The 57,671-nt window shown below is 39.6% G+C and carries 42 protein-coding genes and 1 rRNA gene (1 of these 43 running past the window's edge); 10 read left to right on the forward strand and 33 right to left on the reverse strand.

The features are described 5' to 3' along the window. The first annotated feature begins 1 nt into the window (after position 1). Both rrf and HC176_RS12935 read left to right on the forward strand, forming a co-directional pair. A 5S ribosomal RNA gene (rrf, locus tag HC176_RS12930) occupies positions 2-109 on the forward strand. Positions 110-217: 108 nt separating this feature from the next. After that, entirely contained in the window at positions 218-2,656 is a 2,439-nt protein-coding gene (locus tag HC176_RS12935; protein ID WP_167918949.1) for a helix-turn-helix domain-containing protein, read from the forward strand. Between the two features lie 52 nt (positions 2,657-2,708). Here the strand turns inward: HC176_RS12935 and HC176_RS12940 are convergent, their stop codons facing one another. The 3 genes from HC176_RS12940 to HC176_RS12950 all read right to left on the reverse strand — a co-directional run bounded on the left by HC176_RS12940 (position 2,709) and on the right by HC176_RS12950 (position 18,765). Next, positions 2,709-16,325 (reverse strand): CARDB domain-containing protein, encoded by a 13,617-nt coding sequence (locus HC176_RS12940; RefSeq protein WP_167918951.1) that lies wholly within the window; start codon positions 16,323-16,325, stop codon positions 2,709-2,711. Between the two features lie 78 nt (positions 16,326-16,403). Beyond that, complete coding sequence (locus tag HC176_RS12945; protein WP_167918953.1) at positions 16,404-18,110, reverse strand: hypothetical protein; 1,707 nt, start codon at positions 18,108-18,110, stop codon at positions 16,404-16,406. A gap of 52 nt (positions 18,111-18,162) precedes the next feature. Beyond that, complete coding sequence (locus HC176_RS12950) at positions 18,163-18,765, reverse strand: hypothetical protein (RefSeq protein WP_167918955.1); 603 nt, start codon at positions 18,763-18,765, stop codon at positions 18,163-18,165. Between the two features lie 222 nt (positions 18,766-18,987). On the opposite strand from HC176_RS12950, the gene HC176_RS12955 reads away from it, so the two are divergent. Beyond that, positions 18,988-19,488, forward strand: coding sequence for a DinB family protein (locus tag HC176_RS12955; protein WP_167918957.1), 501 nt, complete (start codon positions 18,988-18,990; stop codon positions 19,486-19,488). Between the two features lie 3 nt (positions 19,489-19,491). Here the strand turns inward: HC176_RS12955 and HC176_RS12960 are convergent, their stop codons facing one another. From HC176_RS12960 to trmD, 10 genes are all read right to left on the reverse strand, one after another. Then, positions 19,492-19,722 (reverse strand): DUF6095 family protein, encoded by a 231-nt coding sequence (locus HC176_RS12960; protein ID WP_167918959.1) that lies wholly within the window; start codon positions 19,720-19,722, stop codon positions 19,492-19,494. Then, a complete protein-coding gene (gene murQ, locus HC176_RS12965) occupies positions 19,712-20,533 on the reverse strand; it encodes an N-acetylmuramic acid 6-phosphate etherase (RefSeq protein ID WP_167918961.1) in 822 nt (273 codons plus the stop codon). The genes HC176_RS12960 and murQ overlap by 11 nt, the downstream gene beginning before the upstream one ends. Before the next feature lie 29 nt (positions 20,534-20,562). Beyond that, positions 20,563-22,023 (reverse strand): TolC family protein, encoded by a 1,461-nt coding sequence (locus HC176_RS12970; RefSeq protein ID WP_167918963.1) that lies wholly within the window; start codon positions 22,021-22,023, stop codon positions 20,563-20,565. Positions 22,024-22,086: 63 nt separating this feature from the next. Beyond that, positions 22,087-23,439 carry an ABC transporter permease gene (locus tag HC176_RS12975; RefSeq protein WP_167918965.1) on the reverse strand — a complete coding sequence of 451 codons (1,353 nt, stop codon included), beginning with the start codon at positions 23,437-23,439 and terminating at the stop codon, positions 22,087-22,089. Between the two features lies 1 nt (position 23,440). After that, the gene (locus HC176_RS12980) at positions 23,441-24,685 is read right to left on the reverse strand and encodes an efflux RND transporter periplasmic adaptor subunit (protein WP_167918967.1); all 1,245 of its coding nucleotides are present in this window, start codon (positions 24,683-24,685) and stop codon (positions 23,441-23,443) included. A gap of 103 nt (positions 24,686-24,788) precedes the next feature. Further along, positions 24,789-25,604: a DUF4249 domain-containing protein gene (locus tag HC176_RS12985; protein WP_167918969.1), complete on the reverse strand. Its 816-nt coding sequence runs from the start codon at positions 25,602-25,604 to the stop codon at positions 24,789-24,791. 4 nt (positions 25,605-25,608) lie between these two features. Continuing rightward, positions 25,609-27,981, reverse strand: a complete 2,373-nt coding sequence (locus HC176_RS12990) for a TonB-dependent receptor (protein WP_167918971.1) — start codon at positions 27,979-27,981, stop codon at positions 25,609-25,611. 122 nt (positions 27,982-28,103) lie between these two features. Then, entirely contained in the window at positions 28,104-30,314 is a 2,211-nt protein-coding gene (locus tag HC176_RS12995) for an NADP-dependent isocitrate dehydrogenase (RefSeq protein ID WP_209309713.1), read from the reverse strand. Between the two features lie 865 nt (positions 30,315-31,179). Next, a complete protein-coding gene (rplS, locus tag HC176_RS13000) occupies positions 31,180-31,530 on the reverse strand; it encodes a 50S ribosomal protein L19 (protein WP_167918972.1) in 351 nt (116 codons plus the stop codon). Positions 31,531-31,822: 292 nt separating this feature from the next. After that, positions 31,823-32,500, reverse strand: a complete 678-nt coding sequence (gene trmD / locus HC176_RS13005; RefSeq protein WP_167918974.1) for a tRNA (guanosine(37)-N1)-methyltransferase TrmD — start codon at positions 32,498-32,500, stop codon at positions 31,823-31,825. Positions 32,501-32,668: 168 nt separating this feature from the next. Here trmD and yaaA point away from each other — a divergent pair, with 168 nt between their 5' ends. Further along, the gene (gene yaaA / locus HC176_RS13010; RefSeq protein ID WP_167918976.1) at positions 32,669-33,427 is read left to right on the forward strand and encodes a peroxide stress protein YaaA; all 759 of its coding nucleotides are present in this window, start codon (positions 32,669-32,671) and stop codon (positions 33,425-33,427) included. 239 nt (positions 33,428-33,666) lie between these two features. Here the strand turns inward: yaaA and HC176_RS13015 are convergent, their stop codons facing one another. Next, positions 33,667-33,801 carry a 30S ribosomal protein THX gene (locus tag HC176_RS13015; protein ID WP_167918978.1) on the reverse strand — a complete coding sequence of 45 codons (135 nt, stop codon included), beginning with the start codon at positions 33,799-33,801 and terminating at the stop codon, positions 33,667-33,669. A 192-nt stretch (positions 33,802-33,993) separates the two neighbouring features. Between HC176_RS13015 and HC176_RS13020 the strand changes: the two genes are divergently transcribed. Continuing rightward, a complete protein-coding gene (locus tag HC176_RS13020) occupies positions 33,994-34,722 on the forward strand; it encodes a uracil-DNA glycosylase family protein (protein WP_245234895.1) in 729 nt (242 codons plus the stop codon). A 293-nt stretch (positions 34,723-35,015) separates the two neighbouring features. Here HC176_RS13020 and HC176_RS13025 read toward each other — a convergent pair whose 3' ends face one another. Then, positions 35,016-38,366 (reverse strand): HNH endonuclease, encoded by a 3,351-nt coding sequence (locus HC176_RS13025; protein WP_167918980.1) that lies wholly within the window; start codon positions 38,364-38,366, stop codon positions 35,016-35,018. A 328-nt stretch (positions 38,367-38,694) separates the two neighbouring features. Here HC176_RS13025 and HC176_RS13030 point away from each other — a divergent pair, with 328 nt between their 5' ends. From HC176_RS13030 to HC176_RS13040, 3 genes are read left to right on the forward strand one after another with little or no spacing between them, the layout of a single operon-like run. Continuing rightward, complete coding sequence (locus HC176_RS13030) at positions 38,695-39,963, forward strand: DEAD/DEAH box helicase (protein WP_167918982.1); 1,269 nt, start codon at positions 38,695-38,697, stop codon at positions 39,961-39,963. A 3-nt stretch (positions 39,964-39,966) separates the two neighbouring features. Next, positions 39,967-40,191, forward strand: a complete 225-nt coding sequence (locus tag HC176_RS13035; RefSeq protein WP_167918984.1) for a DUF6500 family protein — start codon at positions 39,967-39,969, stop codon at positions 40,189-40,191. Further along, complete coding sequence (locus HC176_RS13040) at positions 40,172-40,402, forward strand: VF530 family protein (protein WP_167918986.1); 231 nt, start codon at positions 40,172-40,174, stop codon at positions 40,400-40,402. The genes HC176_RS13035 and HC176_RS13040 overlap by 20 nt, the downstream gene beginning before the upstream one ends. Before the next feature lie 52 nt (positions 40,403-40,454). On the opposite strand, the gene HC176_RS13045 is transcribed toward HC176_RS13040, so the two are convergent. The 11 genes from HC176_RS13045 to HC176_RS13095 all read right to left on the reverse strand — a co-directional run bounded on the left by HC176_RS13045 (position 40,455) and on the right by HC176_RS13095 (position 50,096). Beyond that, positions 40,455-40,664 (reverse strand): EF-hand domain-containing protein, encoded by a 210-nt coding sequence (locus HC176_RS13045; RefSeq protein ID WP_167918988.1) that lies wholly within the window; start codon positions 40,662-40,664, stop codon positions 40,455-40,457. A 162-nt stretch (positions 40,665-40,826) separates the two neighbouring features. Further along, positions 40,827-41,288, reverse strand: coding sequence for a tRNA (cytidine(34)-2'-O)-methyltransferase (locus HC176_RS13050; protein WP_167918990.1), 462 nt, complete (start codon positions 41,286-41,288; stop codon positions 40,827-40,829). Continuing rightward, positions 41,288-42,568: an NAD(P)/FAD-dependent oxidoreductase gene (locus HC176_RS13055; protein WP_167918992.1), complete on the reverse strand. Its 1,281-nt coding sequence runs from the start codon at positions 42,566-42,568 to the stop codon at positions 41,288-41,290. The genes HC176_RS13050 and HC176_RS13055 overlap by 1 nt, the downstream gene beginning before the upstream one ends. A 12-nt stretch (positions 42,569-42,580) precedes the next feature. Continuing rightward, positions 42,581-43,345: a tryptophan synthase subunit alpha gene (gene trpA / locus HC176_RS13060; RefSeq protein ID WP_167918993.1), complete on the reverse strand. Its 765-nt coding sequence runs from the start codon at positions 43,343-43,345 to the stop codon at positions 42,581-42,583. 83 nt (positions 43,346-43,428) lie between these two features. Further along, on the reverse strand, positions 43,429-44,613 hold the full coding sequence (gene trpB, locus HC176_RS13065; RefSeq protein ID WP_167918995.1) for a tryptophan synthase subunit beta: 1,185 nt from the start codon (positions 44,611-44,613) through the stop codon (positions 43,429-43,431). Between the two features lie 71 nt (positions 44,614-44,684). After that, positions 44,685-45,317 (reverse strand): phosphoribosylanthranilate isomerase, encoded by a 633-nt coding sequence (locus HC176_RS13070; RefSeq protein WP_167918997.1) that lies wholly within the window; start codon positions 45,315-45,317, stop codon positions 44,685-44,687. A 117-nt stretch (positions 45,318-45,434) separates the two neighbouring features. Further along, positions 45,435-46,217: an indole-3-glycerol phosphate synthase TrpC gene (gene trpC / locus HC176_RS13075; protein WP_167918999.1), complete on the reverse strand. Its 783-nt coding sequence runs from the start codon at positions 46,215-46,217 to the stop codon at positions 45,435-45,437. A gap of 99 nt (positions 46,218-46,316) precedes the next feature. Then, the gene (trpD, locus tag HC176_RS13080) at positions 46,317-47,309 is read right to left on the reverse strand and encodes an anthranilate phosphoribosyltransferase (protein WP_167919001.1); all 993 of its coding nucleotides are present in this window, start codon (positions 47,307-47,309) and stop codon (positions 46,317-46,319) included. A 64-nt stretch (positions 47,310-47,373) separates the two neighbouring features. Next, complete coding sequence (locus HC176_RS13085) at positions 47,374-47,940, reverse strand: anthranilate synthase component II (protein WP_167919003.1); 567 nt, start codon at positions 47,938-47,940, stop codon at positions 47,374-47,376. Position 47,941: 1 nt separating this feature from the next. Beyond that, positions 47,942-49,348 carry an anthranilate synthase component I family protein gene (locus HC176_RS13090; protein ID WP_167919005.1) on the reverse strand — a complete coding sequence of 469 codons (1,407 nt, stop codon included), beginning with the start codon at positions 49,346-49,348 and terminating at the stop codon, positions 47,942-47,944. Positions 49,349-49,646: 298 nt separating this feature from the next. Further along, positions 49,647-50,096, reverse strand: a complete 450-nt coding sequence (locus tag HC176_RS13095; RefSeq protein WP_167919006.1) for a MarR family winged helix-turn-helix transcriptional regulator — start codon at positions 50,094-50,096, stop codon at positions 49,647-49,649. A 204-nt stretch (positions 50,097-50,300) separates the two neighbouring features. Here HC176_RS13095 and HC176_RS13100 point away from each other — a divergent pair, with 204 nt between their 5' ends. Together HC176_RS13100 and HC176_RS13105 are read left to right on the forward strand one after the other, a co-directional pair. After that, entirely contained in the window at positions 50,301-50,849 is a 549-nt protein-coding gene (locus HC176_RS13100) for a TlpA family protein disulfide reductase (RefSeq protein WP_167919008.1), read from the forward strand. A gap of 11 nt (positions 50,850-50,860) precedes the next feature. Beyond that, the gene (locus HC176_RS13105; RefSeq protein ID WP_167919010.1) at positions 50,861-51,466 is read left to right on the forward strand and encodes a thioredoxin family protein; all 606 of its coding nucleotides are present in this window, start codon (positions 50,861-50,863) and stop codon (positions 51,464-51,466) included. A 417-nt stretch (positions 51,467-51,883) separates the two neighbouring features. On the opposite strand, the gene HC176_RS13110 is transcribed toward HC176_RS13105, so the two are convergent. The 7 genes from HC176_RS13110 to mog form a co-directional block, all read right to left on the reverse strand. Then, positions 51,884-53,341: a potassium/proton antiporter gene (locus HC176_RS13110; protein ID WP_167919012.1), complete on the reverse strand. Its 1,458-nt coding sequence runs from the start codon at positions 53,339-53,341 to the stop codon at positions 51,884-51,886. A 36-nt stretch (positions 53,342-53,377) separates the two neighbouring features. Next, on the reverse strand, positions 53,378-53,893 hold the full coding sequence (locus HC176_RS13115) for a DUF3124 domain-containing protein (RefSeq protein ID WP_167919014.1): 516 nt from the start codon (positions 53,891-53,893) through the stop codon (positions 53,378-53,380). 86 nt (positions 53,894-53,979) lie between these two features. Then, positions 53,980-54,417: a hypothetical protein gene (locus HC176_RS13120; protein ID WP_167919016.1), complete on the reverse strand. Its 438-nt coding sequence runs from the start codon at positions 54,415-54,417 to the stop codon at positions 53,980-53,982. A 54-nt stretch (positions 54,418-54,471) separates the two neighbouring features. Next, the gene (locus HC176_RS13125) at positions 54,472-55,755 is read right to left on the reverse strand and encodes an ABC transporter permease (RefSeq protein WP_167919018.1); all 1,284 of its coding nucleotides are present in this window, start codon (positions 55,753-55,755) and stop codon (positions 54,472-54,474) included. Next, positions 55,752-56,381, reverse strand: coding sequence for an ABC transporter ATP-binding protein (locus tag HC176_RS13130; protein WP_167919020.1), 630 nt, complete (start codon positions 56,379-56,381; stop codon positions 55,752-55,754). Before HC176_RS13130 ends, HC176_RS13125 begins: the two co-directional genes overlap by 4 nt. Then, complete coding sequence (locus HC176_RS13135) at positions 56,365-57,294, reverse strand: GTP-binding protein (protein WP_167919022.1); 930 nt, start codon at positions 57,292-57,294, stop codon at positions 56,365-56,367. Before HC176_RS13135 ends, HC176_RS13130 begins: the two co-directional genes overlap by 17 nt. A 37-nt stretch (positions 57,295-57,331) precedes the next feature. Next, positions 57,332-57,671 carry the 3' portion of a molybdopterin adenylyltransferase gene (gene mog, locus HC176_RS13140; protein WP_167919024.1) on the reverse strand. It continues 191 nt past the right edge of the window, so 340 of the gene's 531 nt are visible here — the last part of the coding sequence; its start codon lies beyond the right edge, outside the window; its stop codon occupies positions 57,332-57,334.

Consider the following 57,671-nt stretch of genomic DNA (forward strand, 5'->3'; position numbering starts at 1 on the left):
TTAAGGTGGTTATAGCGACGGGGCTCACCTCTTACCATTCCGAACAGAGTAGTTAAGCCCGTTAGCGCCGATGGTACTGCATTTGCGGGAGAGTAGGTCGTTGCCTTTTTCAGGACCCTTCACTTATCTAAGTGAAGGGTCTTTTTTTTTTTTTTTTTGTACTGTTTTGGTCTTTACTGCAAAATGGCTATCTTCAAGCTTTATTCTTCAAAAACTAATGTCCGCCAACAGAGAACTAGACTTAGCCTGGAATTTTGTGAATTTTACTAATCGTTCTATGTTTTTAACAGGTAAAGCTGGGACAGGCAAGACAACCTTTTTGCATCGACTAAAAAAAGATAGTTTAAAGCGCTTAGTTGTTGTTGCTCCCACGGGAGTAGCAGCTATAAATGCTAAAGGTGTTACCATTCATTCATTTTTTCAGATGCCTTTCGGGCCGATTCTACCTGATACCGATTTGAATGCGTCCAATGGATTCAATAGAAAATTCAGTAAAACAAAAATCAACATCATTAAATCAATGGATCTGTTGGTTATTGATGAAATAAGTATGGTACGTGCTGATTTGTTGGACGGGATAGATCGAACCTTGCGCCGATTCAGAAACAGAAATAAAGTTTTCGGTGGGGTGCAAGTACTCATGATTGGCGATTTGCAACAACTTTCACCGGTAATTAAGGAACAAGAATGGGAACTGTTGAAACACGTTTATAATAATGGGTTCTTTTTCAGTAGTCATGCTTTCAAGCAATGTAATGCAGTAACCATTGAGTTAAAACATATTTACAGACAGGAAAGCCCGAAGTTTATAGATATACTCAATGAGATAAGAAACAATCAACTTTCAGAGTCGTCGGCATTTGAATTAAACAAACGATTTATTAAAGATTTTGTTCCCAAACCGGATGAGGGTTATATTTCGTTAACCACACATAATAATAAGGCAGAAGCGACGAACAAATCGGAACTGGAAAAGATTCAATCGAAGTCGAAAAAGTATAAGGCTATAATCGATGGAAAGTTTCCGGAGTATTCATATCCAAACCAAGAGGTTTTAGAATTAAAAGTTGGGGCGCAAGTCATGTTTGTTAAAAATGACAGTAGCCAAGATAAGCGTTATTTTAATGGTAAGATAGGCAAGGTTATTCACTTGGATTCAGATGAAGTTGTGGTGCATTGTCCAGATGATGATTTTAATATTATAGTGACGCCTGAAATTTGGGAAAATATAATTTATAATGTTGACCCAGATACAAAGGCCATTTCTGAAGAAAAAATAGGTTCTTTTACCCAAATACCTTTGCGCTTGGCATGGGCTATAACCATTCATAAAAGTCAGGGCTTAACATTCGAGAAAGCAATCATTGACGCCGAAGGCGCCTTTGCACACGGGCAAACTTATGTGGCGTTGAGTAGGTGTAAGTCTTTAGAGGGGGTGGTTCTAAAAAGTAAAATCCATTCCAATCAGATTATAAGCGACGCACATGTTACTGCATTTAATGAAGATGCCGAAAACAATGCACCAGATGAAACTATTTTAGAGAATTCCCGCAAAGAATTTCAATTGGACCTAATTGAAGAACTCTTCGGTTTTTATGAACTAATATATCCTGTAAATCGGATTTTAGACATTTATTATAAGAATCGTACTATTGTTGAGGGACCAGTTGAAAAGGTGTTTCTTAAAATAAAGGACACATTAACGCATTTTTTAAAAATAGGAAATGGGTTTAAAAATCAACTCAAAGAATTATCAAATCAATACAACGAGTTACCAGAACAAAACGAGACCATTCAGGATAGATTTAAGAAAGCCATAACCTATTTTAAAACTGAAACAGAAACCAAAATAGCAGAACCTTCAAAAAGTTTTGGATTCACAACCGACAATCAAGCTGTAGGCAGCGAAATAACTAAACAGCTCGATAATTTTGAAGAGTTGTTGGATATAAAACAGTTGTATTTCAATAAAATTTCAAATGGTTTTAATGCTAATCTGTTTTTGGAATTGAGAGCTAAAGCCGTTTTTAATACCAAACAACAACCTAAAAAGAAAAGAACAAGCGTTGTTGAGGGGACAAGTAACGTTGAACTTTTTGAGAAGTTGCGGTTGCTCAGAAACAATATTGCACAAGAAAAGGGCTTGGTGCATTTTCAAGTGTTTACCCAAAAAGCCTTATACGACATGTGTGAAACTTTGCCAACCGATAAAGGTGAACTAATAAAGATAAATGGCATGGGTAAAACGCGGGTAGAAAAATATGGCTCGGCTATTTTGAAAGTGATTAGGACATATTGCGAGGAGCATGATATTGAAATTTCGGGTAATGCTGAAATTTTTGAAGAACCAAAGAAAACGAAGAAGAAAGTAGACACCAAACAGGAATCCTTACAATTATTTCAATCGGGAAAGTCTATTGAACAAATAGCGGAAGAACGTGAACTTACTCCTAATACAATTTTCGGTCATTTGGCCAGTTTTATTGAATCGGGAGAAGTAAAAATAACCGATTTAATGTCTGCTGAACATTATGACGAACTCAAGACTATAATTCCCAAAAAAAGCTTTGAAGGCCTATCGGATTTGAAACAGCAACTGGATGATAAGTATAGTTATGCCGAATTGCGCTTGGTTGTAAATGAATTAAACAATTAAGTCAAGCTTTAATGAGCCTAACTTAATTGTTTTTCATCTTAAATTATTCCGTTTACCTTAATACGACAAATCTTTTCGTTTCCGTTTTTCCGTTATTGCTTACCTTAACCAGATATACACCGTCTTGATATTTTTCATTCAAATAAATGGTTATTTCAGATTTATTGGTGAAAGATTCTGTGGAAATTTCCCTTCCTAAAGCATCAAAAATAGAAAGAACAGTTTTATGTTCGTCAGCATTAAAGAATTCTATTGTTAATTGTTCTTTTGCTGGGTTGGGGTAGAGCTTAAAGTTAAAGGTTTGCTGTTCATCAATGCCCAATGTGCCACAATCTTCTTCATTAGTATCGGGATTGTTTTCGGGGTCGTTATCATCACAATCGCCCGCTACAGTGGAATAACTATCGTTGGGCATTTGGCAAAGCGTTTTATTGGTCATTACATTATCTACGCCATAGCCATCGCCATCGCCATCAAAATAGTAAACCTGTAATTCGCCCTGAATATCGACCATAAATGTTTCAGAGGAACCGTTTCCTTGGCCATCATTAACTAAAATAGTTACCATTGTGTTTTCTGTTATTACAGTACTGGCAGCTGGTATTTGATTGATATTTACGTTGCCCGTGCAGTTATCGGTAACATCAACAAAAGAAGAATAATCGGGAAGGTAAACAGTACAATTTTCATTCCTATCGAGAAGTTGATTTTCAATAGGGCTAATTAAAGGTGCAACATTGTCTTCTGGGATGATTTTGAACGATATGGAAGATTTGTTGTTTGAATCATCCGTTACCGTTAAAATAACGTTTGTAGTTTGGGTAATCTCTGAACCAATTTCTGGGTACTGTTCAATGTTTAGGTTCCCTGTACAATTATCTGTTATTTCAGCTATACGACTATAATCTCTTACAATGATTTTACAATCTTCATTAAAGTTTTCAACTTGGTTTCCTATGTTGCTGATTTCAGGGGAAACGTTATCAATTATTTCCACATTAATAGTTTTTGAAGCAGTAATTCCGTTAAAATCTGTTACCAAAACATTATAAGTTCCGCTTCCAATATCTGCTAAATCTTTCGGGTCTGTTTCTAAATCGTCCGGAGCAGTTCCATCATTATCCCAATCGTATGTGTAGGGCGGAGTGCCCCCAAGAATGTCGAGTTGGATGTTTCCATCTAAAGATTCAACACAGGTAGCGTTTTCAACTTGTGCCCTAATTACCATACCTTCAATGAAAATGGCGGTTAAATTTTTGTTTGAATCCATAGTTATGTTTTCAGTGTTATTGAAACTTTCCAAATCACCTTCCCAGCGGTCGAAAATCCAACCAGAATCAGCATTAGCAGTTATCGTAATTTCAGTTCCGGATAAATAAACACTGTTTTCGGGGGTAATACTTATATTTCCATTGCCTTGGGTATTTATGGTAAGGTCGTACTCTTTTTGTTCAAAAACTGCAGTAATATTTTTGTCACTGTCCATTATAACGCTTTCTGAAATTGAAGTGCTCGATAAATCGTTTTCCCACCTATCGAATCGCCAGCCGGCACTTGCAACGGCGTTGATTGTTACATTGGCACCGTTTTCAAAATAACTGGTTCGGGGTAAAGTTTCAATAGTACCGTTTCCAGATGAAACCGTGGTTAACTTGAAATATTCGGTTGTAATATCTTCCTCCGAAGGTGTGTTGTAGCAAACGGTATTTGCTTCGGTAATGGCACTTTTGTTATTTACATTATCAATAACAACAGGCGCAATGCAATATGACGAATTTGGTTCGCCTTCAAAGGTGAATATGTCTTCAATTCCCAAAACCTCCGAAATTAAATTGAATTCACCGCCGTTTTCCGAAAGATATACTTCGTAGCCCATAATTCCGCTGCCACCACTATCATCGGAAGCATTTATTCCAAAACTTTGGATGGTTTCAAACTCTAAACTATTATCGGTAATGGCTTCGAGTACAGGCGGAGCGGCATCAATAATGTTCACAGCTTCGTTGGTAGCAATGGGTTCGTTAATATCAAAAAAGATATTTGCAGAGGCTTTTAGCTCATCTCCAGTTTGTGTGGTGCTTTTTGCTTTTATGGAATAGGTTACAAAACCTTCGCCAGCCCCATTATCATCATTAACAGGTAAAAAGCCTTTCAATGCTTCGTACGGAGGAAGCCCTGTTTCGGAATCTATGGATTGGAAACTCCAGAACAATTCAGAATTAACAAGATCCAAACCGACAGAAACATTCACGTCCATACCAATTTCTTCGGAAAGGTTTAACCGTGTACTATAACTTGATAAACCTTCCGGTACATCAAAAACATATTTACCAAATCCAAAACCAAGAAGCCTAAAGCTAGCAGGATTAAAGTTATCATCCAGTTGTTGCCTGATGACCACTCTTTGAGCAGGAGCAGTGGCATTATCGGGATCGTTTTCAAAATTGATGGTATAATTTAATGTTTCTGTATTAGAAACAAACTTCTCGGGGCCAAAACCTTCTGGGCCAATAATTTCGTTGGGGTCGCAGGAGCCCACTACGGGTTTGCAAAGTGTGTTTTGTAAACCACAGAGGGCTATTCCCGTTAACCCCACACGAACACTTCCTGTAGCTATATCAAATGCCCCAGCCCCGATGCAAGCGCCCGTTGATGCATTAGAATAATTGTCATTATTAAGAGATTCAAGAGAAAGCCCGCAGCTTATAGCGCCTGCACCACATGAAATCACTGCAATGGGGCAAGCGAGTCCGCCTGTTAAAGGGCATAACCCTAAACTGTAAAAACAGCTTCCAGCAGATACGCCACACCCAAGAGCCGCAAAAGAGACATTACACCAACTAGGTGTGCCATCACCGCCACCGCCAGTAGCCGAACAGTCACCCTCTGGCCCAGGTGGGCTATCTGGATTATTCGGAGGGTTGTTGGGGTCATCCGGATTATTTGGGTTGTTGGGATTATTCGGATTGTCCGGGTCGTCGTCGTCATCAAAATCAGGGTCTCTTTCTGGTTCTGGTTTTGGGCAAGGCGTTCCTGGGGGAGCGCCTAAAATGCTGCCGCTTGAACAATCAACGGGTTTAGGGTCGCAATTTTCACCAAAAGCACAATCTGGGAATGGATCGGGATATGGATCGTCGTCCTCACAACCTTCATCTATAAGTCCGTTACAGTTATTGTCTATGCCATCATCACAAATTTCCTCACCGGGGTGGATCAGGCTATTATTATCGTTACAGTCGCCGTCACATTCGGTATAGCCGTCTCCATCATTATCTACTTCGTTACAAGCGTCGCAGTCTTCATCAATTTGTCCATCGCAATCGTTATCTTTTCCGTCAAAACATATTTCTTCAATAGAAGGATTAATGGCTCTGTCGGCATCATTGCAATCGCCTTCAAGTTCGGTATAGCCGTCGTTATCGTTATCTATTTCATTTGAAGGAATTACACCATCACAATTGTTATCCTTGCCGTCTTCTATTTCTGGTGCGCCAGGGTAAATGGTACTATCATAATCATTGCAATCGCCTTGGCATTTTGAATATCCGTCGCCATCCAAATCCTGTTCAACCAAGGGAATAATACCATCGCCATCATCATCAAGTCCATTGCATATTTCGTTGCAATTTCCATTTTCTGGGCATGCGCAATCCACGCCATAAGTACAGCCATCAGGACCATCTGGCCCTTTGTTACCAGGGAGTATATTTCCATAGCCAGGTCCGCCAGGCCCACCAATACCTCCTTTTCCGGGGCTTATGTATTGGTTTCCGGGGCCACCACTACCACCGGGAGAGCCATCTTCACCAATACCACCGGGTGCTCCGGGCACGCCGTCTTCTCCCAAACCGGGTTTATAGGCCGTAAAGCAAATGGCTAGTTCGTTATCGTTGATTTTTTCAATTGAGAATGTGCCGTTGTAAGTATAATTATAAGAGGTAAATCCGTCTGTGTTTATTACAAAGTTTGAAGCATTAAACCCAACTATACCTTCTGATGCTTTTAGGATTGTCCAGCATTTATCAACGGCTGGGTACCATCCGGCCAAATAGGTTGGGGAGTTACTATAATCAAGACTTTTAATGTTGATTGTAAATGGGTTTTCGGGCGTAGATTCAATATTGAGCTTCCCTGATAAGCTGATAATATCATGGCCTAAATTGGCGCCTGCTACACCATTATATTTGTTGATTTCCCAATTATAATGACCGCCCGGACTAAAAGTAGCATTTGATGCCCGTAATATATCGGGACCTTGAACACCCGGAGCGTATGTGCTTTGGTTTAATGACACAGCTTCTGGGCAATCATCACATTCCAAATCTACGAGTAAAGTATCGCTGGCTTTCAAGAAGCCATACTCTACATAGTTGTTCAGCATTATTTTTGCAAATTCAGTTCTGTTTTCAACCAAGTTTCTGTTTTCGTTAAATTGGCTGGGGTTTTCTAAGGCGAGTTGCCTGGTGGTTTCTATGTTGTCGAGTGCGTTATAAAGTATTGCTTCTTCATTTCCACCAATAACCCTGGCCCGTAACGGGAAGGTGTTCCCCGAAAAATTAGCGATATAAACGCTTGCGGTCATAACCTCACCGGGTTTGAAATCTCTAGCCGTAAACGGTATAATGTGATAGCCACCATCAGATTGATAATCTGGCATGTCTTCCAGTCTGCCGTAAGGGTCGGTTACTGAATTTTTTTTCAGTTTTCCACTTACATTTATTTCTAAAATCTCAACATTATCGAGCATTGCCAATTCTGCCAATACCGCTGGAACATTAATATTATTGTCGTTTCTAATAATGAATTCGAAAAATGCGCTTCTGCCTCTCCGTAGCACGTCAGGGGAGAGGATGTCATAAATCAAATTAGTGTAATCAGTACTTTGTTCAACCGTTATGGCTTGGTTTAGTATAACTGTGGAATTATCTGGATTTTGAATTTCGAGGTCGTAGGTGTCGAGGGGAACTTCAGATAAATCCCATAAAAGTTCAGCTTCCATGCTACTTTTTAAATCGACGGACAAAGCACTATTTACAACCGAACCATTTTTTATAAGCCTTGCCACCATGCCTGCTCTAAATCCTGCACCGGTAATATCGGTACTTACCTTACCATTACCCACCGTATTCGGTAAAACGGAGAGTAAACTAAAATCCAGTAGATTGGCGTTTATGGTTAGCGTTTGCAGCGCAGATAAATCGGTGCTGATCAATAGATAATATTCTCCCGCTTTGGTATTGGGCACTAAAACACGTTGGTCTGTAGAATTGTTATAAATGCCTTGGAACTCAAAGTTGTTTGGAGTTGGAATGTTTTCGTGCGATACAAAAACATTATTGCTTCCGGTATCTCGGGTTGATTCTACATCAATAATTAAATCTTTACCTGCTTCCACTAAAATTTTATAATACAGCCAGTTTTTATGATCTAGGTTTTTAATGGTAGGAGTACTTAAAGGCAAATCCCTCACATTGAGTGCTATGGTATTCTCAGTGGCCAAACCATTGTTTTCAAAATTGCTTTCGCTTATTGAAGATTGAATATTGGTGCGGCCAATACCATAATAATCGCCGGGGAATAAATCCCTGATATTTCCTGTAAGATCGAAAACTCTAGTTTCGCCGGGATTTAAAGTGATTGAAAAATTGTTCGAGCCAATTAATGAAGCTAAAGCACCGTTGTATTCTGCGTTTTCTGATAAGTAAAAGGCATTGGCCAAGTTGCCTACAGCAGTGTTTTCTCCAATATTGTTCACTGTGATTTGAGAATCGAATGTATCGCCTAAAAAGGCTTGAGAGTCAGTATTTATGGCATCAATTTTTAAATCGGAAGGATCTTGTGCTTCTATTGAAACCAGTTGATAGGTTTCGTTATTGGTTTCGCCATTTTCAAAGCCTTCGTAAATTTTGTTTGTAGAATCGGTCTTTCCAATTAAATAGTAGTTGCCCAAAATGCGGTTAGGAACTTCTAAAGTAATTTCTAAAGTTGAAGATTCGCCAGGCGCCAAAACAATTTCCCTTGGCGGACCGCCCATACGTTCACTTTTGGAAGTTACATTAGGAAGCGAACCCAAATAAAAAGTATCGTGCCAATACTGTTTTGTTACGCCCAAACCTTGATTTTTCACCGTATAGTTTACAGTGAAACTTTGCCCGTTTACTAAGTTTTCGGGAGCACTTATATCGGTTATAACCAAGTCGGCATGTGGCGGTAGCGTAATTTGAATGGGGCTATATAATTGATTGTTTAATTTGTTTTTATCCTCATCGAACCGATTATCAAAGTCTGCCCATAAAATAATGTTAAAGTTGCCTTCAATGCCATCGGGTATTTTGAAGGTTTCGCTATGGGTAATATTTGCCCCACCTAGTAATTTAGATGTTGACCGTTGCCCGAGATAAAAATCGTCTGCACTAAGTTGGGTGTCAAAACTTAAATAAATTCTGGTTACAAAAGATGTATTGACGTTTGATGTTCCAAGGTTTTCAATGGTCCAACCAATAGAGGTGTTATCTCCAGAATTTACCAAACCTTGAGCATCGATATTGGTTAAGGCAATATCAATATCAATAGGGGCTGGTTCAGGCGGGTTAACAATCGTTGGAGAGTTTAATCCAATGGATGCATTATTAATTTTATTATTGAGTTCATCGATTTCAAATACTTTATCGTAAGCATCAACATAAATGAAAAAATAAATGTTGTTGGGAACCGATAAAGGGAGTGTGCAAGTTCTTGTATATTCTAAGGTTTCACCAACGTTTATTGCCCCGAAGATATTTTTGGTATTGAGTTCTTTGACCGTTTTCGGGTTCCACTCGGGACTTTCAGACCAAAACACTCTATCACTTCGAGGATCAGACGCGTTATCACCAATATTTTTAACCCTATATTTTAAATTGAAAGGTAAACTTCGGGTAATGGTTTCAGGGTACGACATGGAAACGGGTATTAAATCGGCTCGATTATCCAAACTCACATTTATAATGCCGCTTCTAATAGTATCATTTTCACTTGTTTGAAATTCAAAAATTTTGTCGTTCACATCAGTTATCACATAAACATAGTGGTCACCTTCTAACTTTTCGGGAAGTTTAAAATCTTTAGTAACGGTATAGTCCATGCCATTTTCAAAATCTCCGGTAATACTCTTTCCGGCAATGGAAACTTCCGCCTTTTGTAGAAAAATATTTTTTCCCAATGAAATGGCTTCATTGGCATTGAAAGACGACTCTTTAGAAATGAATACTTCGTCTGTCCATGAGTTTTTTAATGGCGGATTTATACCTTGGTTTTCAACGGTCCATGACACCGTTAAATCTTGATTTGCCGTAGCCTCGTTGGGGGTGTTTATGGATGTTAAAGCTAAATCGGCCGGAGGTCTCAAAACAATATTTATGGGGTCGCTTCTCAAAATATTGTTCGAGTAAGTGGGCTCGTACATGCCCATAAAATTGCTGATTACGTAAATGTAATATTCACCAAAAATATTATCCGGAATTTCAATTTCTTTGGAATAATTGTAACTGCTGTTTATTTCAACATAATCGTTTATAACGCACATACCCCCTGGGCTGTTGCCCAATGAAACTAAATAGTCTTTTAGCTTTATGGCTGTAGCGAACGAAAACGTAGGGGATTCCGATATATAAATAGCGTCGTTCCAATGGCGTTCAAATACGCACGGGTTGTAATCAGTATTTTGCGGAATGGGTGAAAACGAAATGGCAGATGAGCCACCATAACCGCCCGAGTTTCCTCCCGATTTAGGGGCAAAACCAACATTTAAGGCGATGTAAGGTGGTTTCCACCAAAACCCTCCAATGGCCGTTCGTTCACCAATATTTTCAGCGGAATATTGAATGGTTATCTCATCGCCAGAAAAAGCATCGGTAGGTGCACCTATACTAAGCATACTCAAATCTGGAGCAGGCGGAATAGCTATAAAAAGCTTTTGGTAAAAGAGGTTGTTTTGTTCGTCTATCTCACTTAAATCTGCTCCGTGCGATTTTCTGTCGTTTACGCAAACACCGTTTTCTGTTCGGCAGTATCCATCAACATTATCGGTTATGATAAATAAATAATACGAACCAACATGGTTTAATGGTATGTTTACTTGTTGTGTATTCGTGTACGACTCACCTGGGTTTAGAGAGGAAACGCTTGTAAATTCACCCAACAACGTATCGTCTCCTTGGCGAAGGTCTAAATCTGGGGAAAGGTAAATTCTGTCTTTCCAAATGGTATTCTTGGTGCTGCCATTACCCATGTTGGTGACTTCCCACGATACCGTTATAGAGCCACCACCAACAGCATCTGTGGGCATGGATACGTTAACCAAAGTTAAATCGGGAGTGCCAGAAGGTGTAAAGTTTAAAACAGGGCCAGGAGTTTCGAAGCAAGAATTTTTTGCGACTACCTGCCAAGAATATTCAGTAGCAGGGGTTAAATTTCTAACGGAATATGAAATGGCCTGTAAATTAGAAACTATTGGTGTTTCGCTTTTGGCTTCATTGCTTGGCCATACATAAACGTCGTAATACACGCTATTGGCACTCGGCGACCACGATAAATTTATGGGCTGCACCAAGTTTACCGAACCGTTGCTCGGAATCATGTTTGAAACGGGAGCAGGTGGCGAGGCTGGAATAACATTAATAGTAACGGTATCTGAAAACGTACAGCCATTGTTATAGATACCCTCAACCGTGTACTCCATATTGGTGCTTGGCGCAACGGTAATGCTATTGGAATTCGAACCAGTGGACCACGTTTGCGCATCGGAATTGTTTACCGAAAGTTGAATGGACTCACCAAGGCAAATGGTGGTTACCGTTGAAGTTTCAATGGTTGGTTTTTGAACAATGTTTAGTTCAAACCATTCCGAAACGGCTTCGCAGCCCAAATTGTTTTCTATTTTTGCTTCATAAAATCCGGGCAGGGAGGTGGTAATTTCGGCTGAAACGCCCATATCGTAAAACTCATCTTCGTATATTCTTTTCCACTTAACGGGAATGTTCAGTTGTGTACTGAGTACGGTTTCGGTTTTCTCACAAAGCAGATTTCCAGAATTTGATTGAATAATAGGAGTTTCTCCCGGATTGGAAATAACTAAAGAAATGGTACGTTGAATGGGGCATCCGTTTGGCGATGTACCCTCTTCAATGGTGTAAGTGCCGGCAGTATTGAGTACTTGCCCGGCGACTTCGTAGGTGTCGCCCTCACAGATAGTCACTTCTTTATATGTTTTTTGGGTTTCCAAAACCGTAATGGTTGTAGTGTCAGATTCACCAAAAACAGTATAGGTTAAGGTATATTCGCCCGGGGGCGCACTGGTAGAGAATATATTTCCGTTTACAAAATCGCCCGACCAAGTTCCGCCCGATGGCGTTCCATCAGGTAATGAAAGGTCCGATTCATTTTCACATATATTATCTAATTCGGGAGCTGTTACCGGCTCAGCATCCTCAACAACCGTAAAGCTATCTTCAGCGGTATTGGTACAGTTGTTTTCTTGATATTCGTAGGTTATCGTGTATATGCCAGGTGATAGCATCGACGGGTCTATGGATGTGATTGGTGTTTCGGGTGCGGTATTGAAATAATAAATTCCACCGGAAGGTTGCCCCATATCCAGTTGAACTACGGCATCGGTAGTGTTTATATTTTCAAAAGGTAAATTAAGCGATACTGTTGGGAGCGGGGTAACGGTAACAGTTACTTCCTTAGTATTGGTACAACCATCGGTGTTGGATATATCTACAGAATAGATTGTGGTTTCGGAGGGGGTAACCGATATTTCTGAAGTAGTTTCTCCTGTGCTCCAAAGATATGTGTTTCCTCCCGAAGCCGTTAGCATAGTTGTTTCTTCAGCACAAATGGTAACATCTGCTGATATTGAAGTAATTGGTTGCGAAAAATGGGTTATGCTTTTTGAATTGTCATCGTTTGTATTATCAATATCGTTGGGAATTATGGTATAGGTGTTTATGTTATAGGTTTCTTCAGAAGAAAAATCGACTGTTTGCGTAAACGTATAAGTAGTGCTATTGCCCGATAAAAGGTTCAGGTTATTTACCGTTTCAATTATTGTAGTACCACCATTGATGCTGTAAGCCACGTCGAGACTGGTTATGGTTGGGTCTCCATAATTGGTGATTTCAACTGTAATGCTTTCATTTGAATTTAAATCGCAACCCGAATCCGGTGAGGTGATTGCCGAAACCCCAACATCGTAGTTAAAAATAGTATTTTGAAATGAAGTATAAGCAGGAAGCAAGTATAATTCGCCGTTTTCGTTAACGGCGTATTCAAAGAATGAAAAATAATAAATGGTTGAAGGGTCTAAGCCCGATAGGCTGAAACTATTCCCAAAGTCGTTGAAAACAACAAAATTGCCATTGCCTAAATCGTCTCCGTTTCCAAACGTTGAACTGGCATTGTATGTGGTAAAATCGGCTGGGGCTGCGTTAACGGCACTGCCCTCTCGTGCTATTACAAGCCTACGTGTTCCATCTCCTGGGGAAAAACTTACATCAAATGAGCTTAAATCTATATTTGTGAACTGGGCATTTGAAACTTGTACGGTTGGTCGCTCGCCAAAGGTTTCTAGGGCAAATTTATACCCAGGTCTTAGGTATGATTTAGCATTGCTTCCATTAAATTCGAACAAAGCAAAGTGATAGTTTTGGGATGATTGTAAATTGGTAATATTTACATTAGTTCCCGTACCTGCATACAGAACGTAATTGCCAGAACTACCAATTTCATAAGTACCATTGTAGAATCCTCCTGGGTTTGCATTGTAATTGGTAAAATCTTCAGGTTCTACGGAAACAGGCCCGTCTTGTCGGCCAATTAAAAGTCTGTTGGCTCCATCACCTTTGGTCCAAGAAATGTTGATGCTTGAAGTGCTTCTACTACTAATAAAAGCGTTGCTGGATTGAACCGTTGGGGTGCCAAGCGTTGCCTGGCTCGCCTCATAAGGCGGGTTTCCATTGGTGTCGTTACCAGTGAGGTAGAAGGTCTCGGTGCCGTTTCCGTTGTACTCGAACACTTTGAAGTGGTAGGTGGTCTCCGGTTGAAGCCCATATACCCAGTTGCCGCCGTTGGTGCCGCTGTGCATAACGAACTCGCCAGGTGCGATTTCGTCTCCGCTGCCAAAGGTTGTGCTTGCCGCGTATGAGGTGCCATCAACGGGCACGGCCGTTACGGGGCTTCCGGCCTTTGCGATGACGATTCTTTTTTCACCGTTTCCGAACCATGATGATGAAATATTCCTGTAGAACCTATCGCCATCCACGTTGCTGAAGTTCATGTTTGTGGTGTTCAGCGTGGGGTGTGCGGTGGTAGCTTGGCTGGCCGTAGCACCCGGAGTGGATATGGTTGACGTGGAGTTGAGGTACAATCTGGAATTACCGCCATTGTACTCGAACAGGGCAAAATGGTAGGTGGTGTTCGGCTTTAGGTTATATACGAAATCGCTGGTGCCGTTGCCCTCGTAGAGGGCGAAGTTTCCCGTTCCAATTTCAGTGGAAGCCGTCCCAAAGCTGCTGCTGCTCGCATAGTTTATTGGAGCTTGGGGCTCGGCATCAACGGGGCTGCCTTCGCGCCCCACTAAAATGCGCCCCTGTCCGTCACCGGGTGTCCAGCTAACGGTCATGCTGCTACCGATGACGTTGCTGAACTGGATATTACTGGCCTGAACGGTGGGTGCGCTCAGGGTAGATTGGTTGGCCTCGAACGGTGGATTTCCTTCGGTGTCGTTTTCGGTAAGGTAGAACGTCTCGCTGCCCTCGCCGTTAAATTCAAACACCTTGAAATAATAGGTGGTATTTGGCTGAAGGCCGTACACCCAATCTCCGCCACCCGTGCCGCTGTACATCACGAACTCGCCCGGCGCTATTTCCTGTCCGTTGCCAAAGGTGGAACTGGCGCTGTATGAGGTGCCATCAACGGGCACGGCCGTTACGGGGCTTCCGGCCTTGGCGATGACGATTCTTTTTTCACCGTTTCCGAACCAGTTAGAGGAAATGTTTCGGTAGAACCTGTCGCCATCCACGTTGCTGAAGTTCATGTTTGTGGTGTTCAGCGTGGGGTGTGCGGTGGTAGCTTGGCTGGCCGTAGCACCCGGAGTGGATATGGTTGACGTGGAGTTGAGGTACAATCTGGAATTACCGCCATTGTACTCGAACAGGGCAAAATGGTAGGTGGTGTTCGGCTTTAGGTTATATACGAAATCGCTGGTGCCGTTGCCCTCGTAGAGGGCGAAGTTTCCCGTTCCAATTTCAGTGGAAGCCGTCCCAAAGCTGCTGCTGCTCGCATAGTTTATTGGAGCTTGGGGCTCGGCATCAACGGGGCTGCCTTCGCGCCCCACCAAAATGCGCCCCTGTCCGTCACCGGGTGTCCAGCTAACGGTCATGCTGCTACCGATGACGTTGCTGAACTGGATATTACTGGCCTGAACGGTGGGTGCGCTCAGGGTAGATTGGTTGGCCTCGAACGGTGGATTTCCTTCGGTGTCGTTTTCGGTAAGGTAGAACGTCTCGCTGCCCTCGCCGTTAAATTCAAACACCTTGAAATAATAGGTGGTATTTGGCTGAAGGCCGTACACCCAATCTCCGCCACCTGTGCCGCTGTACATCACGAACTCGCCCGGCGCTATTTCCTGTCCGTTGCCAAAGGTGGAACTGGCGCTGTATGAGGTGCCATCAACGGGCACGGCCGTTACGGGGCTTCCGGCCTTGGCGATGACGATTCTTTTTTCACCGTTTCCGAACCAGTTAGAGGAAATGTTTCGGTAGAACCTATCGCCATCCACGTTGCTGAAGTTCATGTTTGTGGTGTTCAGCGTGGGGTGTGCGGTGGTAGCTTGGCTGGCCGTAGCACCCGGAGTGGATATGGTTGAAGTGGAGTTGAGGTAAACCCTTCCGGAGCTTCCGTTGTATTCAAATAGTGCAAAATGGTAGGTGGTGTTCGGCTTTAGGTTATAGACAAAATCGCTGGTGCCGTTGCCCTCGTATATCGCAAAGTTCCCCGTTCCAATTTCTGTTGAAGCTGTCCCGAAACTGCTGCTGCTCGCATAGTTTATTGGAGCTTGGGGCTCGGCATCAACCGGGCTGCCTTCGCGGCCTACCAAAATGCGCCCTTGTCCGTCTCCGGGCGTCCAGCTAACGGTCATGCTGCTACCGATAACGTTGCTGAACTGGATGTTACTGGCCTGAACCGTGGGATATGTTAAAGTGGAGTGATTAGCCTCTAAAAAACTAGAAGTTAAGTATTCCGTTGAAAAATCTTGTCCGTTGTATTCAAAAACTCTAAAATAGTAAGTCGTGCTGTGGGTTAAGCCTTCAATATAAAGAAATGATGAACCCGTACCATCGTAAACTACAAATTCACCGTTAGCAATTTCATTTCCTAAGCCAAAAGCTCCAGCATTATAATCGGCACCATTTGTTGGAATTGCGGTAACAGGCGATTGAGCTTTTGCAATTATAATGCGTTTAGCGCCATCACCTGGTGTAAAACTTACCCGAATTCTGTTGCCATCGGTTTCAACAACAGAGAAGTTTGTTGCAGCCATTGTTGGTGCTTGAGCCGTTCCGTAAAAGGGTAGCAACAATAAAAAAAGAAACGTATAAAATATTTTGTGGTGGTTGATTACTTTCATGACGATGCATAGCTTTATAATTTGATTATCATATCATGGTAGAAAAGGGAAAATTATTTTATTTGTAGTAGGTTTAGGTTAATTACCCAACATACCGGCCCCCGAAAACAAATCCATGGTTTGGTATTGGTTGGGTTTTATTGAGGTGGCTGTTTTGTTCAATGATTTTGCAATGATGTTGACGTTGTTTTTAGACTTCTTTTTATCAATCATATCCATTTCCATTATCAGACCGTTTGAAAATTGTTTAACAATTCTGGGGTCTATATCTGGAAAATCCATCTTTTTTTGATTGCCAAAATTTAAAAAGTTTGAGAGTGTAATGGGGGCCTCGGTGGTATGGTATATTTTCATGATGTACCTGTCGTCTTCAAATTGTAGCCCTTTGCAGGTGTATCCAATAATGGTTTTAGAAGGCAAATCAGAAATTTTGTAATTGTCTATTTTTTCGGAACTATTACCGGGGTCTGGAACAGGAAACATTTGCAGGAATTTTGAACCTTGGGCATCCATAAACATAACCATAGTATTTAGGTTCGAATCGAACACCATGGTGGTATTGCCTGCATTTTTGTTTTCACGACTGCTTATGTTTGTGCCTTGGTAGGCAGCTCCCTTTTTTATTAAAAAGGTCATATCCATAGTTTCTTTTTTCTTAGTGTTTAAAACCATTTCGGTTTGCAGTTGCCAATCGAAGTCGTAAGAATCGGGTAAATCACTTGCTTTAACTTTATGGTTTTTTAAGGCTGTTCTAACAGATTTAACTTGACCTTTAGAATTACTGGTATCATAATCATCTTCATCTATATCATCTTTGGGTTGATTTCCTCCTTTTACAATATTATTCATAACGCCCTCCATTAAGCCTTGGCCTTGTGCTCTAACTTCTCTGGCTTGGGGCAATTGTACCGTTACAGGTTGGTAGTTATAAACCAAAAGGCTTTCGCCCGGAGGTGCCATATTCATATCGAAAGCACTGGCAGATTGCCCTGTATCCGACTTTTTTGTGAATATTTCCACCAAACGGTCTTGGTCATCAAAAAGCACATAACTGCCTTCGTAACCGGGTTCGTTAAGGAAATCGAATTTGGTATAGGTTTTTCCTCGTAAGGTTTGTTTGCTTTCTTTAAAATCTTCATACCTAAAATGTTCGGGTTCATATATAAAAGCAAATTCTACAATACCGTTAAAAGGATTTGCCGTCATACCCAAATCGGTTTGTTTTTGCAGACTGGCCATTACGGGCTCGGGTGGCAGCTTATAGGCTTCAACCATCATGGTTGGCATCATCATGCCTTGGCTTTGCAGTGCTACGATGGATGATTTGGTATATTCACCATTCTGAAAACCGTAAATAAAGCCTTCACTATCAATATAGCTGGGTTGGGGCATATTGTCTTGTGTTGAGCGCACCGCCACTTGTTCGGCATCAAAAAATTGGGTTTGATTGAGGTTGCCGTTTTCGTGGAGTTTAATAACTACATCTTCTTTGTAAAAGTCTTTTTTAGCTTGGGTGTTTTTGTTTAATGCAGCGTTGGCAGGTTCTAAAACAGCCGTTGTTTGTTCGGTGTCTTGCGAATTATCATTTTCCGATTGGTCTTTTCTGGTAGTAGCATCGTCAATAGTTTTTTCTGTTTTTTGACTCACAACTTCGTCGGTTTTTCTTAAAATGGTGCGTTCGGCTGCTTGTTCGGCTTTTTTCTTCAGTTTTTTTAAAAACTGAGCTTGTGTTGGCATTGTAAAGCAAAGTGCCAATAGTACTGTGATTAATATTTTAGCTTTCATAATTTTTATTTTAGTATTTGTTGATGCCTAATCTTTTAGCGGAATGCTAATTTTAATGAATGCGCTTTTTTACTTGTACACGACCTTTTATCCTAGCTTCTGCATACTGTGTTAGTGTAGTATAGTCTGTGGCATAGCAGGTATAATCAAACTCCACTATAAAATCTTCTTCGGCGCTACTGTAATTAATTATTTCAATGCGACCTTCACCCTTTAATGATGTATCTAACCAAATAGCATTTTCATAATCTTCATTGATGATAACCTGTGCGTTTCCGCCAACAATAGGAGTGTCATCTACAATAGGGAAGTATGTAGATACATTATAACTCTTTCTGGGTTCGTAGTTAGTACTGTTAACGGCCTTAACAAAGCCAATAGAGAAGGTTTGCGGGCTATAGTCGTGAATACCAATATCAAAATTAATTATTCCCGCACCAGAATACCCGTAATCGGCCTGGATATTGTCGTCGCCATCGTATTCCATAAGTACATCCCCATAGATGCTTTTATAGTCTATGCTTACATAATAACCGTTGGAATCTGATTCGCCATTTTCCTTTTTGTCGTTTGACGGGTCTTTAGAGCAGCCAACCGTGCCCAAGAAAAAGAGAAAAAGAATAATGTGAAATTTAGAGGTGTAAATGTTTTTCATATTTCAACTGAGCTTTAAGAGAAGTAAAGCTATGTTGAAAAATGAAAAGCGAATAAAACAAATGTTTCAATCTATGCCAGATATGTAACATGGCGGATGTATTTAATTGAAAAACAATGTTTTGTGTTTATGTGTGAATAATAAATGAAGTTTTGTGAAGAGTAGGTAAGATAGTTTCGGCAGCCTTTTGCGTTACAAATATTTTAGCTATTTTTAGTGTCTATGGATATCATCATTCAATCGACTTTAAAAACGCTCCAAAAATCTCAAGTGTTATTGAATAGTATATCGAACGCCCAATTATGTGATGCTTCCATTCCTCCTTACCATTCCAGCATTGGCACCCATATCCGACATATTTTAGATTTTTACGATTGTATTTTTAAGCGTAATTCTGAAGGTAAAATTGATTTAACAGCTAGAAGTAGAAATAAGGATGTGGAGTCCAATTGCAATTGTGCACTAAATTATTTGAACGCTATCGAACAAAAACTGAAGGAGAAACCCCTAAACACAACTGAAACGGTCTGGGCAATTGACGATTTGGGCATGGGAAAAACAGAGATCCCATACACACTCGGGGCTTTGTTGGCCCAAGCCAATAGCCATACCATTCATCATTATGCCATTATAAATTATATTTTGGAAGGTTTGCAAATTGAAACGACCGATTCCAATTTTGGCTACAACCCATCTACGCCAAAGCAGACCCCCGTAGGTTAAAAACTATTTGTTTTTAAACATACTGCTCATAATGATTTTGATGCCCTTAAAAATTAAGAATACGGCCATAGCACATATTAAACAGCCCACAATTAAAAGGGGGATATAAAGGGAATTTTCGGGTTGACTAAAAGCAAAGGTTAATAAAATAGGGCCTATAAACAGGCTCATTACTGCGAATATTAAAATTTTTATGCCTTTAAAAAGAACGACTTTGTCTGTTTTATTGTCCATGGTTATTATAATTTTGAATGGCTAATCGCACACTTTTGTGTTTTTTGAGTAGGGCTTCGGCTTCGCTTTGATTGATTTTGAGTTCAGCCATAATCATTCTTGTGCCTCTGTCCACCAATTTGTTGTTGCTCAATTGCATGTCTACCATTTTATTGCCCTTAATGTGCCCCAGTTGGATCATAGTGGAAGTGGTAATCATATTCAATACCAGTTTTTGGGCGGTTCCGGCTTTCATTCGGGAGCTTCCGGTAACAAATTCCGGCCCCACGATAACTTCAATAGGAAACTGTGCCGTTTGCGATAACGGACTGCCCTGATTACAAGTAATACAACCAGTAATGATGTTGTTTTCGTAACAGGCTTTTAATGCTGAAATCACGTAAGGTGTGGTACCCGAAGCTGCAATGCCAACTACCACATCTTTGCTATTGATTTGGTGTTTTTGTAAATCTTCCCAACCCAAGGTTAATGAATCTTCAGCAAATTCAACGGCTTTTCTAATGGCTTGGTCGCCACCGGCAATAAGCCCGACTACCAATTCGTGGGGTACGCCAAAGGTGGGCGGACATTCCGAAGCATCCAAAATGCCCAATCGGCCACTGGTGCCCGCACCGATATAAAACAGCCGGCCTCCCGTTTTTAATTTTGAAACAATTTTTCCCACCAATTTTTCTATCTGCGGAAGCGACTTTTCAACGGCATAAGGCACGGTTTTGTCTTCATTATTGATGTTGGTCAATAATTCTAAAACCGACATGTTTTCCAAGTGGTTGTAGTTTGAATCCTGCTCGGTAGTTTTTGTAAAACCCATGTGCCAAAAATAGTAATTAATGATTAGATTTAATCATAAAGCACATCTTCAACTTCTATTTTTTTGTCGTTTATAAAATCGTAAAGGGTAAGTTGCCTTAAAATGTAATAATCGCGCCAAAAACTTTCCAACGAGTTTAAATATTTTAGTACCGCATCATCACGTTCACGAAGGGCAATGTTTAATTCGGTGATGGTAATTTTGCCCAAAATGTAACGTTTTTGCGAAATATCGTATCGTTTCATGGCGACTTTCTTTGCTTTTTCAGAAGTGAATAAAAAATCGCGTTGGTTACTCCAATTGAGTACATGCAGATAGATTTCCTGTTCGAATTCCTGCTGGTCTTGTTTTATGTTGTTGTTGGTTAAATCTAGGTTGGCCTCGGCCATTTTCCGACGGGATTTTGAAACGCCCCAATCGAAAATGGGAATACCTAAAGACACACGAACATTTTGTTGTTTGTTGTAATTATTAAACATATTATTGAAATCATCACCGTTTTGCGAAATACCAAAATTAGCAGAAACACCCAGTCTCAATCGGTTATTGCCTTTTTGGAAAGCCACTTCCTTTTCGGCTTCCAAGCGTTTTCTTCTAAATTCAATAACGGCCTTTCGGTTATTTTGGGCTTCGCTCAGTGCTTTTTCAATATCCACGTTAAACAGCGGTAATTCTTCTGGAACGGCCAACTCGATATTTTCGGTGCCCAATTCCAAATATCTGGCCAAATTTTGCGACGTCCGTTTTACTTCAACGGTATTGGTGGTCACGTTGTTTTTGGAATTCAAAAGGGTAAGTTCCATTTGCAACAATTCATTTTCGGCAATTTTACCCATTTTGAATCGGCCTTCGGCAATTTGGTAAAGGGTGTCTTGATTTTTAAGATTGGTCTTGGCGATTTCCAACTGCATTTGCGACTTTAGCAACGCAAAATATCTGTTGGCGGTGCTCACCGAAATCTGCTCCATATTTTCAATAAAGTCCCTTTTTGATTCTTCATAAACCAAGGGCTCTATTTTTTTGTCCCACTTAAACTCGTTGAATAATACCGAATTCTGAAAATAATTCACACTAAAGGGGATAACCGAATAGCCAATATTATCATCCAGCCCAAAGAGTTCCACCCGTTCTAAATTCGAGTTTACCGAAAGCGTTCCGCCGGTGTAGGGTACGCTTTGCGAAATGGACAAGCCGCCCTCAATTAACAACTGATTTTGGTTTACAAAAATATCCTGCCCCGCATCGTTGGTAATCCTTCGCACGGCATTTTGGTACTCGGGCAAAGTAGCATTAAGCCTTAATTCGGGTAAAAAACTGGCTTTATAATTTCTAAACCGCCAATAACTGGCTTGGTTCCTATTGAGGTTTATTTTATAATCGGGCGATTTTTTCTTGGCCATGCTTATGGCTTCCGAAAGGGTGATTTTTTGGGTTTGCGAAAACGTAATTAAAGGAAAAATAACGAGTGCGACTAATAGTTTTAGTTTCATCTAATTAGTGTTATAGAGCATTACAGCGAACATGCGTTCATACAAGTTATTGGCTTTTTAGTTTTATTCGGTTCTTAGGGCTTCAATGGGACGTTTTTTTGCGGCTGCCTTTGCGGGGAAAATTCCAAATGTTAGGCCCACCAAAACGGCAATAAAAAAGGAGACCATTATGGATGTGATTGACAGAACCGTTTCAATACCGGAGACAAGTTCGATAATGTAAGCGCTGATGATGCCGAGTAAAATGCCGACTATTCCACCACCAACACTGATTAAAACTGACTCGGATAGGAACTGTAAAATCACATCTTCTTCGGTAGCACCAATCGCTCGAATAATGCCAATTTCCTTGGTGCGTTCCAATACCGATGCCAACATAATATTCATAATGCCAATACCGCCAATAAGCAGCGAAATACCCGCGATAATACTGAGTACAATATTGAAAATCTGTTTTGTTTTTTGCTGCTGCTTGAGCAGTTGAATGGGGATGGTGATTTCAAAATCCAACACATCGTTATGTCGGCGTTTTAACATTTTGCTTAATACTTCGGCGGTGGCCTTTAATTGGTTGGAATTCGCAACCTGTACGGTGAGTTTATCAATTTGGTGATAATTGCCACGAGGTGTTTTTGTGGCTGGGCCGTTTTGGTTTCGGTTTTGTGCCGCAGGATTATCACTGATTATTTTTCGGTCTTTGTACCTTACCAAAAACGTATTGATGGGAATGTAAACATCTTCGTTTAAATCTCTAATGCCTAAATTTTCCTGGGCTTTGTCCGAAATTAATTTTTCTTCAATAACGCCGATAACTTGCAGCCAAACATCTTTAACTTTTATTTGCTTCCCCAAGGCACTCTCTCCGGTAAATAGTTTCTTTTCTACTTTTTTGCCGACAATGCAAACGGGAAGTGCATTTTTAATCTGAAATTCAGAAAATGATTTTCCTTTGTCTAATGAAATATTCAAAGTTTCGAAAAAACTGGGTTCAATACCAATCAGTTTTACGGGGTTTTGTTTACCGTTATTGATCATGTAAGTGTTCATGATAATTTCGGGGCTCACCATTTTAACGCTGGGAATATGCTTTTTTACGTTAACCGCATCCAGAACATCCAATCCTTTTGAAAACCGTTTGGATTCGCTGTTTTCGGTTTCTTTCTCGGTTTCACCGGTGTCTTCCTTTTCTTCATCGGGAATGGGAGTTACCACAATATTGTTAACCCCAACGAGTTCCAATTGCGCTAAGATTTCTTTTTCGGCACCGTTACCAATCGCCAACATGGCAATAACTGAGGCCACACCGAAAATAATGCCCAAAGCCGTTAAAAAGGTACGGACCTTGTTAGTTTTTATAAACCAAAACGCTTCGGTGAAGTTAGATTTTAGCTTTTCTAAAAGTATTTTATCTATCATCTTACTTCAATAGGGTTATACTTTTGTCATCCAAATCTTCAGGTTGATTTAGGTAAACCACATCACCTTCTTTTAATCCTTTGTTTACTATTATTACTTCGTTGTTGGAAAGCCCCAATTCCAATTGTTTTTTCTCGATAGATAAGCCCGACTTTACATAGGCATAGCTGATGGAATCTTTTGAAAAAATCGCCTCTAACGGAATCATTAAAACATTTTCCTCTTGTTTGGTGAGTATTCGGTTGGAGGTGGTCATACCGGGGCGGATATTTTTGCTGGTGCCATTGAGTTTTATCAATACCTGAAACAATTTGATGTCCGACCCTGCTTTGGTTTCACCTACATTGGCCACTTCGGTTACTACACCATCCAACTCAATATCCGGAAAGGCATCGAAGCCTACTTTTGCGGTGAGCCCTTTTTTTATTTTTCGAATATCTACCTCATTACTATAGGTTTTCGATTCCATTTTGGTAAGGTCTGGAAGGCTGGCAATTGCAGGTTGCCATGGTGAAATGGTAGAGCCAACTTTCTTTTTGGTGCCGTTCCATTCCTTTACGTAAGTTACCATGCCTTCGTCATCAGAAAAAATAGTAAACTCCTTTTGAAGCTCCATCAATTCATCAATTTGCTTTTTATATTTTGAAACTTCAGTGCCTACTTCAATCATTTTAGCATTGGCTTGACTTTTTTTAATGGAATAATCGGCTTTCTTTTCCTTTAAATCACGTTCTGTTTTTTCGATATTAATTTCCAAAGACCTGATGGTGGCGGGTGGTTCGTAAGTAGAGCGCGATAATTCCAATTTGTCTTCCTCAATTTTAAACAATAAATCTTTTATGGCTGTGCGCTCTTGTTTTAATGTAAGCGTGGTGTCGAGCTGTTGCTGAATGTATCTGGATTCCGCTTTTTCCAAGTTCAATTGGGCATCCAGAATTTTTCCGTTAAGTTCTGAAACATCCAGTTTTCCGATATAATCGCCCTTTTTTACAACCGTGCCTTCGGGAACCAAATCTTGAATTTTGATATTGTACAAACCAAAACGCCGGGCGTTACTTGGGCCGTTAATTTCTTTTGAGCTTGTAGATTGGGCTTCGCCAGAAATAAATACTTCGTTTAAAAAAGTACCCCTTACAACTTTGCTGGTAATTGAAACGTTTTCATCGCTTGAAGAGTGGAAAAAGAAATAGGTGAGAACGGGAACGATGATTAAGCCAGCAATTATGGCTATTCTTTTTTTGGTCATGTTGTTTTTAATTGATGAAGCTTTAAAATTACGAAAAAATCACAGCTGTAAGATTTTATTTCGTTAAATAAAACTTAATGTTTTAATCACAATGTCCATGCCTTTATTGTATTGTGTAAGTGAAAGCATCAACTTCTGAGGCTTTAAAATAGCCTAGCGGAAAATTATTAGAGTTGGATAGGTTTACACAGTTACCTCTTAAAGTAGCTGGTTGTGTTTGGAAAGGGTCGCCAGCTTCATCATCGGTTTGTTGCAGAAGAAGGCTAAAATATTGGAATGTACGTTGTGTAATCCCGTAGTTTCTAATGGTGATTTTGTCTCCGGAATTTAGGGAGTCGTCAGAGAAAAAGGCAAAAATTTCGTTGCCGTTGGTAAACTCGTCGTCGTAAACCTCGAGACTAATTTTGTTGTTCTTAAAAAAGACAAACTCAAATAAATAATAATCTTCGGTTTCAATGGGGTCGTGGTAAAAGGCTTTAATTTCAATTTCATCACCAGAAAAACCACCATCATTTTTTTGCTCAACGTAGTCTATTGGCACTACCGGTTTTAAAACGGTTGTAGCGGTATAGATTTCGTTATTGTACTCAATATTTAGCTTGTAAATACCGTTCAATTCCGGCTGAAACCTTTCGGTTTTATAAAAACCTGTATCGCCATCTTCTACAAAACGGTAGGTTCTGTTGTTGTCGCTAACACTAACCAGTGCACCGGTTGCGGGCATAATTTCATTACTAAAATAAGGAGCGGTTAAGCTAAGCTGTATGCTTTGTGCGTTGCCCGATGTGCCTTTTATCCAGTTTAACGACGCATCGATAACCAATCGGGGGGCGGAATTTTCTAGTTCAACGTCAATCACATCTTCACAAGACCAAATTAAAAACGGAAGACACCAAAGAATATGTTTTATTGCTTTCATTTTTTTAAAATTTGAAATTATACGATACCGACGGTACAATGCCAAAAATGGACAGCCTTGTGGCTTCATTCCTTCCGGTGTCCGTGTTTCGGTTAAAATTGATAGAAGCGGCGTTTCTTCTATTGTACACATTGTAAACACCGAATACCCATTGCGATTGCAAGCCCGATTTCTTGTTGGGTTTTGGGGTATAATTTAAGGCGAAATCCAACCGATGGTAGCTGGGCAGCCTGTTTTCATTTCTTCCAGAATAGTTAGGAATGTTGAGCCCGTTGTAGGTATATTGCGCATCGGGAAAGGTGGTGGGCTGCCCCGTTTGGAACAAAAAATTGGTGTTCAGTTTCCATTTGTCATTAAAATCATAACTGCTGGTTATGGAAATATCGTGGGTTTTATCATAAGGCGTGTTGTACCAATTGCCGTTGTTAATACCCAATTCGTCAGGCGTTCTTCCGGGAGTTTGCTGTTCGGATTTTGAAAGGGTATAGGCCAGCCAACCTTTAAATTTTCCTTCGTTTTTTCTTAATAAAAACTCCATGCCGTAGGCGCGGGCCTTTCCGTTAAGGATAACTTGCTCTATGGCATTGTTGGCGATTAAATCGGCGCCATCAATATAGTCAATACGGTTTTTAACCGTTTTATAAAAACTTTCAATTTCTAGGGAATAGCGATTTTCATTAAAATTTTTAAAATAGCCCATAGCCACTTGGTCCAATAGCTGGGGTTTTATATACTTTCCACTGGGCGTCCAAATATCCAAAGGGGTGGGCGAGCTGGTGTTCGATAGTAAATGCAAATATTGGGTCATGCGGTTATAGCTCCATTTAATGGAACTCTCATCATTTAATTGATAGGCCAACGACGCTCGGGGTTCGAGGTTGTAAAAACTTTCAATAACATGTTTTCTTTTGAAAGACTCTGTACCAATGGGATTGGCTTTTTCATAGATTTGAAAATCTTCGTTGAACGTTACCGCTTGATTATTGGCATAAATATTAAGTTCATCCTGCCCTAAACGATAAAAACTGCTCAGTCTTAAACCGAAGGAAGCGGTCAATCTTTCCGATAGCTTTCGTTCGGCATCCAAATAGAGGGCATTTTCAAAAGCATACTTATCGGTGAGTTTAAAAGGATTGATACCCGAAGTAGGGGTGGTTGGATTAATTTCTCCAGGATTAAACCTGTAGTACACACTGTTTAATCCATATTGAAGCTTTAATTTATTGCTTATGTAGTGTTTGAAGTCATACTTTAAATTGAAATTTTGAATGCCCGAAACCCAATCGAATTCCACAAAATTCAGTTTGAGGTTGTAATAGTAATCGGAATAAATAAAGGAGAGGTTTGAAAATAACTTGTCGGAAAACAAATGGTTCCATCTAAAATTTAAGACCGAATTACCATAAACGTTTTCAAAAGTGTCCTCAATTCTAAACACATCGCGTCCAAAATATCCAGACAAGTAAATGCTATTACGATCGTTTAATTTATAATTTAATTTGGTGTTGAGGTCGTAAAAATAGGCTTCGTTGTCAATATCGAACAGCGGAAGAAATAAATGCGCATAACTGGATCGGCCACCCAACAGGAACGCGCCTTCGTCTTTTTTTAAAGGGCCTTCAACCAACAACCGACTCGATACCAAACCAACGCCGCCGTTGGCATGAAACGATTTGCTGTTGCCCTCTTTTTGGTAAATGTCCAACACCGAAGACACACGCCCGCCATAACGCGCTGGAATGCCGCCTTTAAACAAACGCAAATCCTTTATGGCATCGGGATTAAAAACCGAAAAGAAACCAAATAAATGGGAGGAATTGTAAATGGTAGCCTCGTCCAAAAGGATTAAGTTTTGATCAGCAGCTCCTCCGCGCACGTTAAAACCTGAAGCCCCTTCCCCAGCGGTGGTTACGCCCGGAAGCAGGGTAATCGCTTTAATAATATCGGCCTCGCCAAGCACCACAGGAATGTCTTTTATGGTGCCCGAAGTGAGTTTGTTAACACTCATTTGCGGCGCTTTAATATTCAGTTTTTCTATGTTTTGGGTAATGACTACTTCGTCCAAACTTTCAAGGGCATCGGTAAGGCTGAAATTTTTAGTGGTGTTTTGTGATAAATTGATGGTTTCCGTATGCGTATTGAAGCCTAAATGACTCACAATAATTTGGTACTCGCCTTTTGGAAGTGTGATGGAATAAAAACCATATTCATTGGTGATGGTGCCCGATTTTAGCTTTGGGAAAATGATATTTACCCCAATTAGTGTCTCGTTGCTCTTTATATCTGAAACCGTACCGCTTATTGTGAATCTTTCCTGTGCGTTTATTCCATTGAAGTAAAAACAGATAAGTAAAAGACAAAGAAGGCTTTTTTTCATATAAGGTCTGTTTCTTTTTCTTGATTGAATAGTTTTGAGGAATGGTATTTTAAAATTTACATAAAAATAAAAAAAAGCCCCTTAAAAAGGGGCTTTTGGAATACTTTAACAAAAAAGTAATATTAGGCTATAATGGCATTGAAGGTTTTGCTTGGGCGCATTACTTCGTTTACCAAAGTTTCACTTGGTTCGTAATACCCACCAATATCTGCAGGTTTGCCTTGTATGTCATTCAATTCTTTTACAATAATATCTTCGTTTTTGGCCAATTGCTCCGCTATTGGTGCAAATTCGGCTTTTAACGCCTCATCTTTATTTTGGTTGGCCAACTCTTGTGCCCAATATAAAGCTAGGTAGAAATGGCTACCACGGTTATCCAGTTCACCAGCTTTTCTAGATGGTCCTTTTCTGTTTTCCAACAATTTACTTGTGGCATCATCTAAAGTTTCACCTAAAATTTTAGCCTTGGCATTGTTGTTTACTTCACTGAAATGCTCCAATGAAACGGCAAGTGCTAAAAATTCACCTAAAGAATCCCAGCGTAAGTGGTTTTCTTCCACCAATTGTTGAACGTGCTTTGGAGCAGAACCACCAGCACCAGTTTCAAACAACCCACCGCCATTCATTAAAGGAACGATTGATAACATTTTTGCACTGGTTCCTACTTCTAAAATAGGGAAGAGGTCTGTTAAGTAATCACGCAATACGTTTCCAGTTACCGAAATAGTATCTTTCCCAGCTTTTAATCTTTCACAAGTAAAAATAGTAGCATCAATAGGAGAAAGGATTCTTAAATCTAAACCAGTAGTATCGTGATCTTTTAAGTATGTGTTTACTTTTTTGATTAACTCGGCATCGTGTGCGCGGTCTTCATTCAACCAAAATATAGCAGGCGTTTCTGAAGCTCTTGCTCTTGTAACGGCCAATTTTACCCAGTCTTGGATAGGGGCATCTTTAGTTTGGCACATTCTCCAAATATCGCCAGCTTCAACGCTGTGTTCCATTAAAGTGTTGCCTAAGTCGTCAATCACTTTTACGGTGCCGTTAGCTTCAATTTCGAATGTTTTGTCGTGCGAACCATATTCTTCCGCTTTTTGAGCCATTAGTCCAACGTTAGGAACCGTACCCATGGTAGTCGGGTCGAAAGCACCATTGGCTTTACAGAAATCTATCGTAGCGGTGTAAACACCGGCGTAGCTGCTATCTGGAATTACAGCCTTGGTATCTTGCGATTTACCTTCGGCATTCCACATTTGCCCCGAGTTACGGATCATGGCTGGCATAGAAGCATCAATAATTACATCACTAGGTACGTGAAGGTTGGTAATGCCTTTATCTGAATTTACCATGGCTAAATCCGGACCGTTTTCTATGGCCGATTCAATAGCTTTTAAAATCTCGTCTTTTTTGTTGGCAGGAAGTTCATTCACTTTAGCCAAAACGTTTCCTAAACCATTGTTTTCCTCAACACCAATTTGTTCAAAGACATCAGCGTATTTATCAAAAATATCAGCAAAAAATACTTTTACGGCATGTCCGAAAATAATAGGGTCTGATACCTTCATCATGGTAGCTTTCATATGAAGCGAAAACAAGGTGCCATTAGCTTTGGCATCTTTTACTTGATCCTGTAAAAAGCTAACCAAAGCTTTTTTGCTCATTACCGAGCCATCTATAATTTCGCCTTCTTGAATAGGGAAGGCAGGTTTTAGTACGTTTTCATTCCCTTGGCCATCAACATGAACTATTTTTATGTTTGTTGCGGCAGCTAAGGTCAACGATTTTTCGTTGTGTGCGAAATCGCCAGATTCCATTGTGGCTACGTGCGACTTAGAATCTGAACTCCATTCACCCATACTGTGCGGGTTGTTTTTAGCAAAGTTTTTTACCGCTTTCGGAGCACGACGATCTGAGTTTCCTTCACGCAACACCGGGTTTACGGCACTACCTTTTATTTTATCGTAACGCGATTTAATATCTTTTTCAGCATCTGTTTTTGGCTCGTCTGGGTAGTTTGGTAATTTGTATCCCAAAGCCTGTAATTCTGAAATAGCAGCCATGAGCTGAGGTACCGATGCACTAATATTTGGTAATTTTACAATATTGGCTTCTGGTTGTTTTGCCAATTCGCCAAGTATAGCTAAATCGTCCGGAACCTGTTGGTCTGCAGTTAAAAAATCTGGAAAGGTTGCTAAAATTCTTGCCGCCAAAGAAATGTCTTTGGTTTCGATATCAATACCAGAAGATTTAACAAATGCTTTTACGATAGGGAGTAACGATTTTGTAGCTAAAGCTGGAGCTTCGTCGGTTTTTGTATAAATAATTTTAGACATTCCTGTGATTTATAGTTTTAGAATTATTAAAAGGCCAAAAACACAAAATAAAAAGGCGTTTCGTTTTTAGCGTTGCGAATATACAAAAAAATGAGTGTTAAACCTGTTTAAACGATTAACTAAAATATTGGAGTTTACAGATTTGCGATAATGCCAAAAAAGAGCGGGCAGAGTAAGAATTTTTTAAAGAATAAAGGAAATGTATAAAAAAACAAAAGCCATATCACGATAGATTTAAATCTATTCTGACATGGCTTTCTTGAAATAACTTAACGTGACCTTTTAGTATTTCTACTATCAAACTCAAAATTTTCATTCAAATCTTTCGGTTCAAGTGTTGTTATTTCAAAGAAACATTTAGTAATTTTCAAAATGTATTGACCTATTACTTGATGTTTCCGTAAATTGTTTTTCTTGATACTATTAATTGTTTTTTTCGCTTTCGCGTTAAAAAAATCAATAGCATTGCTTGCATTACAATAAAAACTTTCGCTTTGTATTGCTTTTTAAGCTTTCAATCTTATTAGTTGCAGTCTGCCTGCACATACTGTTCTATTTAAGATATCATGGTGTTTAAATGTTCCTACGCATACACGTAGTTTTTAAATCACCTCAAAAAACAATTTTTATAAGAACGTTACCTTATTTAGAATATCATGCAAATTCGCTGTTGAGACGAAACCAAACTTTTTGCAAAGATTGTCATTATTTCTTCTACTAAGATACGGATTAAGTACTTAAAAACCAAACATTTATACCTTATAGTTTTCAACCAACTATAAACACAGGTTATTAACATTTGTTAATAAAAAAAGCCTTGGAACATCCAAGGCTTTTAAATACCAGTAGTCTCGGTATTATTTTATTAGCGTCTAGCTTCTTTAATTCTGGCTTTTTTACCAGTAAGACCTCTAAAGTAGAAGATTCTAGCTCTACGTACTTTACCACGTTTGTTAACTTCAATTTTTTGCAATGCGGGTAAGTTTACTGGGAAGATACGCTCTACACCAATAGATCCAGACATTTTTCTAATTGTAAAAGTTTCTGAAGTTCCAGAACCTCTTCTTTGTATTACGGTACCTCTAAAAAACTGGGTACGTGTCTTGTTACCTTCCTTAATTTCGTAATACACCGTTATAGTGTCTCCTGCCGAAAACTCAGGCAATTCCTTTTTTGTTACAAATTCGTCTTGTACAAACTTTACTAAAGATTCCATATCTTTAAAATTATAAGTGGTTAATTCAGAACAACATTCACGATTCTCGCCAGAGGTTAACCCGAAATTGGCTGCAAAGATAATTAAAAAGTTAATAGTTTAAAGTAAAAAGTAAAAAGTTTTTTCTCTTTTTGGATGTTCCTTTTTGCATGATGTTTTGCCGCTAAACTTATAGGTTTTAAGGGTGCAAAAAGTCAGGCTTTCACTACTCGCTGCCTCCTTCGTCGGCGAGCTCAAACAATTAGCCTGCGTTGAGCGCAGTCGAATCGTTCAATCCTTAACATGGTTAAAATTAATCCTCCAACAAATCCGGCCGACGTTCCTTGGTTCTTAAATAGGCCTGCTCTTCGCGCCACTTTTCAATTTCGGGTAAATTGCCGCTAAACAACAGCTCGGGTACTTTCCAACCTTTGTATTCCCGGGGTTTCGTGTAAATGGGCGGAGCCAATAAATTATCCTGAAACGAATCCGTTAGGGCGGAAGTCTCGTTGCCCAAAACACCAGGAATCAAACGGATTACCGCGTCGCACAACACGGCCGCGCCCAATTCGCCGCCCGATAGCACATAATCGCCAATGGAAATTTCGCGGGTTATAAAATGGTCGCGCACCCGTTGGTCCACGCCTTTGTAATGTCCGCATAAAATAATAATGTTTTCCTTTAGTGATATCTGGTTGGCAATGCCCTGTTTTAGGGTTTCGCCATCGGGAGTCATGTAAATCACCTCGTCGTAATCCCGTTCCGCTTTAAGCGCGGTTATGCATTTGTCAATCGGCTCTACCATCATTACCATGCCGGCACCACCGCCAAATTGGGTGTCGTCAATAGATTTGTAATTATCGGTCGTGTAATCCCGTAAATTATGGAAATGCACTTCCACCAAACCAGCTTCAATGGCACGTTTTAAAATGGAAGCCTCAAACGGACTCTTTAGTAACTCGGGTAATACCGTAATAATATCAATGCGCATACAAATTCTTTAAGCGCTGCAAAGATAATTTAAATCGTAGACATTTTAATAAATTCAATTTATGGCTGTATTGGAAATAAAATGGATTTTACAATTTAGAAATTCAATACTAATCGTAAATTTGAAATTAGTTAAACGAGTCGAAACGAAAAAGAGAACAATACCACTATGAAACTAGTATTATCGCCAGCCAAGTCGTTGGATTTTGAAAGTAAATTGCCCACCGAAAAACATACAGAAGCCCAGTTTTTAAAGCAATCGGAACGCTTGAATAAACTGCTTAAAAAGAAATCGGCCAAAAGCTTGTCGAAACTCATGAGCATATCCGATGCTTTGGGCCAACTCAATTACGAGCGCAACCAATCGTGGGAATTGCCGTTTACTACCGATAATGCCCGTCCGGCCGTTTATGCCTTTAGCGGCGATGTTTACAAAGGTTTGGATGCCTACACTATTCCGGAAGAAAAAACAGACAAGCTTCAAAACACCGTGCGTATCCTGTCTGGGCTATACGGTTTGTTAAAGCCTACCGATTTAATCCAGCCGTACCGTTTGGAAATGGGCACAAAAATGCCGGTTGGGGCGAAAAAAAATCTTTATGAATTCTGGAAAAAAGACATCACCAAAGCGCTTAACGAGGAGTTGGAAGACGACGAATTGTTCTTAAACCTGGCCAGTAACGAATATTTTAAGGCTGTCGATAAAAAAGCATTAAAAGTTCCTGTGGTAACGGCCAACTTTAAAGATTTAAAAAATGGCGAGTATAAGGTGATTTCATTTTTTGCCAAAGAAGCACGAGGCTTAATGGCCAGATATATTGTAGATACCAATGCCCAAACCGTCGACGATTTAAAAGGCTTCAATTACCAAGGCTATAGTTTTAGCGAGCCCATGTCTAAAGATAACGATTTGGTTTTTATTAGATGAACCCAATAAATCTGTGTTAAAAGCCGGAGCGGAGCGTCATTGCGAGAAATTTTTATTTCGAAGCAATCTCATAAATAAGAGTTCATTTTTTAAAGTTTCCTTCACTCGTCCCGATAGCTATCGGGATTGTTTCAGAATCACATTTTTTGAGTTGTAAATTAGTATGAGAACCAGAACCCTTCGACTGCGCTCAGGGTGACAGTTCAGGTCTATGGCAAATGACTATTAAAATGGTTTAATTATTTAGGCGTCGCCTTGTTGCCCACATTAATTTGGCTTTCCACCGAAGGTTTCTTTTTAATTCTCGGTCTTCTTTTTCCAAACGTGCCGCGGTATATTTTGCCGCGTTTTGTTTTTTTGTCTCCTTTTCCCATTGTTTGTTGTTTTTAAGGTATTGCGTATATTGATAAAATTCGTCAGTTCGAGTGAATTTCACGACAGAATGAGTGAAATTTGCACTTCGGCTCCGCTCAGTGGAGCTATCGAGAAAAGAATTTTATCTTTAAATGGTTCTCGATACGATTTTTCGGATCTCAAAATCACTCGAACTGACGAACAATTAATAAATGTCGTGTCGTCAAAATATAACAAATTCAAAACTAAAATTCAAATTTCTGTTTTTACATAAGCATCCATATCCACCGTTTATAAAAGAAGATACCACGAAGCTCATTGTGGGCACTTTGCCGCCACCACGTTTCTCCACGGGCGATTTGCTGGAAAAGGATGTCGATTTTTGTTACGGCAGCTATTACAATTCGCTTTGGCTGTTTATAGATAAAATCCATAACCTCAATTTACGTTTTGATAATTCCGAAGAAGCCGTACAGCAGCGTAAAGCCTTTTTAATAAAACACCAAATTGGCGTGTGCGATATCGTGGCAAGCTGCGAACGCGAAAAAATCGATGCCTCCGATTTGGGCATGAAAAACATTAAACTGCGAAATGTGCTAGGCTATTTGCAACAATACCCCAACATCGATACCATTTTATTTACTGGCGGAAACAGCAAAAACGGTCCCGAATATTTTTTTAGAAAGCATTTAAAAGCATACGGATTAAAACTGAAATTGGTCTGTAACGAAGTACCTCGAATACATAGTTTCGTCATTCCGAGCGGAGCGCGGGAATCTGTTGAAACCAACCGAATAATAAAAACCGTATCCCTAACCTCGGGCTCCGGTGCCGCCAATATTTCCATTAGCCGATTGCCGCTTTACAAACAATTAAAAGCCAAAAACCCCGATTTTAATACCTTCGATTTTCGGGTGATGCAGTATCGGGAGTTTTTTTGAAGTGGTTCGCTTAACGGCTCGGCTATGAATAGTGCGGGGATTGAAATGCGATAGTTTTCAATCTGCGCACGATGTGAGCCAAACCAAGTTTTGTGGCTTAAATTACCAAAAAAGAAGACGTCAAAACTTGTTTTGGCGGATGGACAGGGTAGAAGCTTTCCTTAACCACAAAAGCCCGCATTATTTATAGCCATTGTTGGGCGTTCGTGCTTTTTATTTTTCTGGCGGCAAAGCACACTTTTTTGCAAGCTTTGGTTTCAGCCTTGCCAGTGCGGCTTGCAAATAGGTGTGCTTTATGCCTTTGCCATATTCATTGTCTTTTTTAGTCGTCTATGTCTTTCGGTGTCTATTTTTCCCAACTCTCCCAAAGCATTGTTCAGAAGGGGTTGTTTAGTCATTTGAGCTTTTTCAAGTAAATAATCGTCAGCACACTCTGCTAAGAGGTCACGTGCTTTTTCCTTAGATACATTGCCTAAGTCACTGAGTCCTGTTGTCAATTCATGAAACTTTAAGCCCTTAAGCTGTCCCTTAAGATTATTGTAGAATTTGTCCAAGAGTTGATTGGCAAGTTTTGGATGAACCTTGTTTAGTTTATTCAAGGCATGACAGAACTTGAGGAAACTAATTTTTTGTTGTGTAACTGAATTTCCATGTTTCTGTATATACGATTCAAATACCTCCTTAGCAGAAGGGTCATGGATTCTTTGAATGCTGATAACTGAATTAATGAGAACATCCATTGTCAGCCTGTATACTTTTGACATGAAGCTTTTTTCCTTACATAACAGGCTTAAAATTTCCGTTGTCTGGTCTCTGTCTACGTTTTTCAGTTCTTCAAGCGTTTTAACTACCTGAGCGAAGTTTAGATTATTAGTTGTCGCTTTTCGGATGAGTTTCTTTCTATCTGCTTTCTTCAAAAGCTGCTGCGTATGAGGATGGTCAATCTTGCGCAACTTTAACAGTATCGGACCAAGTGCCGTGAAGGTCATTGAGTTTTGTTCAATGTCAATAGATGTTTCATGGAATAATCTTTTTGCTAATTCACTATCATAAAGTTTTATTGCATTGAGACCAGAGGCGTAATTGTGGGGAGTAGCCTGATTCAGAAGCATGGTTAGCTGTTTGATTCCAAAACTCTGTAAATATTCAGCTCTGTTTTGATATTCAAGATTTTCAAGGGTATGCACAATATTGAAAAAGTCGACAACATCTCTTACATCTCTTGATTCGGGAATTTCTAAATAGTTTTGAAGTAGGTCAATTGTCTTATCTTTTGATACGTTATATAACTCAGCAATTATCCTAAAAGCGTTTTTTACAGATTCCTTTTTTAGTTTTTCGAGTAAGTGCTCATTTTTCAATTGTTCAAAAACAGCCTGAACTTTTTCTGGGTCGATTTTATTTAGGCTGGTTAATCCTTTTCCAATTTGGGAGGCTGGACATTTTTTAAGTGCAGATAGGAACCGATTGTTATTATAAGCTATAAAGATTTCCTTGGTCTTAGTGTCGTTAATCTCTTTGAATTCACTGAGCATTTTTTCAATTCGAAAGAACTGTATGGAATTCATTTCATTGACAAGCTGTTCAGTATCCATGAGCATGAAAATGTCATAAGCCAGTTTTGAATTGAGCCGCTTTATTTCCGTCAAGGCATTGGATGCAATAAATATTGGACATTCGTATAGTTTATATGCCCATTCTTCTGCCGTAAGTGAAGACAATATTCTTTGTGATAAAGGCTCATAATAATTTTTCAGTAGTCGTACTGATAAAGAGATGGAATTGACCTTTGACTTTAATGCCATTTCTTTAATCGAATCAGTAAACGCATTGGAAATACGCCCGGCTTGCTTGGATAAACCAAGTTTGTAACAGGAGATTAGCAAGTATGTAAAAACTTCAAAACCGTCATTGCTTTCAAGCATTTTACTCTTAAATGAACTTGAAACCTGCAAGTGTTTTTGAGCGAATAGCTCAAAGTGATGCTTTGAATTAAATCTAAGATGCTTGTAAAACTCCTTTATGATTCCAGATTCGACAGGCTCGTTCTCAAGGAACATAAATGTGGACCTTTGAATGAACTCGTCCTCAAGCAAACTGATAATCGGTTGTTTCTGTTTCTGTTGGGCAAGCGATGCATAAATATCGAGTAGGTTTTTCGGATATCTGAGGCTGAATTCATCTGCGCTTTGAAACTTGTGCAGATATTGAAACAACTCTTTCAGCTTAAAACTGTCTTTGTTTTTGTAAAACCTATCTGCGTCCAAGGAGGACTTGTTTTCAATGATGGAACACAAAATGAGGTCAGCAAATTGTGAGTGACCAAATCGGAATAAGTTATTTTCTAATTTAGAATTGAAAATAAGACCGGCTTCTTCAATTCTGTCTCGAAAAGCGTTATCAAATAGCACATGAAATTCAATGCCTAATGAGTAAACACTGCTGATTTCAGTTAATCCTTCAAGCGCAATACTTGATAAACCACTCAAATAATGCCTGAACAGCCGTTTATTGAATTCTCGCTCGTTAATATCAGCAAGAGAACAGTTTGGTTCCTCCTTCCATAATCTTAGCATTAAGTGCAGCTTCAATAAATTACGGTTGCAATTTTTCAGTACAGTATCTAGGTCGCCAACAGGCTTGGTTATTGAGTGCTTTTGAGTAAAGGCATTTACAATTCCCTGAAACTTGGCAGTAATGTTTTGATTCTTCAGCAGCTCTTTTAAACCAATTACCTTGTAGAGGTTAAAACCATTTTCATCTTCCTGAATTTCTTTACTGATTACTCTTGATAAGAACAGGAAACTTAGGTTTTCCCATTCTTCTGAATTTGAATAGATTTCAGTGGCAAGAGGAAGGTTTTTATGAATGTCATCCAGTACAACAAATGTTTTGAACCTGTTCAGGATAGACAGCTCAATGTGGATTTCCTTTGTTGGCAAATCCGGTGACATCTCAAGATAATATGATTCGAATTTTTCATTTTTGGATAGTTCTTCGGATAGATTTAAAGCAAAGGTTGTTTTGCCGTTGGTGGGGAAAGCAGTCAATAAGCCGATATTGGACTTGTTTGATTTAAAGAATTCGTAAAACGTTTTGGTAAGTTTGAAATCCTCTGCTGTTTGATAAAAAAGCCTATCCTGAAAAAGGCTTAATGAGGGTAGAAATTTATTGTCGTCTTTTTCAAAGAACTTGCCGACAGGTTTCAAATAATGAACCCTTGTCAATAATCTTTCTATTTCTAATAATTTATCTTGTATCTGCCCTTTAAGAACCTGAACAATGCTTTGGTAATTCTCCTCTGTCAATTTTTGAGGCTTCCCTGAAAATCTCTCTTCGTGTTTTCTTTTTATTTCCAGAAGCCGTTTTACCGGATATTCGTCTACATCATCTGTTTCTTTATGATGATTGCGGCATAGGAGAATTAAATTCTTGGGCTTGCGTCTGTCTTCGTTGGTTTGTTTCTTGTCAAACCTTTGTCCGCCAGGCATTGCTGCCTTAATATGGCAAACTTCTGCAACGAAACGCTCTTTAATAAACAGTCTTTCTTTACAGCCTTCAAAAGCACATTCATTTCCTGATTTTGCAAAAAGCAAATTCATGGTCTCCTTATTCGGTGTCAGTCGCTTTACTATTTCGTCCATTTTAAAAGTGTGTCCGTGCGTTGGCAAAATTTAAGCTCTTTTGGCTGCCAAAGCGGTCGCCCGTGCGTTGGAGCAGCCAAATGTGCTTAAATGTGTGTCGGCCTTTTTGCATGACGCCCAACTTTAAGGATATGCGTCGTTTCCTAAATGACTTATATCCGTAGCCAAGCGAATGTAGTTGAAATTTTCTACAAAATCAAGAGGTTTAAAATAAATCCCAGTGCTGTATAAATTAACCGTACATTTGCCGCTTAACAAAAAAGGGGGTGATATTTAATTTGTAAGTCATCATCTCAAAACGCCCACCAAGGGCTTTCAAACAAATTATATGTCATTCAAATCATTAGGCTTATCTGAAGCCTTATTAAAAGCGGTGGACCAAAAAGGATACACCACCCCAAGTCCCATTCAACAAAAAGCCATTCCGCCCGTATTACAGGGTAAGGATGTATTGGCATCGGCACAGACCGGCACCGGAAAAACCGCTGGTTTTACCTTGCCTTTGCTACATATTTTATCGGAAAACCCAAAAGAAAAATATCGACCCATTCGCGCTTTAATTTTAACGCCCACCCGCGAACTGGCGGCACAGGTGTACGCCAATGTTAAGGAGTACAGTGCGTTTTTAAACCTGCGCAGCGTGGTTATTTTTGGCGGTGTAAATCAAAAGCCGCAGGTGGCACAAATACGCAAAGGTGTTGATATCTTGGTGGCCACACCGGGCCGCTTGCTCGATTTGCAAAGTCAGGGGCTGCTATCTTTAAAACGTGTTGAGATTTTTGTTTTGGACGAAGCCGACCGCATGCTCGATATGGGCTTTTTGCGCGATATTGAACGCACCATTAACCTGATGCCCGAAAAACGACAGAATTTAATGTTTTCGGCCACCTTTTCAAAAGAGATTAAAAAACTGGCGCACGGTATATTAAACCAGCCTGTGCAAGTGGAAGCCACGCCCGAAAACACCACCGTCGAACTGATTAGCCAAAAAGTATATCGCGTGGCCAAAGGCTTAAAAACAGGATTGATTATTAAATTGATTTCCGATGGCAATTGGAAACAGGTGCTCGTATTTACCCGCACCAAACACGGCGCCAATAAACTGAGCAAAAAAATGATGGCTGCCGGCATAAGCGCTGCGGCCATTCACGGGAATAAAAGTCAGGGCGCACGCACCAAAGCGCTTTCCAATTTTAAAAACGGCAGTGTGCGGGTATTAGTCGCTACTGATATAGCGGCCCGCGGATTGGATATTCCGTTGTTGCCGCACGTTATTAATTTTGAGTTGCCCAATGTGCCCGAAGATTACGTGCACCGTATTGGAAGAACGGGTAGGGCAGGTGCCGACGGGCAAGCGATTTCGTTGGTGAGTGCTGATGAAACTACCTTTTTGCGTGATATTGAAAAACTGATTGGTGAAAAAATTGAAGTTGAAATTCTGGAAGGTTTTGAGCCCGACCCCAATGCCTCTACCGAACCGATTAAACCTGGACAAAATCGGAACAGGAATAACAGAAACCCACGTAATTCGAACCGAAATTCGGGAAGAAGCAAAAACTCCAGACGCCCAAAACGTACTAACGATAAGCGAAATTAGAACATGCGACAGGTTTTAAAAGATAAGATAATTGAGGTTTGCGATAAAAAGATTGCTGCCAAAGGCGAACAAGTGGGCATTTCATTTTACGCATTTTTTAAAAACAAAAACGATAATCCTGACTTACTGATGGAGGCCGCTACGTGGTGGATTAAAACACATAAATTAGACCATTTTGAAAAAGCCGTAAAAATCAAAAATCTGGTAAATGGAATCGCAACCCAATAATCCGTTGCACGGTGTAAAACTGGAACAAATCATCAACGAATTGGTGACGCATTACGGTTGGGAATATATGGGCTATACCATAAACATTAGGTGTTTTAACGATAATCCTTCGGTGAAATCGAGCTTGAAATTTTTACGCCGAACGCCTTGGGCACGTACTAAAGTGGAAGCCATGTATTTAAATATGCTGAAAAACAAGAAGAAAAATTGACACAAAAAAAGACCCGATTTTCAGTTGGGTCTTAAATACTTTAAAGTAGAAACTACTCTCTTTTCTTGCCTTTTCCTTTACCACGGCCTTTACCCCAGTTGGCTTTAAGTTCTTCTAGAGTCACTTCGCCGTTAGAGTCGCCATCAAGCGATGCGAACATTTTTTCCAAGCGTTCTGCAGGTACTTCGCGTTTTCTTTTGGCAGACTTAAACTCGTCTAAAGAAATGGAGTCGCTTTTGTCGGCATCAAAACGGGTTAACATTTTTTCAAAGTTTGGAGCTTTTTTTTTCCTTTTCCTGTGCTTCAGAAGTAGCTAAACCAGACATAAATACCAAAGCCCAAACGCCTAATTTTAAAGTTGCTTTTTTCATGTGTAAAACAATTTAAGTTATTTGGGTTTTAGACTGTTTTTTTGTGAAATAGTTTAACGGGAATGAGAAATATTTTTCAACCCTTCATAAACCACAATACCCACGGCATTGGCCAAATTCAGGCTTCTAATATGCGGACTGTAAAGTGGGATTTTAAATAATTTATCAGCGTTTTTTTCCGTGATGGATTTTGGAAGCCCAACAGATTCCTTTCCGAAGATTAAAAATAGATCGTCTTCAAAAGGGATGTTCCAATGGTCTTTTGTGCCATGGCTGGAGAGAAACGCCATCTTTTTGTCGGAATTGATTTCAAAAAAATCGGCGATACTATCGTAATACGTAATGTTTACATGCGGCCAATAATCTAATCCGGCACGTTTCAACCGGGTGTCGTTTATTTCAAAACCAAAAGGTTTTACAAGGTGCAAGTTTGAACCGGAAGCCAATGCTAACCGACCAATGTTTCCAGTATTATTGGGTATTTCGGGTTCAATTAAAACAATGTTTAAGGGCATTACTCTTTTTTAGGTTTAACCTTTACAGCTGCGGGTTTCATTATAATCCTTAAAGTACTGTCGTTATTAAAATAACTGATCATCCAATTCATGAAAATAAGCAGTTTATTTTTAATGCTTAAAATAAGCATAAGGTGAATAAACATCCAGGTAAACCAGGCCAATCGGCCTTGAAAACTTAATTTAGGTAAATCGACTACGGCCTTTCGTTTTCCAATGGTAGCCATAGAGCCTTTATCAATATATTCAAAGTTTTTTAGAGTTTTGCCCTTTTTTAGGTTTTTGAAATTTTTTGCTAAAACCGAAGCTTGTTGAAGGGCCACACCTGCCACCTGCGGATGTCCGGTAGGGTAGTTGGGCGTTTCCATAAAAGCAATGTCGCCAAGAGCATAAACTTGGTTCAGCCCACTTACGTGACTGTGCCGGTTTACAATGAGTCTGTTACCTCTGGTAATGCAACTTTCTGGAAAACCTTCAATGATGTTTCCGGTAACACCAGCAGCCCAAATCACGTTTTTTGAATTTATGGTCTCGCCAGAATTTAGGGTTACCGTGAAGCCATCATAATCGCTCACTAAAGTGCTGGTTTTTACCACTACGCCCAACTCTTCTAAATATTTTTGTGACATTTTTTGAGAGCCATCACTCATGGGGCTTAGGGTGTTTGGCGTACCTTCCAGAAGATATATGGTTAGTTTTGAAAAATCCTTATCGGGGTAATCCTTTGGTAAAATATTGCGTTTCATTTCGGCCAAGGCTCCGGCTAGTTCAACACCGGTTGGGCCGCCACCAACAATAACGAAATTCAATAAGGTTTGAAGTTTTTCGGGGTCGGTGGTGTTTAAGGCGTCTTCAAAGGTTTGTAAAATCCTGTTGCGCAATTGAATGGCTTCAGGAATGGTTTTCATCGGGTAGGCAAATTTTTTTAGATTTTTATTTCCGAAGTAATTGGTGGTGCAACCTATGGAAATCACTAAATGGTCATAAGTAAAATCGCCGATAGGTGTACTGATAAATTTTTCTTCCAAATTTATTTTGGAAACTTTTGTAATCCGAATCCGGACGTTTTTTGCCTTTTGAAAAACTTTACGAAGCGGAAAAGAAATACTGGCGGGTTCCAATCTTGCCGAAGCCACTTGGTACATTAACGGTTGAAATTGATGGTAGTTTTGTTTATCTAAAAGATAGACTTCGTAGTTGGGGTGGTTTATCAATTCCTGTGCAAGTCTTAAACCGGCAAAACCAGCACCAATGATTATAATTCTTTCTGGAGGTGTCATTCTATTTTAAATTTAGCCCAATATCGATTTTACAAATTGGTCTATTTGCTTGTTACCGTTAGTGGTTAAATGCTTAACAAAAGCACTGCCAATAATGGCGCCTTTAGCATATTTGGTTGCGGCGGTAAACGTCTCGTTATTACTAATGCCAAACCCAATAACTTGCGGATTTTTTAAATCCATTTTTGCGATGCGCTCAAAATATTGGGTTTGTTCGTCACCAAATCCAGATTTTGCTCCCGTAGTACTGGCGCTGCTCACCATATAAATGAATCCGTTGGAAATCGAATCGATGTAACGGATGCGTTCTTCGGAAGTTTGTGGCGTTATCAAAAACACATTGATCAAGCCGTATTTTTCAAAAATAGCTTGGTACTCTTCGTGGTACACATCAACAGGTAAATCGGGAATAATCAATCCGTCAATGCCCAGCTCCTGGCATTTCTTGCAAAATGCCTCCACACCATATTGCAGCATTGGGTTGAAATACCCCATGATGATTAACGGAATTTCAACCGTTTTTCGGATGTCTTTTAACTGATTGAAAAGTGTTTCGGTGGTCATGCCATTTTTTAAGGCAGCCGTAGAACTCTCTTGGATTGTTGGGCCATCGGCTAGTGGGTCGCTAAATGGTAAGCCGATTTCAATCATGTCCACCCCATTTTTTTCTAAATCCTGAATGATAGAAACGGTATCGTTTAAATTAGGGTAACCTGCTGTGAAATATATAGAAAGTAACTTTTTGTTTTCTTCTAATTTGCTTTGAATTCGATTCATTTTTGTTTGGTTATCGTCATTGCGAGGAACGGAGTGACGAAGCAATCTTTTGAAGAGATTCCTTCACTTCGTTCGGAATGACGTTAAATTTTAAAATACTCAATATAATTCTGTAAATCTTTATCGCCACGGCCCGATAAACTCACTACAACCACGTCGTCTGGCTTAAAGGTTTTCTGTTCGAAAATAGCCAAGGCATGCGAGCTTTCAATAGCCGGAATGATTCCTTCCAGTTTGCAAAGTTCCAACCCGGCATTCATGGCCTCGTCATCGGTAATCGACATAAATTCTGCACGGCCTGTTTTTGCCAAATGGGCATGCATGGGACCCACACCGGGATAATCCAATCCGGCAGAAATGGAGTAAGGCTCAGTGATTTGTCCGTCGTTGGTTTGCATCAACAGCGTTTTACACCCGTGGATGATGCCTTCTTTTCCTAAAACAGAAGTGGCGGCACTCTCGCCAGAATCCACACCATGACCAGCGGCTTCCACTGCGATAATATTAACATCGGGTTCGTGTAAATAATGGTAATAGGTGCCCGCAGCGTTACTTCCACCACCAATACAAGCCACAACGTAATCGGGGTTTTCGCGACCTTCGTGCTCTTTAAGTTGCCATTTTATTTCTTCGGAAATAATGGCTTGAAAACGCGTTACCATATCAGGATATGGGTGTGGGCCAATGGCCGAACCAATAATATAATGCGTGTTTACGGGGTTGTTAATCCAATCGCGGATGGCTTCGTTGGTAGCATCCTTTAAAGTACGGCTTCCCGATTTGGCGGGCATTACTGTGGCGCCGAGCATTTTCATTCTGGCAACGTTTGGTGCTTGTCGGGCAATGTCGATTTCGCCCATGTATACAATACATTCCAATCCCATGAGAGCGCAAACTGTTGCAGTGGCCACACCGTGTTGACCGGCACCGGTTTCGGCAATAATTCTAGTTTTGCCCAAACGTTTGGCCATTAAAATTTGGCCAATGGTATTGTTTATTTTGTGCGCTCCGGTGTGGTTCAAGTCTTCGCGCTTCAAATAAATTTTGGTGTTGTGTTTTTCTGAAAGTCGTTTTGCAAAATACAATGGCGATGGGCGCCCTACATAATCTTTTAAAAGCTGGTTGAACTCATCCTTGAAAGACGGTTCGTTCATCACTTCTAAGTACTTTTGGCGTAATTCTTCTACATTGGGGTACAGCATTTCTGGGATAAATGCCCCTCCAAATTCGCCGTAATAGCCTTTTTCGTTTACGTTGTAATTTTTCATTTTTTTATTTGTCATTCCCGCGCAGACGGGAATCTTTTTATTTTTAGTTTCGGTTTATAATGGATTCCGCATCAAGTGCGGAATGACAAACTAGCTTTAAATTGTTTTAATAATTCAATATGCTTCAATCCGGGTTCTATTTCGAATTGACTATTTATATCTAAAGCATAGCAATATTTTGATGCTTCACTTTGATTAAATTTTTTAATTTTTTCTATTTCATCAACTCCAATACCGCCGCTTAAAAAAAACGGTTTGGTAGAGGGGTAGTTTTTTAAAACGTCCCAATTGAAGGTGTAGCCATTGCCACCCGGAAGCTTGCCTTTGGTGTCGAAAAGGAAATAGTCAACAACGTTTTCGTATGGTTTTAAAACCTCAAAATTGAACTCGTCCTTAATGGAAAATACTTTGATGATTTCAAGTTTTTTATGTGATGCTGAAACAAGTTCAGCATGACGTAAGGCGTCACAATATTCAGGAGATTCTTCGCCATGTAATTGAACAGCTTGTAAATCGAGCTCATTTATTTTTCCAACCACAAACTCTAAAGGGGCATTTACAAAAACGCCTGTCTTTTTTATAGAATTCGGAAGATTTGGAATGGATTCAGCGTCAAAGCATCTAGCGGATTTTTCGAAAAATATAAAACCAAGATAATCGGGTTGCAAAGCCGCAACTTGTTCGATGTTATCTTGATATTTCATTCCGCAGATTTTAAGTCGAAGCCCCGCCCTGGAACTCCCCGAAGGAGAGGGAATAGATTGTGGAATATGTTGCTTCTTTTTGTTCATCTGAGTACTGGTTCTCCTCCTTTGGAGGCGTTAGAGGAGGCTTTTTATAAATACTGTGGCACTTGCCCCGGGATTATCCGTTTTCATAAAATTTTCTCCAATCAAGAATCCTTTGTAACCAAAAGGTTGCAACTCTTTAATGGCTTCAATATTGCTGATGCCGCTTTCTGATACTTTAACAAAATCGTCTGGAATGAGTTCGCTCAAGACTTTACTAGTTTCTAAGCTAACATCAAACGTTTTTAAGTTTCGGTTGTTAACGCCCAACATATCGAGGCTTGGCATGATGGATTTATGTAATTCTTCTTCGTTGTGCACTTCCAACAGCACGTCTAAATTTAAACGTTTTGCAAACTCGGAAAATTGCTTGATTTCATCGCGGGTTAAAATAGCGGCAATCAACAGAATAACATCGGCACCGTAGGCTTTGGCCTCAAGAATTTGATATTCGTCAATAATGAATTCCTTTCTCAATAACGGTAAATTGCAACTGGCTCGGGCGGTTAATAAGTCGTCTAACGAACCGCCGAAATATTTTCCATCGGTTAAAACCGACATGCCACAAACACCAGCATTCTCGTAACCTGTGGCAACGTCTTGAACGTTTAAGGTGTGGTTGATGACTGATTTTGATGGCGAGCGCCGTTTGTGTTCGGCAATAATGCCCGATTTGCTATTTCGTAATGTATTTGACAAAGAAACGGTTTCTCTATTGAAAAGCACCGATTGCTCTAATTGCGAAACGGGAATTAAACCTTTTCTGAGGTTTACCTCGTTGCGTTTGTCGATTACTATTTTGTCTAAAATATTCATTTTTGTTTTCGAATCGTCATTGCGAAACTTTTGAAAAAAGTTGTGGCAATCTGTATATTTTAACGAGATTACCGCGTCGTTTTTCTCCTCGTAATGACGTTATTTACTCAATTCAATCAATTTATCTAAACTCGTTTTGGCTTTACCAGAAAATAAGGATGCTTTGGCTAATTCAAATCCCTCTTTGTGCGAAATTTGTTTGGCCGTAGCGATGGCTAATCCGGCATTGGCGCACACCACGTTGTTTTGTGCTTCGGTGCCGTTTCCGCTTATAATATCTACAAATATTTTTGCGGCCTCTTCAATACTGTTGCCTCCATAAATAGCATCTTGTTTTACTGGTTTTACTCCTAAATCTTCCGGTGAAAACAGTTTCTCGGAATGATTGGATACTATTTTAGCTTTTCCGGTTAATGAAATTTCGTCGTAGCCATCTAAAGCATAAACAATGTTGTAATTTTTATCGGTGTTTTGATAAATGAAACTGTACAAGCGTAAAAGTTCCAAATTATAAACGCCCAATAATTGGTTTTTGGGAAACGATGGATTTACCATGGGGCCCAACATATTGAAAAAGGTTTTTACGCCCAATTCTTTTCGGATGGGGGCCACATTTTTCATGGCCGGATGGAATAGCGGCGCGTGCAAAATACAAATGCCCGCTTGGTCCACACAGCGTTTTAAAAAATCTTCGTTGTTGGAAAACTTAACTCCCAATGTTTCCATAACGTTTGATGATCCCGAAGTGGACGATACGCCGTAATTGCCATGTTTAGATACATTAACGCCGGCACCTGCCGTTATAAACGAGGATAGGGTGGAAATATTAAACGTATTCTTGCCGTCTCCGCCCGTGCCTACTATATCGATAGCATTGAAGTCGCTAAGATCAATGGGAACACAAAGCTCCAACAAAGCATTTCTAAACCCTGTAAGTTCTTCAATGGTAATGCTACGCATCATAAACACCGAAAGAAAACAAGCAATTTGACTCGGGTTGTACATATCGTTGGATATGTTAACGATAACTTGTTTCGCTTCTTCGGTGGTTAGCGTGTCGTGGTTTATCAGTCTGTTTAATATATCTTTCATTTTACTATTCCTGTGAAAGGAGAAATCTATTTTTTGATCAAACTTATTTTAACTTTAAATACTGCTATTGGTTCACCCAATTTTCCAATATTTTTTTGCCGTCTGGTGTTAATACCGATTCGGGGTGATATTGAACACCTTTTACGTCGTATTCTCTGTGGCGTAATGACATCACTTGTCCGTTTTCGTCAAACGAAGTGGCTTCCAAACTCTCGGGCAAATCGGGATGCACTACCCACGAGTGGTAACGGCCTACTTCAATGTTTTTGTTCAGGCCGTTAAAAATAGGTTCGTCATCCACACAAATTTCCACTTGGGTGGCCACGCCGTGGTAAACATCATCTAGATTCACCAATGAACCACCAAACACTTCGCCTATGGCTTGCTGGCCTAAACATACACCTAAAATGCTTTTGGTTGGGGCATATTTTTCAATAATGGCTTTTAACAGTCCTGCTTCGTCGGGAATGCCTGGGCCAGGAGATAATACAATTTTGCTGAATGGCTCAACATCTTCCAAAGCCAGTTTGTCGTTTCTTACTACGGTAACATCGCAGTTTAAATCTTCCAAATAATGAACGAGATTATAGGTGAAACTGTCGTAGTTATCTATTACTAGTATTTTTTTCATTTTAAATATCTTCTGCTATTTTAATAGCTTTGGTTAAAGCCCCCAGTTTATTGTAAACTTCCTGTAATTCACTTTCTTGGTTTGATTTTGAAACCATTCCGGCACCGGCTTGCCAATTCAATTTATAGTCTTTACTTAAAAAGGTTCGAATCATGATGGCGTGATTAAAATTGCCATCAAAATCCATAAACCCAATGGCTCCGCCGTAATAGCCTCGGCTTGTTTTTTCATACTTTTCAATGAGCTGCATGGCCATATGTTTGGGCGCTCCGCTTAGCGTACCTGCGGGGAAGGTATCGGCCACCACTTGCATGGTTGAGGTGGTGTCGTGCTTATGCCCGGTAACTTTACTCACTAAATGGATAACGTGCGAGAAAAACTGAACCTCGCGATAAGTTTCCACATTCACTTGACTACCGTGTCGGCTTAAATCGTTTCTGGCCAAATCGACCAACATCACGTGCTCGGCATTCTCTTTGTCGTCGTTTTTTAATTGTTCGGCCAAAACGGCATCTTGGGCATCGTCGCCTGTGCGTTTAAACGTTCCTGCTATCGGGTGGATTTCTGCCAAACCATCAGAAACAATAAGTTGGGCTTCGGGCGAACTACCAAATATTTTAAAATCGCCGTAATCGAAATAAAATAAATACGGCGAAGGGTTGATGCTTCTTAAGGCACGGTAAACGTTGAAATCGTCACCCGTGAACTCTTGCGAAAAACGTCGAGAAAGCACTAATTGAAATACATCGCCACGTTGGCAATGTTTTCTGGCCAACTCTACGTTTTGTTTAAACTCTTCATCAGTTAAGTTCGAATTGATGTCGCCCTTTGTGTTAAAGTTGTACGAAGCGAAATTTTGTACGTTGATGAGTTTGTCTATCTCATGGATGTTGTTTTCGTTATCTTCGTAACAGTGCGCAAAAATATAAGCCTCATTTTTAAAGTGATTGATGGCTATGATGTTTTTATAAACTGCATAATACACATCGGGGATAATCACCGAATTGTCTTTTTTGCCGATTTCAATATCTTCAAAATACCTAACGGCATCGTAAGCGGTATAGCCAAAAATGCCGTTGTTAATGAATTTGAAATTCTCTTCGGTTTTAACATCAAATCGTTTGGTGAAATTGTAGATTTCGTCTACCACATTCACTTTATCTGTTATGTTTAAAGTGGTGGTACTGCCATCTGGGAAGGTTTGCGAAATCACTTCGTTTTCTACTTTAATCGATGCAATGGGGTTAAAGCAGATATATGAAAAGTTTTTGTGGTTGCGGTGGTAGTCGCCACTTTCCAAAAGAATACTATTCGGGTATTTGTCGCGTATTTTATAGTACACCGTTACGGGCGTAATGGTATCGGTTAAAATGCGTTTGTGGTGGGTATAAAGACTGTATTTTTCCATTTATTTTTAGTTTCTCTGAAATGATTTCAGAATAATAAAAAAAAGGCTTGTCGTGAATTGACAAGCCTTTTTTATATTTTGAGTTTTAAATATACTAGGTTTTTACTTCACGAATCGTTAGTTTCTAAAGCACCACCACCAAGCTGTATTTAAAATTATGTTCATGTTTTATTTTTTATGCCTCAAATATAAAAACGAAAAAATTATTACCCAAAATATTAAGGAGTTTTTTCGAATAAAAGAAATTGGTTTTTATGCGAAATTCCACCTTTAGGAAGCAGATGGGATTTGAGTTACACTATCTTAGTTTGCCCAATAACCTAATGAGTTCAAGTTGTTCATTAGTATCAAGGGAGGAGGTCGATTCCTTTTCGATAGTTTCAACAAAATCATCAATTTTGTTTAAGAAATCAAGCCCTTGTTGGGTGATGATAATGTCTATTTTTCGTTTGTTTAGCTCGTTTTTGCTTTTGGTAACATATTGCTTTTTAACCAGTTTGTCAACCAAACGAGTGGTGTTACTCATTTTATTGACCATGCGCTCCTGGATGGCAGCCAAAGTTACGGGGCGGCCTTTTTGCCCACGTAAAATACGAAGCACATTAAACTGCTGTATGGAAATATCGTGGGGCTTGAGTGCTTCGTTTAGTTTCCCGATTATCAATCCGTAAGTGAACAACAGGTTAATCACCACCTTTTTGTGCAAAGGCAAGTCGGAGTTTATTTTAAGGATTTGTTCTATGTTCATGTGTTGGTTGTTGCACCTAAAAATACTGAAATAATTTAGAAGTTTTTTGCGATGGATTGGCGTCAGAATTATTTTTAACATAAAATACTGTTAAAAAGCAGTATAGAGTTTAAGTATTATTTAATTTTATAAAGCTCAAATAAAGGAAACTAATTGCTTGGGTAATTGTAAAAATGAGTTCAAAAACATTACGAACGAATAAATATGAAATTAAAACTAGTATCCATAGCCATTTTATTCTTGCTGTTCAGCTGTAAAAATGAAAAAAAAGCTGAAACGCTGGCTGTCGATTCAACACAGCAGATTGAGGCCAAGCAGGAGAACGCTTCGCTGGATTTGGAAGTTTACGATTTTGCTGGTTTTGAAAAGTTTTTGAAAAAGAAAGATGGTAAAATTCATGTGATAAATTTTTGGGCCACTTGGTGCGCACCGTGCGTTAAGGAATTGCCTTATTTTGAAAAATTGTATGCCGATTATAAAGACAGGAGCGTAGAGGTGCTATTGGTAAGCTTGGATTTTCCGCATTTATACGATAAAAAGCTTAAGCCCTTCATAAAAAAACATCAACTGCAGAGTAAGGTTGTGGCGCTGGATGACCCTGATATGAATTCGTGGATTCCTAAAATAAGCGAAGCTTGGTCGGGCTCTATTCCTGCGACATTAATATATAAAAATGATACTCGTGAATTTTATGAGCAATCGTTTGACTATGATGAGTTAAAAGCAAAAATAAATCCATTTTTAAACCACTAATAATTACTAAAATGAAAAAGTTTACCCGATTACTTTCAGCAGCACTTGTTCTGGTGCTTGTTAGTGCATTTACCATTATCGATGGTTATAAGATAGGCGATATCGCCGAAGATTTCTCCCTAAAAAATATTGATGGTAATATGGTGTCGCTTTCAGATTATGAAGATGCCAAAGGCTATATTGTTACTTTTACCTGTAATACTTGCCCTTATGCAGTGATGTATGAAGACCGAATAATTGCGCTTAATAATAAATATGAAGAAAAAGGCTATCCGGTGATTGCTATTATGCCCAATAATGTGGCTGTAAAGCCTGGTGATAATTTAGATGCTATGAAAAAGCGAGCAGAGAGCAAAGGCTTTACCTTTCCTTATTTAATCGATGCCGAGCAAAGTGTGTACCCAAAATTTGGAGCCACAAAAACACCGCATATTTTTGTATTGCAAAAAACCGATGCCGGTAATGTGGTTAAATACATTGGAGCCATTGACGATAATTACAAAGACGAAACGGCGGTAACAACCAAATACGTTGAAGACGCTGTTGATGCTTTGTTAACGGGTGAAGATGTGCCGCAAAAAGAAACAAAAGCAATTGGTTGCACGATTAAGGTTTAGGATACGATTTTTAACTTTCAAAAAAAACAAAAAGCTCCGAAAATGACTTCGGAGCTTTTTTATGTAAATGTCCGTCTTGAAATAAATTGACCAAAAGGCGATTTCTTATGAAAGCTTTGAGTATGTCTCTAAACTTGTTTTACTGCTATGTTAGATGGAGCGCTTAACGATACATTGAAAGATTGTATGTTTTTACAAACACCATCTTTTATATTGAAAGGAAAAAAGTATTCAATTTTGGCCATATTTTATTTTTACTTATTAAATTGTCAAGGAACCCTTTTGATTGTGATGATTAAAGTGAATCTTTAATCGAATACGGCCAAAATACTTGCAAATCCAATATTAAGCCTTTTCAGTAAACTAATAATGATGTCATAGCAGAACATTTACAAACGAGTTTGATCAGAATTAAAATTAAGCAATAACTTGATTCACTTCATCCAAGCTATTTTCGTTGTCCATTAACACCACCAAGGTATCGTTGGCCTCAATCACTGTCGATCCTCCTGGCCTAACAAACTTATTGTTTCGTTTTATCATCACTATAAATGCCGATTTCGGAAAATGTATATCGATAATGCGCTTATTTACAGCTCTGCTTGTGGGCGATATGGTAATTTCCTCCATGGCTGTTTTGGGCAAATCCAGAATATAGCGATCGCTTTCAGAAAAGGGTTTTACCGCTTCGGGAAGGCCTACATTGAGCCATTTGGCGAAAATGGAAAGGGTGGTGCCTTGAATTAAAACCGAAGTCACCGAAATAAAAAATACAATATTAAAAATCATATCGGCCTTTTCAATCCCGGCCAAAAGAGGGTAAGTGGCAAACACGATGGGAACGGCGCCACGAAGCCCAACCCATGAAATATAAAGTCGACGTCTATTTTTCATTTTAAAAAACGCCATGCCCAAAAACACACTTACTGGGCGCGCCACAACGATTAAAAACAGGGATATGAGTAAACCAATGCCCATATATGGGATGATTCGCGTGGGGAATACCAATAAGCCTAAAGTAAGGAACAATACAATTTGCATGAGCCAAGCCAAGCCATCGAACATTTTTAAAATGGTCGATTTATGGATTAAATCTTGGTTGCCCAAATAAACGGCGCAAATGTAAATGGCAAGGAAACCGTTGCCACCGACAGAATCGGTTGCCGAAAATGTGATGAACATGAGCGCAATTACCAAAACGGGATACAACCCCTGAAAACCAAGTTTGATTTTATTGATGATTACCTTGCTTACTTTACCAAAAATAAATCCTGAAATACCGCCCAATATCATTTGTTGTAAAAACAGCGGGATTATCGATAGAAAACTTTGGTCTTGATTGACTACTAGGCTTAAAAAAGCAATGGTCAGTACATAAGCCATCGGGTCGTTACTACCGCTTTCTAATTCTAATGTGGGGCGCAAGTTGGTGCGTAAAGCTAAATTTTTGGAGCGTAAAATAGAGAATACGGCTGCAGCATCGGTAGATGACACAATTGAACCTAATAACATACTTTCGTAAATGGTGAAATCGGTAATCGACCAAACGAAAACGCCTAAACATGTGGCTGTGAGCAATACCCCAACCGTAGATAGCATGATACCCTCTTTTATAATGGGTTTTACCGAATTCCAATTAGTGTCCAATCCTCCCGAGAATAAAATAAAATTAAGGGAAACGATACCAATAAATTGTGCCAGTTTAGGATCGTCAAAACGAATGCCCACAATGCCTTCTGACCCTGCCAGCATGCCAATAGCTAAAAATAAAAGTAAGGTGGGGACGCCAAATTTATAGGATGTTTTGCCCACTATAATGCTCACAAAGAGTAATAGGGAACCAACAAGCAAAATGTTTTCAATTTCTAAGTTCATTTGTCATTTGTAAAAATCACTAGATAACAAATAAAATTATTTTATCCGTTTGGCTTGTGTGGTAAACGATAGACCCTGTTGACCCATAGTTGAATTCATAACGCCTTCAAACAAGGGCTCGGGGCAATTTTTCGGAATTTTCCATTCAAAAATAAAGTTGGAGCCCGTGCCACCGGCCACGTCCTTTTCATCAATAATAATATCGGTGGTTTCCATGGGAGCCAAAAAAATAGGGTGGTTAAAATAGTTTCTTACTGAAACACCGTGAGTGTCAAAGTATTCTGCTTTAAGTAAGTAAATAGTATCGGTGTCGCTGGTGTTGCGCAAGCTAACCATAGCGGTTAAATTATGGGTTTTGTGTTGCGATATACTGTAAATCTGCGAATAAATCGATAGGTACGATTTTCCGTATTCCAGAGAATCCTTTTCCTTAATTTCAATTTTCCGGTTGGCCCAATTTTCTGCGTGTATGGGGGCCGATGTCTTGGGTTGCTCGTTACAACTTAAAATAGAGTATATTATGAAGCTATAAATTAGTAGCGTTTGTTTCATGGCTGCGATGGTTTTTGGAATGCCGATTTACGTTTTAAAGGTAAAAAAACATTTTGGTTCAAACAGAGCAATGCCAGAAAGAAATATTACTCGATTAAAGCCGCTTCACAGTCTGTGAGGATATAATTGAAATGCTCCACGTCGTCCTTGTTGAGTTTTAATTTTCCTGTCACCGCGACGATGTCATCCGTGTTGAAATTTTGCTTTGATTTAAACTGAAGCTCAACAGCCGTTTCCGGTCCGCCAACGCCACAAAAAAAGCAGGAGGCCATGGGGCCTTTAGATAGTATGTATAATTTGTCTTCTGGAGATATGTTTAGAAAATAGCCCTTGATGGTTACCGTTTTGCCTTCCAGTGCTTTTACGTCTCCGGAGAACTCGGGATATAAAAATGTATCATCAAATTTTGGAAAATATTTTTCACCAAATTTTACCTTGGCTAAATCTTCCCAAGTGATGTTTTGTTGGCCAAAACAAACCGCGGTACATATAAAAAACAAAGTGATTAAAATGTTATGTTTCATGTGTTTCTTTTTTGACGTGTGGTTTAGTTTGGTTGGTTTTGCCCAAGGGTAATGCTATCGACTTTCTTGGCTTAATATGGTTGAAATATTCATTTTTAAAATGGGGTAAACGGCTAAAATAATAGAAAATGCTACCATGGCAAAAACTAATCCGGCAGTTTGTGTTATTTCGGTTAACCCCAAGGGTTGAATCATGTTTTGTTTATAACTAAAATTAGCAAACTTTAGTATAACATACAATGCTGTTTTTGTGAGGAATGCACCAAGTACAAATGCGGAAAAGGCAATAATGATGCCTTCATAAGCCACAATTTTTATAATTTGAAATGTACTGGCGCCATAGGTGCGTAGCAATGCCAAATCGAACGCCCGTTCTTTTACCATTTTATAAAGGTTAATGAAAATGGTTAGGGCAGAAATGAATAAAATAAGATAGGCTATCCAGTTAATGGTTTCAAAACCAATGCTTGTATATTGGAATAGCCTATCGAGTTCAAATTTTGGTAAAGCCGCTTGCAGGTTGCTTTGTTCGTTTATTTTTTTTGGAAAGGTTAAAAGTGCCATAGGGCTTCTAAACGATATTAATAGAGCCGTAACCTCTTTTTCTGCTTCATGCGCATGTTGTTCATGGTGATCGTGCTCGTGGTCGTGAATTTCATCGTTATGATTGTGTTCCTCTTCTCTATCATTTTTGTTTTGTTCATCTGAATGCTCATCCGGGCCATGGTCGTGAACATCCCAAACGGTTTCTAAATTACAGACAATTAATCGGTCTATAACCTTTGTCGTGGGTTTTAAAATGCCTACAACGGTCAGTTTTTCGTCGTGTACTTCCACGGTGTTTTCAATTAACCCGTGCGAGCTCGAAAATGTATCCCCTAAATTTAGGTTTAATTGGTTGGCTACGTCGCTGCCAAGCACCACTTCCATAGCGTTTTTGGGTTTTTGCCCTTGTGCGATTTCAGCTTTGTAAATGGCGTAAAACGCTGGGTTGGTGCCTACAATTCTAAAGCCTTTGTAGTTATCGCCATACGAAATGGGAACCACCGATTTAACCATCGGATTTTTTGCAATTTTTTTGGCCTCCTTAAACGGAATATTCCCAGTGGGATTGTCTAAATGTAATACGGAGGACAAAATGAGCTGCAACGGACTGCCTTTTGCGCCAACAACCACATCGATATTGCTCAGGTTGTTGTGCATTTGATGTTGAAACGAACTTTTTAATTGCTGAATGCCTAAAAGCAAAGTAATGCTCAAGGCCAGCGTGATGATGCTTAAAAACGTATAAAACGGTTTTGACTTAATGTTTTTTATGCTGATTTTCCAAATGTTCATAGGGTAATGGTGTTTTGGAATACGTGTTTGATTCTATGATCGTGGGTAATGACGATTAAATTGGCATTGTTTTTTTCGGCTTGTTCCTTTAAAAGGTTGATAACCATGTTGCAATTTTTGTCGTCTAAACTCGAAGTAGGCTCGTCGGCCAAAATAACTTTAGGTTGGTGTATTACTGCCATGGCTATACCCAAGCGTTGTAACTGGCCTTCGCTAATTTCATTTATGTTTTTGTGTTTGCAAGCCTTTAAGTTGAGTTGTTCCAATACCGTATCGACAGCTAACTCATCAATATGTTTATCACTGAAAAACAATCGGGTTTTTAGGTTTTCGTAAACACTTAACGAAGGAATGGCGTGTTTCTTTTGAAACACCAAACCGATGTGCTCACCACGAAATTTATCCATTTGGCTTCGCGTTAAGCTGTTCAAATCGGTATCGTGTATCGTGATTTTTCCACTATCGGGTTTTAAAATACCAGCCAAAAGATGTAGCAAGGTGGTTTTTCCAATTCCAGATTCACCGAGTATTAGGAGGCTGTCTTGTGCATCTAAATCAATTTCGGGAAAACGGAACAGGGTGTCACTGTTTTTATATTTGAATGAAAGCTCACTCGTGTGTATCATTTTGAGTGTAATTTGTTGATTCAATATTCGATTTTATAGCATGTTCTAAAATAAGAGGTTCGCTGCCCAGCCCAATGGTCAGCAATTTGCACCCGGTTATAGGAACACCATTAAAAGGTCTTATATGTATTTCCCCATCGGGTGTACGTTCAAAAAAAGTATAATTATTTGCTTTACCTATTTTAGTGCAGCCTTTTATCCTTAGAATGGTTTTGGGGAGTGCATTGCAAATTTTTACGATATGGTCCCGGCTAGGTAGGTTGGGCAAATCTATCGAGCAGGATGCCCAATGTGCTTTTTGGTGATTAAGCTGCTGCGGTGTGTTTTGTGAGGGGACGAGCTCGGGGAGCAGTTCAATATCCATATCTGCCATAGCCATTACCTTGGCTGTTGGATTTATTTTTCCAAGGGAGGCGATGACTTCTTTTTTACGGTTTAAATCTGTTTGTTCTAAGTGTGTTAAAACAATAAGCGACGATACTTGAATTTGGTTAGCTTCCAGTTCATTATGTTCGCCACGTTTTTGCCAATTTTGGGCATCGACTACAGAAACCTGGATAGGAGGTGAAAATCTATCGTTCAGTCCAACCCCAAGAAACTCCATTAGCGAACAGGCATCAGAGGTGCCGTTGGCTTCAATAAGTGTAATGCCGTTTTCCCGTTTCGGGATTCTATTAACCGTTTCCCGAAGTTCAACAATACCACTGCAACAAATACAACTTCCGCTTAAAGGTTTTATGGTATTGGTGTTAAGTTGCTCCCTAAAATGCTGTACGTCCATGTTAGCGTTCTCATAATCGTTCAGAATCACGTAAGGTTTCCAGCCTTTGTTGTTAAAGTGCTTGATCAAATACTTTAAAAGCGTCGTTTTTCCAGCGCCCAAAAAGCCTACTATGGTAATCAAAGCTTCCATTTTTTTGCGGAGTATTACAGTGTTTTATGCAAATTTACTATTTATTGGGTCTAAACGGTTTTATTATTGATTCATTGCATTTTAAAAAAGGGCCTTCCATGAGATCGATACAATACGGTATGGCAGGAAAAACGGCATCCAAACATTCTCTTATAGATTTGGGTTTTCCGGGAAGGTTTACAATTAAGCTCTTACCCCTAAGTCCTGCTGTTTGTCTTGATAAAATCGCTGTTGGAACGTATTTTAAAGATTCGGTTCTCATAAGCTCCCCGAAACCTGGCATCATTCGGTCGCAAACCGCCTCGGTGGCTTCTGGGGTAACATCGCGTTTTGCAGGGCCAGTTCCACCTGTGGTGATAACTAAGCAACAGTTTTCA

Source organism: Tamlana crocina (assembly GCF_012037625.1).

What these genes read in the sequence shown, in the direction of transcription:
- HC176_RS13050 (WP_167918990.1), bottom strand. Translation starts at nt 41,288, where the DNA reads ATGCCCTTAAACATTGTTTTAATTGAACCCGAAATACCCAATAATACT.
- HC176_RS13100 (WP_167919008.1), top strand. Translation starts at nt 50,301, where the DNA reads ATGAAATTAAAACTAGTATCCATAGCCATTTTATTCTTGCTGTTCAGC.
- trpC (WP_167918999.1), bottom strand. Translation starts at nt 46,217, where the DNA reads ATGAATATTTTAGACAAAATAGTAATCGACAAACGCAACGAGGTAAAC.
- trmD (WP_167918974.1), bottom strand. Translation starts at nt 32,500, where the DNA reads ATGCGCATTGATATTATTACGGTATTACCCGAGTTACTAAAGAGTCCG.
- HC176_RS13115 (WP_167919014.1), bottom strand. Translation starts at nt 53,893, where the DNA reads ATGAAACAAACGCTACTAATTTATAGCTTCATAATATACTCTATTTTA.
- HC176_RS12950 (WP_167918955.1), bottom strand. Translation starts at nt 18,765, where the DNA reads ATGAAAAACATTTACACCTCTAAATTTCACATTATTCTTTTTCTCTTT.
- yaaA (WP_167918976.1), top strand. Translation starts at nt 32,669, where the DNA reads ATGAAACTAGTATTATCGCCAGCCAAGTCGTTGGATTTTGAAAGTAAA.
- HC176_RS13125 (WP_167919018.1), bottom strand. Translation starts at nt 55,755, where the DNA reads ATGAACATTTGGAAAATCAGCATAAAAAACATTAAGTCAAAACCGTTT.
- HC176_RS12960 (WP_167918959.1), bottom strand. Translation starts at nt 19,722, where the DNA reads ATGGACAATAAAACAGACAAAGTCGTTCTTTTTAAAGGCATAAAAATT.
- trpD (WP_167919001.1), bottom strand. Translation starts at nt 47,309, where the DNA reads ATGAAAGATATATTAAACAGACTGATAAACCACGACACGCTAACCACC.
- HC176_RS12975 (WP_167918965.1), bottom strand. Translation starts at nt 23,439, where the DNA reads ATGATAGATAAAATACTTTTAGAAAAGCTAAAATCTAACTTCACCGAA.
- HC176_RS13070 (WP_167918997.1), bottom strand. Translation starts at nt 45,317, where the DNA reads ATGAAATATCAAGATAACATCGAACAAGTTGCGGCTTTGCAACCCGAT.
- HC176_RS12940 (WP_167918951.1), bottom strand. Translation starts at nt 16,325, where the DNA reads ATGAAAGTAATCAACCACCACAAAATATTTTATACGTTTCTTTTTTTA.
- HC176_RS12990 (WP_167918971.1), bottom strand. Translation starts at nt 27,981, where the DNA reads ATGAAAAAAAGCCTTCTTTGTCTTTTACTTATCTGTTTTTACTTCAAT.
- HC176_RS13025 (WP_167918980.1), bottom strand. Translation starts at nt 38,366, where the DNA reads ATGGACGAAATAGTAAAGCGACTGACACCGAATAAGGAGACCATGAAT.
- trpA (WP_167918993.1), bottom strand. Translation starts at nt 43,345, where the DNA reads ATGAATCGAATTCAAAGCAAATTAGAAGAAAACAAAAAGTTACTTTCT.
- HC176_RS13090 (WP_167919005.1), bottom strand. Translation starts at nt 49,348, where the DNA reads ATGGAAAAATACAGTCTTTATACCCACCACAAACGCATTTTAACCGAT.
- HC176_RS12935 (WP_167918949.1), top strand. Translation starts at nt 218, where the DNA reads ATGTCCGCCAACAGAGAACTAGACTTAGCCTGGAATTTTGTGAATTTT.
- HC176_RS13135 (WP_167919022.1), bottom strand. Translation starts at nt 57,294, where the DNA reads ATGGAAGCTTTGATTACCATAGTAGGCTTTTTGGGCGCTGGAAAAACG.
- HC176_RS13045 (WP_167918988.1), bottom strand. Translation starts at nt 40,664, where the DNA reads ATGTTAACCCGTTTTGATGCCGACAAAAGCGACTCCATTTCTTTAGAC.
- HC176_RS13020 (WP_245234895.1), top strand. Translation starts at nt 33,994, where the DNA reads ATGTCGTGTCGTCAAAATATAACAAATTCAAAACTAAAATTCAAATTT.
- HC176_RS12955 (WP_167918957.1), top strand. Translation starts at nt 18,988, where the DNA reads ATGGATATCATCATTCAATCGACTTTAAAAACGCTCCAAAAATCTCAA.
- HC176_RS12985 (WP_167918969.1), bottom strand. Translation starts at nt 25,604, where the DNA reads ATGAAAGCAATAAAACATATTCTTTGGTGTCTTCCGTTTTTAATTTGG.
- HC176_RS12980 (WP_167918967.1), bottom strand. Translation starts at nt 24,685, where the DNA reads ATGACCAAAAAAAGAATAGCCATAATTGCTGGCTTAATCATCGTTCCC.
- HC176_RS13105 (WP_167919010.1), top strand. Translation starts at nt 50,861, where the DNA reads ATGAAAAAGTTTACCCGATTACTTTCAGCAGCACTTGTTCTGGTGCTT.
- HC176_RS13040 (WP_167918986.1), top strand. Translation starts at nt 40,172, where the DNA reads ATGGAATCGCAACCCAATAATCCGTTGCACGGTGTAAAACTGGAACAA.
- HC176_RS13110 (WP_167919012.1), bottom strand. Translation starts at nt 53,341, where the DNA reads ATGAACTTAGAAATTGAAAACATTTTGCTTGTTGGTTCCCTATTACTC.
- HC176_RS12945 (WP_167918953.1), bottom strand. Translation starts at nt 18,110, where the DNA reads ATGAAAGCTAAAATATTAATCACAGTACTATTGGCACTTTGCTTTACA.
- HC176_RS13085 (WP_167919003.1), bottom strand. Translation starts at nt 47,940, where the DNA reads ATGAAAAAAATACTAGTAATAGATAACTACGACAGTTTCACCTATAAT.
- HC176_RS13015 (WP_167918978.1), bottom strand. Translation starts at nt 33,801, where the DNA reads ATGGGAAAAGGAGACAAAAAAACAAAACGCGGCAAAATATACCGCGGC.
- HC176_RS13120 (WP_167919016.1), bottom strand. Translation starts at nt 54,417, where the DNA reads ATGAAACATAACATTTTAATCACTTTGTTTTTTATATGTACCGCGGTT.
- HC176_RS12970 (WP_167918963.1), bottom strand. Translation starts at nt 22,023, where the DNA reads ATGAAACTAAAACTATTAGTCGCACTCGTTATTTTTCCTTTAATTACG.
- rplS (WP_167918972.1), bottom strand. Translation starts at nt 31,530, where the DNA reads ATGGAATCTTTAGTAAAGTTTGTACAAGACGAATTTGTAACAAAAAAG.
- HC176_RS13030 (WP_167918982.1), top strand. Translation starts at nt 38,695, where the DNA reads ATGTCATTCAAATCATTAGGCTTATCTGAAGCCTTATTAAAAGCGGTG.
- HC176_RS13130 (WP_167919020.1), bottom strand. Translation starts at nt 56,381, where the DNA reads ATGATACACACGAGTGAGCTTTCATTCAAATATAAAAACAGTGACACC.
- HC176_RS13095 (WP_167919006.1), bottom strand. Translation starts at nt 50,096, where the DNA reads ATGAACATAGAACAAATCCTTAAAATAAACTCCGACTTGCCTTTGCAC.
- trpB (WP_167918995.1), bottom strand. Translation starts at nt 44,613, where the DNA reads ATGAAAAATTACAACGTAAACGAAAAAGGCTATTACGGCGAATTTGGA.
- HC176_RS12995 (WP_209309713.1), bottom strand. Translation starts at nt 30,314, where the DNA reads ATGTCTAAAATTATTTATACAAAAACCGACGAAGCTCCAGCTTTAGCT.
- murQ (WP_167918961.1), bottom strand. Translation starts at nt 20,533, where the DNA reads ATGGGTTTTACAAAAACTACCGAGCAGGATTCAAACTACAACCACTTG.
- HC176_RS13055 (WP_167918992.1), bottom strand. Translation starts at nt 42,568, where the DNA reads ATGACACCTCCAGAAAGAATTATAATCATTGGTGCTGGTTTTGCCGGT.
- HC176_RS13035 (WP_167918984.1), top strand. Translation starts at nt 39,967, where the DNA reads ATGCGACAGGTTTTAAAAGATAAGATAATTGAGGTTTGCGATAAAAAG.